General features: G+C 44.3%; 55 protein-coding genes (1 of these 55 running past the window's edge). 20 read left to right on the forward strand and 35 right to left on the reverse strand.

What is annotated here, in order from left to right; genetic code table 11:
- From NFS43_RS01030 to NFS43_RS01060, 7 genes are all read right to left on the reverse strand, one after another.
- On the reverse strand, positions 1-723 hold the 5' portion of the coding sequence (locus NFS43_RS01030; protein WP_251548900.1) for a Gfo/Idh/MocA family protein. The gene continues 339 nt to the left of window position 1, outside the view; only the first 723 of its 1,062 coding nucleotides appear in the window; it begins with the start codon at positions 721-723; its stop codon lies beyond the left edge, outside the window.
- Positions 724-763: 40 nt separating this feature from the next.
- Positions 764-1,636, reverse strand: a complete 873-nt coding sequence (locus NFS43_RS01035; RefSeq protein WP_251548901.1) for a sugar phosphate isomerase/epimerase family protein — start codon at positions 1,634-1,636, stop codon at positions 764-766.
- Between the two features lie 81 nt (positions 1,637-1,717).
- On the reverse strand, positions 1,718-2,686 hold the full coding sequence (locus tag NFS43_RS01040) for an ABC transporter ATP-binding protein (RefSeq protein WP_251548902.1): 969 nt from the start codon (positions 2,684-2,686) through the stop codon (positions 1,718-1,720).
- Positions 2,679-3,668, reverse strand: coding sequence for an ABC transporter ATP-binding protein (locus NFS43_RS01045; RefSeq protein WP_251548903.1), 990 nt, complete (start codon positions 3,666-3,668; stop codon positions 2,679-2,681). The genes NFS43_RS01040 and NFS43_RS01045 overlap by 8 nt, the downstream gene beginning before the upstream one ends.
- A 15-nt stretch (positions 3,669-3,683) precedes the next feature.
- Positions 3,684-4,580 (reverse strand): ABC transporter permease, encoded by an 897-nt coding sequence (locus NFS43_RS01050; protein WP_251548904.1) that lies wholly within the window; start codon positions 4,578-4,580, stop codon positions 3,684-3,686.
- A 12-nt stretch (positions 4,581-4,592) separates the two neighbouring features.
- Positions 4,593-5,516, reverse strand: a complete 924-nt coding sequence (gene gsiC, locus NFS43_RS01055) for a glutathione ABC transporter permease GsiC (protein ID WP_251548905.1) — start codon at positions 5,514-5,516, stop codon at positions 4,593-4,595.
- Between the two features lie 75 nt (positions 5,517-5,591).
- A complete protein-coding gene (locus tag NFS43_RS01060; RefSeq protein ID WP_251548906.1) occupies positions 5,592-7,160 on the reverse strand; it encodes a glutathione ABC transporter substrate-binding protein in 1,569 nt (522 codons plus the stop codon).
- A 662-nt stretch (positions 7,161-7,822) separates the two neighbouring features.
- On the opposite strand from NFS43_RS01060, the gene NFS43_RS01065 reads away from it, so the two are divergent.
- The 4 genes from NFS43_RS01065 (at position 7,823) to NFS43_RS01080 (ending at position 10,718) form a co-directional block, all read left to right on the forward strand.
- Positions 7,823-8,311 (forward strand): sigma-70 family RNA polymerase sigma factor, encoded by a 489-nt coding sequence (locus NFS43_RS01065; RefSeq protein WP_251548907.1) that lies wholly within the window; start codon positions 7,823-7,825, stop codon positions 8,309-8,311.
- 93 nt (positions 8,312-8,404) lie between these two features.
- Positions 8,405-8,623 (forward strand): DUF1659 domain-containing protein, encoded by a 219-nt coding sequence (locus tag NFS43_RS01070; protein WP_251548908.1) that lies wholly within the window; start codon positions 8,405-8,407, stop codon positions 8,621-8,623.
- A gap of 38 nt (positions 8,624-8,661) precedes the next feature.
- Positions 8,662-8,880, forward strand: coding sequence for a DUF2922 domain-containing protein (locus NFS43_RS01075; protein ID WP_251548909.1), 219 nt, complete (start codon positions 8,662-8,664; stop codon positions 8,878-8,880).
- Positions 8,881-9,179: 299 nt separating this feature from the next.
- The gene (locus tag NFS43_RS01080) at positions 9,180-10,718 is read left to right on the forward strand and encodes an amidase (protein ID WP_251548910.1); all 1,539 of its coding nucleotides are present in this window, start codon (positions 9,180-9,182) and stop codon (positions 10,716-10,718) included.
- Positions 10,719-10,772: 54 nt separating this feature from the next.
- On the opposite strand, the gene purU is transcribed toward NFS43_RS01080, so the two are convergent.
- Both purU and NFS43_RS01090 read right to left on the reverse strand, forming a co-directional pair.
- Positions 10,773-11,672, reverse strand: a complete 900-nt coding sequence (purU, locus tag NFS43_RS01085) for a formyltetrahydrofolate deformylase (RefSeq protein WP_251548911.1) — start codon at positions 11,670-11,672, stop codon at positions 10,773-10,775.
- Positions 11,673-11,948: 276 nt separating this feature from the next.
- Positions 11,949-13,406: an NAD-dependent succinate-semialdehyde dehydrogenase gene (locus NFS43_RS01090; RefSeq protein WP_277613885.1), complete on the reverse strand. Its 1,458-nt coding sequence runs from the start codon at positions 13,404-13,406 to the stop codon at positions 11,949-11,951.
- Between the two features lie 342 nt (positions 13,407-13,748).
- Between NFS43_RS01090 and NFS43_RS01095 the strand changes: the two genes are divergently transcribed.
- From NFS43_RS01095 to NFS43_RS01110, 4 genes are all read left to right on the forward strand, one after another.
- Positions 13,749-15,167, forward strand: a complete 1,419-nt coding sequence (locus tag NFS43_RS01095; RefSeq protein WP_251548912.1) for an MFS transporter — start codon at positions 13,749-13,751, stop codon at positions 15,165-15,167.
- A 30-nt stretch (positions 15,168-15,197) separates the two neighbouring features.
- Positions 15,198-16,070, forward strand: a complete 873-nt coding sequence (locus NFS43_RS01100) for an NAD(P)-dependent oxidoreductase (RefSeq protein ID WP_251548913.1) — start codon at positions 15,198-15,200, stop codon at positions 16,068-16,070.
- A complete protein-coding gene (locus NFS43_RS01105; protein WP_251548914.1) occupies positions 16,067-17,194 on the forward strand; it encodes a mandelate racemase/muconate lactonizing enzyme family protein in 1,128 nt (375 codons plus the stop codon). The genes NFS43_RS01100 and NFS43_RS01105 overlap by 4 nt, the downstream gene beginning before the upstream one ends.
- Before the next feature lie 168 nt (positions 17,195-17,362).
- On the forward strand, positions 17,363-18,112 hold the full coding sequence (locus NFS43_RS01110) for a GntR family transcriptional regulator (protein ID WP_251548915.1): 750 nt from the start codon (positions 17,363-17,365) through the stop codon (positions 18,110-18,112).
- A 92-nt stretch (positions 18,113-18,204) separates the two neighbouring features.
- Here NFS43_RS01110 and NFS43_RS01115 read toward each other — a convergent pair whose 3' ends face one another.
- The 6 genes from NFS43_RS01115 to NFS43_RS01140 form a co-directional block, all read right to left on the reverse strand.
- Positions 18,205-18,660 (reverse strand): hypothetical protein, encoded by a 456-nt coding sequence (locus NFS43_RS01115; RefSeq protein ID WP_251548916.1) that lies wholly within the window; start codon positions 18,658-18,660, stop codon positions 18,205-18,207.
- Between the two features lie 28 nt (positions 18,661-18,688).
- The gene (locus tag NFS43_RS01120) at positions 18,689-19,453 is read right to left on the reverse strand and encodes a hypothetical protein (protein WP_251548917.1); all 765 of its coding nucleotides are present in this window, start codon (positions 19,451-19,453) and stop codon (positions 18,689-18,691) included.
- A 9-nt stretch (positions 19,454-19,462) separates the two neighbouring features.
- A complete protein-coding gene (locus NFS43_RS01125; protein ID WP_251548918.1) occupies positions 19,463-20,227 on the reverse strand; it encodes a hypothetical protein in 765 nt (254 codons plus the stop codon).
- Between the two features lie 190 nt (positions 20,228-20,417).
- A complete protein-coding gene (locus NFS43_RS01130; RefSeq protein WP_251548919.1) occupies positions 20,418-21,692 on the reverse strand; it encodes a TRAP transporter large permease in 1,275 nt (424 codons plus the stop codon).
- Entirely contained in the window at positions 21,693-22,286 is a 594-nt protein-coding gene (locus NFS43_RS01135) for a TRAP transporter small permease (protein WP_251548920.1), read from the reverse strand.
- A gap of 18 nt (positions 22,287-22,304) precedes the next feature.
- Positions 22,305-23,306: a TRAP transporter substrate-binding protein gene (locus NFS43_RS01140; protein ID WP_251548921.1), complete on the reverse strand. Its 1,002-nt coding sequence runs from the start codon at positions 23,304-23,306 to the stop codon at positions 22,305-22,307.
- Between the two features lie 431 nt (positions 23,307-23,737).
- On the opposite strand from NFS43_RS01140, the gene NFS43_RS01145 reads away from it, so the two are divergent.
- Positions 23,738-24,436 (forward strand): FadR/GntR family transcriptional regulator, encoded by a 699-nt coding sequence (locus NFS43_RS01145; protein WP_251548922.1) that lies wholly within the window; start codon positions 23,738-23,740, stop codon positions 24,434-24,436.
- A gap of 39 nt (positions 24,437-24,475) precedes the next feature.
- Here NFS43_RS01145 and NFS43_RS01150 read toward each other — a convergent pair whose 3' ends face one another.
- From NFS43_RS01150 to NFS43_RS01170, 5 genes are all read right to left on the reverse strand, one after another.
- Complete coding sequence (locus NFS43_RS01150) at positions 24,476-25,543, reverse strand: Ldh family oxidoreductase (RefSeq protein WP_251548923.1); 1,068 nt, start codon at positions 25,541-25,543, stop codon at positions 24,476-24,478.
- 254 nt (positions 25,544-25,797) lie between these two features.
- Positions 25,798-26,955: a UxaA family hydrolase gene (locus tag NFS43_RS01155; RefSeq protein ID WP_251548924.1), complete on the reverse strand. Its 1,158-nt coding sequence runs from the start codon at positions 26,953-26,955 to the stop codon at positions 25,798-25,800.
- A gap of 2 nt (positions 26,956-26,957) precedes the next feature.
- On the reverse strand, positions 26,958-27,302 hold the full coding sequence (locus NFS43_RS01160; protein ID WP_251548925.1) for a UxaA family hydrolase: 345 nt from the start codon (positions 27,300-27,302) through the stop codon (positions 26,958-26,960).
- A gap of 114 nt (positions 27,303-27,416) precedes the next feature.
- Complete coding sequence (locus NFS43_RS01165) at positions 27,417-28,367, reverse strand: hydroxyacid dehydrogenase (protein ID WP_251548926.1); 951 nt, start codon at positions 28,365-28,367, stop codon at positions 27,417-27,419.
- Between the two features lie 195 nt (positions 28,368-28,562).
- A complete protein-coding gene (locus tag NFS43_RS01170) occupies positions 28,563-29,447 on the reverse strand; it encodes a LysR family transcriptional regulator (RefSeq protein ID WP_251548927.1) in 885 nt (294 codons plus the stop codon).
- A gap of 123 nt (positions 29,448-29,570) precedes the next feature.
- Between NFS43_RS01170 and NFS43_RS01175 the strand changes: the two genes are divergently transcribed.
- The gene (locus NFS43_RS01175; protein WP_251548928.1) at positions 29,571-30,632 is read left to right on the forward strand and encodes a YeiH family protein; all 1,062 of its coding nucleotides are present in this window, start codon (positions 29,571-29,573) and stop codon (positions 30,630-30,632) included.
- A 63-nt stretch (positions 30,633-30,695) separates the two neighbouring features.
- On the opposite strand, the gene NFS43_RS01180 is transcribed toward NFS43_RS01175, so the two are convergent.
- The 4 genes from NFS43_RS01180 to NFS43_RS01195 all read right to left on the reverse strand — a co-directional run bounded on the left by NFS43_RS01180 (position 30,696) and on the right by NFS43_RS01195 (position 34,024).
- Positions 30,696-31,559 carry an ROK family protein gene (locus NFS43_RS01180; protein ID WP_251548929.1) on the reverse strand — a complete coding sequence of 288 codons (864 nt, stop codon included), beginning with the start codon at positions 31,557-31,559 and terminating at the stop codon, positions 30,696-30,698.
- 86 nt (positions 31,560-31,645) lie between these two features.
- The gene (locus NFS43_RS01185) at positions 31,646-32,221 is read right to left on the reverse strand and encodes a hypothetical protein (protein WP_251548930.1); all 576 of its coding nucleotides are present in this window, start codon (positions 32,219-32,221) and stop codon (positions 31,646-31,648) included.
- Positions 32,214-33,521, reverse strand: coding sequence for a hypothetical protein (locus NFS43_RS01190; RefSeq protein ID WP_251548931.1), 1,308 nt, complete (start codon positions 33,519-33,521; stop codon positions 32,214-32,216). Before NFS43_RS01190 ends, NFS43_RS01185 begins: the two co-directional genes overlap by 8 nt.
- Complete coding sequence (locus tag NFS43_RS01195; RefSeq protein ID WP_251548932.1) at positions 33,518-34,024, reverse strand: RNA polymerase sigma factor; 507 nt, start codon at positions 34,022-34,024, stop codon at positions 33,518-33,520. Before NFS43_RS01195 ends, NFS43_RS01190 begins: the two co-directional genes overlap by 4 nt.
- A gap of 72 nt (positions 34,025-34,096) precedes the next feature.
- On the opposite strand from NFS43_RS01195, the gene NFS43_RS01200 reads away from it, so the two are divergent.
- Together NFS43_RS01200 and NFS43_RS01205 are read left to right on the forward strand one after the other, a co-directional pair.
- Positions 34,097-34,240: a hypothetical protein gene (locus NFS43_RS01200; RefSeq protein ID WP_251548933.1), complete on the forward strand. Its 144-nt coding sequence runs from the start codon at positions 34,097-34,099 to the stop codon at positions 34,238-34,240.
- Between the two features lie 81 nt (positions 34,241-34,321).
- A complete protein-coding gene (locus NFS43_RS01205) occupies positions 34,322-35,416 on the forward strand; it encodes an ABC transporter ATP-binding protein (protein ID WP_251548934.1) in 1,095 nt (364 codons plus the stop codon).
- Between the two features lie 91 nt (positions 35,417-35,507).
- Here the strand turns inward: NFS43_RS01205 and NFS43_RS01210 are convergent, their stop codons facing one another.
- From NFS43_RS01210 to NFS43_RS01220, 3 genes are all read right to left on the reverse strand, one after another.
- Entirely contained in the window at positions 35,508-37,196 is a 1,689-nt protein-coding gene (locus tag NFS43_RS01210; RefSeq protein ID WP_251548935.1) for an alpha-amylase family glycosyl hydrolase, read from the reverse strand.
- Positions 37,189-39,864, reverse strand: coding sequence for a glycoside hydrolase family 38 N-terminal domain-containing protein (locus NFS43_RS01215; RefSeq protein WP_251548936.1), 2,676 nt, complete (start codon positions 39,862-39,864; stop codon positions 37,189-37,191). Before NFS43_RS01215 ends, NFS43_RS01210 begins: the two co-directional genes overlap by 8 nt.
- An 86-nt stretch (positions 39,865-39,950) precedes the next feature.
- A complete protein-coding gene (locus NFS43_RS01220; RefSeq protein ID WP_251548937.1) occupies positions 39,951-41,903 on the reverse strand; it encodes a fructose-specific PTS transporter subunit EIIC in 1,953 nt (650 codons plus the stop codon).
- A 198-nt stretch (positions 41,904-42,101) separates the two neighbouring features.
- Here NFS43_RS01220 and NFS43_RS01225 point away from each other — a divergent pair, with 198 nt between their 5' ends.
- Positions 42,102-42,854: a MurR/RpiR family transcriptional regulator gene (locus NFS43_RS01225; protein ID WP_251548938.1), complete on the forward strand. Its 753-nt coding sequence runs from the start codon at positions 42,102-42,104 to the stop codon at positions 42,852-42,854.
- Positions 42,855-42,911: 57 nt separating this feature from the next.
- Here the strand turns inward: NFS43_RS01225 and NFS43_RS01230 are convergent, their stop codons facing one another.
- Complete coding sequence (locus NFS43_RS01230) at positions 42,912-43,322, reverse strand: hypothetical protein (protein ID WP_251548939.1); 411 nt, start codon at positions 43,320-43,322, stop codon at positions 42,912-42,914.
- A gap of 418 nt (positions 43,323-43,740) precedes the next feature.
- On the opposite strand from NFS43_RS01230, the gene NFS43_RS01235 reads away from it, so the two are divergent.
- The 3 genes from NFS43_RS01235 (at position 43,741) to NFS43_RS01245 (ending at position 47,020) form a co-directional block, all read left to right on the forward strand.
- Positions 43,741-44,214: a hypothetical protein gene (locus NFS43_RS01235; RefSeq protein ID WP_251548940.1), complete on the forward strand. Its 474-nt coding sequence runs from the start codon at positions 43,741-43,743 to the stop codon at positions 44,212-44,214.
- A 222-nt stretch (positions 44,215-44,436) separates the two neighbouring features.
- Positions 44,437-46,053 (forward strand): lactate permease LctP family transporter, encoded by a 1,617-nt coding sequence (locus tag NFS43_RS01240; protein WP_251548941.1) that lies wholly within the window; start codon positions 44,437-44,439, stop codon positions 46,051-46,053.
- Between the two features lie 22 nt (positions 46,054-46,075).
- Positions 46,076-47,020 carry an L-lactate dehydrogenase gene (locus NFS43_RS01245; RefSeq protein WP_251548942.1) on the forward strand — a complete coding sequence of 315 codons (945 nt, stop codon included), beginning with the start codon at positions 46,076-46,078 and terminating at the stop codon, positions 47,018-47,020.
- A gap of 54 nt (positions 47,021-47,074) precedes the next feature.
- Here NFS43_RS01245 and NFS43_RS01250 read toward each other — a convergent pair whose 3' ends face one another.
- A complete protein-coding gene (locus NFS43_RS01250) occupies positions 47,075-47,572 on the reverse strand; it encodes a hypothetical protein (protein WP_251548943.1) in 498 nt (165 codons plus the stop codon).
- Between the two features lie 256 nt (positions 47,573-47,828).
- Here NFS43_RS01250 and NFS43_RS01255 point away from each other — a divergent pair, with 256 nt between their 5' ends.
- The gene (locus NFS43_RS01255) at positions 47,829-48,392 is read left to right on the forward strand and encodes a hypothetical protein (RefSeq protein WP_251548944.1); all 564 of its coding nucleotides are present in this window, start codon (positions 47,829-47,831) and stop codon (positions 48,390-48,392) included.
- A gap of 344 nt (positions 48,393-48,736) precedes the next feature.
- Here the strand turns inward: NFS43_RS01255 and NFS43_RS01260 are convergent, their stop codons facing one another.
- Complete coding sequence (locus NFS43_RS01260) at positions 48,737-49,351, reverse strand: LysE/ArgO family amino acid transporter (protein ID WP_251548945.1); 615 nt, start codon at positions 49,349-49,351, stop codon at positions 48,737-48,739.
- 135 nt (positions 49,352-49,486) lie between these two features.
- Here NFS43_RS01260 and pdxR point away from each other — a divergent pair, with 135 nt between their 5' ends.
- Positions 49,487-50,938 (forward strand): MocR-like pyridoxine biosynthesis transcription factor PdxR, encoded by a 1,452-nt coding sequence (gene pdxR, locus NFS43_RS01265; protein WP_251548946.1) that lies wholly within the window; start codon positions 49,487-49,489, stop codon positions 50,936-50,938.
- Between the two features lie 47 nt (positions 50,939-50,985).
- Here the strand turns inward: pdxR and NFS43_RS01270 are convergent, their stop codons facing one another.
- Positions 50,986-51,489: a hypothetical protein gene (locus NFS43_RS01270; RefSeq protein WP_251548947.1), complete on the reverse strand. Its 504-nt coding sequence runs from the start codon at positions 51,487-51,489 to the stop codon at positions 50,986-50,988.
- On the reverse strand, positions 51,486-51,959 hold the full coding sequence (locus NFS43_RS01275) for a hypothetical protein (protein ID WP_251548948.1): 474 nt from the start codon (positions 51,957-51,959) through the stop codon (positions 51,486-51,488). The genes NFS43_RS01270 and NFS43_RS01275 overlap by 4 nt, the downstream gene beginning before the upstream one ends.
- 316 nt (positions 51,960-52,275) lie before the next feature.
- Here NFS43_RS01275 and NFS43_RS01280 point away from each other — a divergent pair, with 316 nt between their 5' ends.
- Both NFS43_RS01280 and NFS43_RS01285 read left to right on the forward strand, forming a co-directional pair.
- Positions 52,276-53,373 carry a glycosyltransferase family 2 protein gene (locus NFS43_RS01280; protein WP_420910284.1) on the forward strand — a complete coding sequence of 366 codons (1,098 nt, stop codon included), beginning with the start codon at positions 52,276-52,278 and terminating at the stop codon, positions 53,371-53,373.
- Positions 53,370-53,984, forward strand: coding sequence for a glycerol-3-phosphate acyltransferase (locus NFS43_RS01285; RefSeq protein ID WP_251548950.1), 615 nt, complete (start codon positions 53,370-53,372; stop codon positions 53,982-53,984). Before NFS43_RS01280 ends, NFS43_RS01285 begins: the two co-directional genes overlap by 4 nt.
- Before the next feature lie 106 nt (positions 53,985-54,090).
- On the opposite strand, the gene NFS43_RS01290 is transcribed toward NFS43_RS01285, so the two are convergent.
- From NFS43_RS01290 to NFS43_RS01300, 3 genes are all read right to left on the reverse strand, one after another.
- Positions 54,091-54,654, reverse strand: coding sequence for a DUF4256 domain-containing protein (locus NFS43_RS01290; RefSeq protein WP_251548951.1), 564 nt, complete (start codon positions 54,652-54,654; stop codon positions 54,091-54,093).
- A 459-nt stretch (positions 54,655-55,113) separates the two neighbouring features.
- Entirely contained in the window at positions 55,114-56,634 is a 1,521-nt protein-coding gene (locus NFS43_RS01295) for a DHA2 family efflux MFS transporter permease subunit (protein ID WP_251548952.1), read from the reverse strand.
- A 232-nt stretch (positions 56,635-56,866) separates the two neighbouring features.
- Positions 56,867-57,652, reverse strand: coding sequence for a class I SAM-dependent methyltransferase (locus NFS43_RS01300; protein WP_251548953.1), 786 nt, complete (start codon positions 57,650-57,652; stop codon positions 56,867-56,869).
- Positions 57,653-57,671 lie beyond the last annotated feature (19 nt).

Consider the following 57,671-nt stretch of genomic DNA (forward strand, 5'->3'; position numbering starts at 1 on the left):
TTCGAAGGTTATGAGCGCGTTGGCCATATCTTCCACTGTATTTTTGGCTTTATCATAATCTGCTGCTTTATAGAAGCTTAGATTCTCAACATTTCCTCTATTCCCAAGCATTTGATACGTATGGCTGGATATGGCTTTCACCTTTGGGCGCCCCATCAAATACCAGCAAACATCAATAATATGGACGCCAAGATCAATCAACGGGCCGCCGCCTGAGCGTTCAATATCCGCAAACCAGCCGCCGGGGTTTCCCAAACGGCGCAGGCACGTTGCCTTCGCATAATAGATGTCTCCTAATTTGCCATTATCAATAAAGGCCTTTAATACCCTTGTGTTGGCGGCAAACCTTCTTACAAATCCAACCTGTAGCGTTTTTTTTGTTTCGTGTACAGCCGCCTCCACCTTTAATGCCTGTTCCACATTCATGGATAAAGGTTTCTCGACAAGCACGTGTTTGCCCGCTTTAAGGGCAGCAATGGAAATGTCTGCGTGGGTATTATTCCAAGTGCAAATACTAATAGCATCTACATGGGGGTCTTCAAAAACCTCATCTAGGCTGGAATAAACACGGCTAATTCCATATTTTTTTGCTTTTTCCTCTGCTCTTTCATTCACATAATCATATGCGCCATATAAAATCGCGTCAGGGTTATTCGCAAAAGACTTTAAATGAAAATCGGAAATGGATCCTGTACCGATCACACATACCCGAAGCTTATCCAAAACCATCCTTCCTTTCTATGGTGATTTTCACATACATTTATTAGACTTCTTCCCACAGCCTTCTTACATTATCCATTCCGATCTTTGATCCCACTTTAGGGTCTTCCATTCCTTCAAACTCAACCGTCAAATAACCGTCATAACCCGAATTTTTCACTAGTTTGATAATCTCACGTATATTAATGTCCCCATGGCCGACGATTGCCCCGCGCAAATAATTTTCGTTCACGGTTCTGAACCAAACTCCGTCTCCTGGGTTTTCGTAATAAGGACGGATATAAAAATCTTTAAAATGGACAGTCGCCGCATATTTGACGTTTTTCTTCACACCAACAAGAGGATCCTCATCGATACAGAGGAAGTTTCCTACATCTAGTGTTGTTTTAAAATTTCCCCGGTTTACCGCATGAATGACCCGCTGCACCCGGTCACTGGACTGGACATTAAAGCCATGGTTTTCGATCGTGGTGGTTATCCCGAATTGGGAGGCATAATCCGCGAGCAGCTGGCTTCCTTTCACCATTTTGGAAAAATGCTCTTCAAAGTAATGGATAGTCATTTCCTCTGGCTTGAGGGCAAACGCTGTTACATCATGGCGCATAATTTTGATTCCGAGCCTGTTCACGATATCAATATGCTTTTTAAGACGCTCCACCTCTTCATAAAAAGCTTCATCTGTTTCTTGGACAAAATTGGCAGGGCATGAGTAAGCGGAGAGCTCAATTCCCAGTGATGCTGCTTTTTCCTTAATTTGGTCAGCCAACTCTACATCGTCCACCACTGAATACCCATATGGGACCATTTCCATTTGCTCTCCGCCATTGTCCGCAATCCATTGGATGACATCCAATACTGACATCGTGCCTTCTCTCAATTCCTTTACTAAACTATAAGTGCTTAATCCTACCTTCATTTTTTCCACTCCCTCTTCAAATTTTTATATAAATTTAAATAACTCTCCGGGTCATGTTGAACAGGCTATAATCCTATTCTGCTAATCAACTAAATGGCAGGCGACGAAATGGTCCTCCCCCTCGCCCTTTTTAATTGGCGGCTCAGATACTCGGCATCTATCCACAGCATGAGGACAGCGTGTATGAAACCTGCACCCGGCAGGAGGGTTGACCGGACTTGGCAAATCCCCTTGCAATATAATCCGCTCACGCCGCATTCTTGGGTCTGGTATCGGGATAGAAGACAGCAGAGCTTTTGTATAAGGATGCTGGGGATTAGAGAAAATAACCTCTTTAGGCCCGGTCTCTACGATGGTTCCGAGGTACATAACCCCTATATGATCACTGATGTGTTCAACCACACTTAAGTCATGGGAAATAAACAAATAGGTCAAATGATATTCGGCCTGTAAATCCTTTAATAGATTTAGGATTTGTGATTGAATCGAAACATCTAAGGCAGAAACCGGCTCATCCGCAATGATGAGCTTGGGGTTCAGAATCAAGGCACGCGCAATCCCAATCCGCTGCCGCTGGCCGCCGCTGAACTCATGTGCATAACGGTCCGCATGATATTCACTTAACCCTACCACCTCTAACATGTCAGATACCTTTTTATTTCGTTCGTCTCTAGACAAATTGGTATGAATGGCAAGGGGCTCCCCTACGATATCACGAACCTTCATTCTTGGATTTAACGAGGCATACGGATCTTGGAAGATCATTTGGACCTTTTTTCTAACGCCTTTCAATTGGGACTCTTTCCTTTTGGAGATTTCCTCTCCGTCAATCCAAATTTCACCCATGCTCGGCTCGATTAGTCGAGAAATTAATCTCCCTGTAGTTGATTTGCCGCAGCCGCTTTCCCCTACCAGACTAAAGGTCTTCCCCTCTGGAATCATGAACGATACATCATGCACCGCTTTTACCGATTTCTTTTTTCCAAACATTCCATTCGAAATTTCAAAAGATTTCTTCAATCCAGATACCTTTAATAGAGCATTAGACATGGATTCCCCCCCTCTCCTGTTCATATAACCAGCAACTGCAGGACCTCCCATTCTCAAATATGATTTCAGCGGGTTCTTCTTGGAAACAAATCGGCAGCGCTTCAATGCATCTCGGAGCAAATTTACATCCTTTTGGAAGATTACTAGGGTCTGGAACATTTCCCTTTATTGAATCGAGCCGATCCTTTTGTTGGCCCAGTTTCGGGACCGAATTAATTAATCCTTTTGTATAAGGGTGCTTAGGGCTTTCAAATAATTCGAAGACATCTGCCTCTTCCACCACCCTGCCGGCATACATGACCACCACGCGGTCACACATTTCCGCGACCACGCCCAAATCGTGGGTTATTAATAGCACAGACATGTCTTCCGTTTTCTGAAGCTTCTTGATTAAGTCTAATATCTGGGCCTGGATGGTGACGTCCAGAGCGGTTGTCGGTTCATCTGCGATTAACAGCTGAGGATTACACGAAATGGCCATAGCAATCATGATTCGCTGCCGCATTCCTCCAGACAATTGATGAGGAAATTCATGGAGGATTTCGTCTGCCCGTGGAATGCCGACTTTTTTCAAAATAGAAATCGCATGCTGCCTGGCCTGTTTGTCGGTTAACCCCAAATGAAGGCGAATCGGCTCCATCAATTGTTCTCCTATTTTCATAACAGGATTTAGGGAAGTCATGGGCTCTTGAAAAATCATGGCAATTTGTTTGCCACGGATCTTACGCATGTCTGACTCTGATTTTGTGGTCAACTCTTGATCACGAAATTGGATCTTCCCTGCACTTATTTCACCGCTTGTTCCTTTGAAAAGCTTCATGATAGATAAGGACGTGATGCTTTTACCGCTTCCAGACTCTCCTACTAACCCAAGGACCTCGCCTTTTTTAATGGAAAACGTCACACCATGAAGAATTTTAATTTTTTGCTTATCCTTCGTGAATTCAGTTTCAAGCTTTTCAACCTGCAGCAGCTTTTCCATCCTCTTCTAACTCCCTTATTCGTTCTTTGTTTTTGGATCTAACACATCTCTTAAACCATCGCCCACTAAGTTAAAGGCCAGTACCGTTAAAAAGATGGCTATGCCTGGCATCATGACTACATGCGAGGATGTCCCTAAATAATCCCGGCCGAGGCTCAGCATCGCTCCCCAATCCGGCGTTTCAGGACTTGCCCCTAAACCAAGGAAGCTTAAGCTGGACGCAGCCAAAATAGCCGTACCAATTCTCATGGATATGAACACAATAAGACTGCTTGCCGTTTCTGGAAAAATATGCTTGAGCATAATTCGAAAATGGGAAGCCCCCATTGACCTGGCCGCTTCCACAAAGACGGTCTCTTTTGCCTCAAGAGTGGATCCCCTTACCAATCTGGCAATGGACGGAATACTGAAAACGGAAACCGCTATGACGACATTTTTCAAGCCAGGCCCTAATATCGCAATAATGGCAATGGCGAGCAAAATATCAGGAAAAGCAAACAATACATCACTTGTTCTCATAATCATGCGGTCTAACCATCCCCCAAAGTATCCACTTATCAGGCCTAGTATGGTCCCCCCTATAGCACCTAACAAAACAGATAAAAAGCTGACACTGAGCGAAATCCTGGCACCTGCCAGCAGCCGGCTAAAAATATCCCGGCCGTATTCATCTGTTCCTGCAATATGAGCTTGGCTTGGCCCTTGCAAGGTAGCATTATAGTCAGGTTCATAAGGATCGTAAGGTGCAATATAAGGGCCAATAATGGCAATAAGGATCAGCAAAAGAATAAACAGGCTTGCCCAAAAAGCTGTCTTTTGTTTTTTCCAGTTCTTCCAAAATTCCTTGAAGGGAGAATACTTTTTTTCTGCTACAACCGTTATAGATGGATTAATTTCTTTTGTTACCTCCATGACCATCCTCCTTTACGATACTTGTCGGATTTTTGGATTTAGAAAACTATACAGGATATCTACCAATAAATTCACAAGAATGAATTCCAGTGAAAAGAGCAGTAGCTCTGCTTGAATAACCGGATAGTCCCTAAATGATATGGAATCAATCAATAAGCGCCCCATACCTGGAAAGCTGAATACCGTTTCTACCACTACCGACCCGCCTAATAGGAAGCCGAATTGCAGACCTGCAATGGTCACGACCGGAATGAGCGAATTCCGCAAGGCATGCTTTGGAATCACAATGGACTCTTTCAGCCCTTTCGCCCTCCCTGTTCGAATAAAGTCTGCCTTTAATGTTTCCAGCAAAGAGGACCTGGTAAAGCGGGCAAGCATGGACATGATCCCTGCCCCTAACGTCAAGGACGGCAGGACGTAGCTTTTCCAGCTATCGATTCCCCCAGTCGGAAACCATCCAAGCTGTACCGAAAAGACTTGAATAAGTAATAAGCCCAACCAAAAGCCCGGTAAAGAAATGCCTGAAACAGCTGTCACCATTCCCAGGTAGTCAGGCCACTTATTTTTAAAAACTGCTGATAATGTCCCAATCAGCAATCCTAAAATCAGGGCCCAGACCATACTAGATAGAGTTAAATAGATGGATGGCATAAATCGGTCCGCAAACATATCCATGACGGGCAATCTTGTTTTTAGCGAGGTCCCTAAATCTCCCTGAAATAGATTGCCCATGTAGGTAATGTACTGATCCCATATGGGCTTATCGAGGCCGAGTTCGGATCTTATGATGGTCACTTCCTCTGCCGTAGCATCCTTTCCCGCTACCAGCCGCGCAGGGTCTCCCGGAATCAAATGGGTAAAAAAGAAGATGAGGACTGAAACAATAAATAGGATCGGGATCATTTCAAAAATTCTTTTTAAGACATATTGGGGCATATTCCAATCTCCTTTCCTAACAAGGAAAGAAGCTTTGGGAGCTGTCTCCCTCCGCCTCTATCCTTTACATGAAACTTACTTCAGGTTTGCATCTGTGACATTAATCCCGCCTGTCGGGGAAATATAGACACCCTCTACATTGGATCTCATACCAGCGAGAATTTCATCGACGCCTAAGAAAATCCATGGCGCATCTTTATAGACTTGCTTTTGGATCTGGCTATAAATTTCTGCCTGTTTATTTTCATCCGGAGTCATATTAACTTCATCGATCCATTGATCTACCTGATCGTTTTTATAATAGGCAGTATTCGCCCCGCCTGGAGGGAATGAACCGCCATAGAATAATGGTTTTGTAGCATTCGTTGTATCAGAAGGATAAGCAGACCAGCTTACATACCACATTTGCACTTTGGCATCCTCAGGTGTTTGGGCTCCATATATCTCGTCTGACAGCGTGCCTTCTTCCATGGATTTAATCTCTACATCCACACCGATTTCCTTTAACTGCTGCTGGATAAACTGCATGCCCTTCATGGTGTCCGAGTTCGTGTTGCCCCAGATTTCCGCTTTAAATCCTTCTTCTAATCCAGCCTCTTTTAAAAGCTCTTTTGCTTTTTCAATATTTTGTTTATAGACTTCTTGCTTTTCATAATGGAGGGTTTTACTTGGAATGATGGAATCTAATGGAAGACCGAACCCTGAATTGACGACACTGATAAAGGCATCTTTATCGACAGCATAGTTTAATGCCTGCCGGATGCGGACATCATCAAAAGGCTCCTTCATCGTGTTAATGGAAACATAGCGGGCAATCGTGGAAGGAATCTTTTTCACTTCTACATCCTTATTACTCTCTAACTCTTTTATATTTTGACTCGGCATCGGGTAGATGACTTGGGCCTCACCCGTTTTTAACATCGCTACCCGTGATCCGTTTTCAGGAACCGGTTTATAAGTAATTTTCTTAACTCTTTCTTTTTTATCCCAATAATCATCAAAACGCTCTACTGATAAATGATCTCCCTGAACCCATTCAACGAATTTGAATGGTCCCGTTCCTACTGGATTTTTTCCGATTTCATCGCTTCCAGCTTCGAGAAGTTTTGGACTCAGTATTTTCGCCGAAACAAAACGAGTTAACATCCCGCTATAAGGTTCTTTTAGCGTTACTTTGATTTCATAATCACTGACAATCTCAATATTGGTAATGAGACTGAAGCCCCGGCTATAGAGGCGAAGGCTGTCATCGTTCATGATTCTTTCAAAGTTCGCTTTGACTGCCTCTGCGTTAAAATCTTCCCCATCATGGAACTTAACCCCCTGACGCAGCTTGAAGGAGTAAGTCAGGGCATCGTCGCTGATGCTGTACTCTTCTGCTAATTGAGGGACTATTTTCCCTTCTTCGTCCGATCCCAATAGGCCTTCAAGCATTGCTGACTGGACCGAGTTTGAGTTTGTGTCCCCCGTGTTATGCGGGTCCATCGTAATAAAGTTCTCATTTACTGCAATAACCAATTCATCATTGTCTTTTTTACTGCCTCCATTCTTGCCGCTGCTGCTCTCATTACTGGAACATCCAACAAATAGGACTGCAGAAACTACAACCAGCAACAAAATCCTCCAAAACTTGATTCTTCTCATTTCATTTCCCCCTTTTGTTTGATTTTCAGGTATTTCGTTCTTGGCGGTTTGGTTTTCTGTTGATTCCCTGAATTTGAAATAATTTACTTCGCAACCAGACAGCTGATTGGTTGCGAAGGGCATTCCATAGATTTTAGTTTTTTTCTTCATGTTAGTAAATCTCACAAATTTATTAAAATTATTTGTGGTAATTTAACGTAAATTAAATTAATTTCTACAATGGTGAAATTAATTATGTAAAAAAAAGCTGTCAATATGTGGTGCCTTACTTGTTTGTTATTATAACGTTATGTGGTTTTCCGTTTCAATATAAATTTACAAAAATTTAAAATTTTTTAACTATTTATAGCTGTACTTGATTTAACCACAGATTTCAACAGAAGAAATAGGAAATTTTATAATAAACAATCAGAAAAACCTTCCCACGTCCATTCCATAATAGAACTTTCCTTCCTAGTTGAAAAAAGATCAATTAATATCAAAAATGTCCAAATCTCAAAAATCACCTCCAAGGATTCCATTTTCTATCAAAAAACTCACTCTTCCTTTCTATTTCCCTATCAAAAACGATAAAGCCATGTTCGATATAATCACGATTTCACAGTATCTTAAAGCTACCTAGGAATCATTCGGAAAGCGCGCGGTCCTGAAAGGATCCAGCAGTGGATAGCTTTAATGAATTAGTAGATCAATACACCCCTATGATCCATAAAATCATGCATTCTCTTCATATTTACCGAAACAAGGAGGAATTCTACCAAACCGCGTTAATTGCACTTTGGGAAGCAAACAATGGCTATAACCCGGAAAAAGGCAGATTCGCCAACTATGCTTATGCCTTTATTAAAGGGAAACTCTTACTGGAGCTGACCCGCCGCCATAAGGACGAGACACGGACAATTTACCCAAAAGAAGAATTTTGGGAACTAGTCAAGGACCAAACTCCCGATCATTCCCTTGAAATGAACATCCTGCACTCCTATTGTCAAGGGCTGTCTGAAAAAGAAACCAGATGGGTAATGGGCGCCATTCTCTATGATCGGTCGATAAAAGAGATTGCTGCACAGGAAAATGTCTCCGTTTCAGCGGTAAAGCAATGGAAGCTAGGGGCATTAAAGAAATTAAGAAATCAGGATTATTTGGACCACTAGGCCACAAGAACTCTCACATTAAAAAAATTTTTCCCTTACCTGTCTTTTTCTTCTATCAAACTATATATAGAAGACGAAAGGAGGTGAAGGAACATGGCACAAGGATTACTAGAAACCACTAAGCTTCGATTGGAATTCCAAACAGGAGTCGATGAAGAGGGCATGCCGATCCTAAGAGCAAAAACGTTCAGCAATGTGAGCAAGGCTGCCACAGCGGATCAGCTATATCAGGCAGCAACCGCCCTATCTGCGTTGAGCAATGACCCAATGAACAAAGTGGAGCGCAATGACAGCTTCGAAATCATCGCTTAATACCGATGAAAAAATATAGAGGATGGGAGGTGAAAGGAATGGCCAAAACATTGGAGTTACAGTTTGGCACAGAATTTGGCAAGACGGCACGGATTTCTGTCGAAAATCCAAAGGAACCAGTGGATGAAGAAGTCGTCAAGCTATCGATGGCGCAAATCATTGCAGCCGATGTCTTCGTATCTGCCAGCGGAAAGCTCGTCTCTGCTAAAGGAGCAAGAGTAATCGACCGTAATATCGTGGAATATGAACTCGCTTAATAACGGGAGGCCGGCTTGATATAAAGCCGGCCTTTTTATTGAATAAACATCACAAACTCATCCGCCATCAATAGAACGTACGGAAAATATAGCATAAAGTGTTAAGAATGAGGATTGGTTTACCGTTATAGTGATGATAAGGCAGGTGAATGGAATTGGATTATGTAGTTTGTATACAACGGATGCTCGTCTTGATTTTCTCTGTTACATAATCTGCCAAGTTTATATTTTTCTAGAGCAAATCCGAATAAAATAAAAATAGTAGTCTAATAAATGCCAATGAGAAAGGAGCAAGCTAATTGGAAAATAGCACGTTATTGACATCTGCGGGAACCACTTTCCGCTTTGAAGAGGTAACAGTCAATCAACTCCTGTCAGGGTACAAAAATGGAGAATTCACAACAGAAGAGGTTATTAAGTCCTACTTGGAACGAATAGAGAGGTATGAACAAGTTTATAACGCCTTTACCTTCCTGAATCCTCAGGCACTGGAAGAGGCAAAAGAGATCGACCGATTGCGGGAAGCAGGGGCAGAACTGGGACCGCTGGCCGGAATCCCCATTGTCATTAAGGAAGCCGTAGACGTGGCAGGCTATCCCGCCACTTTTGGCTGGGCTCCTCTTTGCAAAGAAACAGACGGAATCGAACTCATCCCAAAGAATGATGCACCAATCGTAACGAGACTTAAAAAAGCCGGTGCCATTATCCTTGGAAAAACCAATATTCCTGCCTTCAGCTGTGCTTATAACGCCAACAACAGCTGGGACGGACCGACTTACAATGCGGTCAACCGCACCATCTCTCCCGGAGGAAGCAGCAGCGGCACAGCCACGGCCGTATCCGGAAACTTTACCGTCCTCGGCATTGCAGAAGAAACGGCTGGCTCCATTCAGGTTCCTGCCGCCGCCCAAGCCATTGTCGGAATCAAGCCATCGTTTGGACTAATTCCCACAAAGGGCGTCACCCCACTCGCTGGAAGCACCAGAGATGTTTTGGGCCCGCATGCCCGCACCGTTGAAGATGCCGTGATTTTACTAAGCGTGCTAGCCGGTTACACAGAAGAAGATCCGAAAACAGAAGCTGCGATTGGAAAGGTCCCATCTGGAGGATACGCCTCCTGCCTTGATGCTGGGGCACTTAAAGGGAAACGGCTCGGATTGTACGGTTCCGGCTGGCGTACCGAAGAACTTTCACCGGAAACGAAACAGCTATATGCCGCCGCCATTGAAGCCCTGGAAAGCCAAGGTGCTGAAGTGGTAACCGATCCGTTTGCTGGGACCGGTCTGGCAGAATACATGAAATCGAAGAATAGCTTCATAGGAATGGAAACCTTTTTCTATGATCTTGAAAAATACTTTAAAAATTTAGATCCGGAGGATACTACCCTTTCCATCAAGTCTGTCTTTGAAAAAGCGGGACAGGTGCCATGGACGGAGGAAGGGCCATTACGGTTGGTTTTAGAAATCATCAACGAAGAAACCGCAGCAAAGGACCCTAGCGTCCTGCCGGATTTAACGGAATTTTACGAGGTGAAAGATGAGCTGCTCCGCGTGATAAACGCTGTAATGGAGGAACAAAAATTGGACGGGTTCGCCTACCCGCAGATGCCTGAGGCGATACCTGAAATGAGCGAGGAATGGATCAAGTCCACTACTATTTCTGAGATCAATATTAGCGGGCTGCCACTGATTACCGTTCCTGCAGGTTATTATCAAAGCGGCTCCCCATTTGCTCTAGCCTTCTTCGGCAAAGCATTCAGCGAGCCCGAGCTTATCGCCATGGCCTATGCCTACGAACAGGCAACCAAGCTGAGAGTCGCCCCTGCTTTGGTGGAGTAAGAAGACACAAGGACGGTTCCCAAGGCATTTGCCCGAAGGAACCGTCCTATGATTTTAAAAGACAATGGTTTTATTTCCATGAACAATAATCCGGTCTTCCAAATGCCATTTGACGGCACGCGCCAACACGCTTCTTTCAATGTTCCGTCCAATCTTTTTCAGGCTGTCGACATCATTGCGGTGGTCGACTCGGCTGATGTCCTGCTCGATGATTGGTCCTTCGTCAAGATCATTGGTCACATAATGGGAGGTGGCCCCAATCAGTTTCACCCCGCGGTCATACGCCCGCTCATAAGGTCTTGCCCCAACGAAAGCCGGCAAGAAGGAATGATGAATGTTAATGATTTTTTTCGGATACTCCGACACAAACCCCGGCGTCAAGATCTGCATATAGCGCGCCAATATCATCACATCTATCTCATGCTCTTTTAACAATTGCAGCTGCTTCTCCTCGACCTCTGCTCGAATATCCTTATTTGCCGGCATATAATAAAATGGAATATTCAGCCCTTCGACAACATCTCTTGCCGCTTCATGGTTACTGATCACGAGCGGAATATCCAGCATTAAGTCCCCGCTTTGCCATTCCCATAACAGTTCTAGCAGACAGTGAAGTTCCTTGGACACAAAGATGGCTGCCTTTTTCACACGGTAAACTGGCTGGAAGCTCCACTCCATTTCAAAGTTTTTGGCAATCTCGATAAACTGCCGTTCCATTTCCTTTGCTTTCTTCTGAAGGCCGGGACACTCCATTTCTATCCGGATGAAAAAAGTCCCTCCCTCTGGGTTCGTGGAATACTGGCTGGATTCAATAATGTTGGCATTGAAGGAAAATAAAAATTGAGAGATGGCTGAAACAATTCCAGGCTGGTCGGGACAGCTGACCAATAAACGCCCCCGATTTTGATTCTGTTCACGAAATACCTCGATCTGATCTTGAATATATGATTTCATCGCAAAGTCTCCTCCACATTAATGAACCTATTATACACGAAATGGTTTTTAGTGGAAAATGGCATGGAATGTACACCCCACCCAAGTACCACATCCGCGTCCGAATGCAAACGTCCAACAGGAACGATTCTCATGGCAAACGATCGGAAGTTTAAAATGAAAAAAAGGCACAACAAGCTAATTAGCTCATTATGCCTTTAAATTGTTTTATTTTTGCAGGCCACTAAATAAAAGCTCAGGTAAATGCTGGTCAGAACCCTCGCCACGGGTCCCGATTTAACCATTTAACAGCATCGAAATGTACTTCATTTCTAAATACTGATCCATGCCGTATTTCCCGCCTTCATAGCCTACACCACTTTCTTTCCAGCCGATAAACAGCGATTGGGCTACCGTTGGCAATGGATCATTCACTCCAACCATTCCGGATTCCAGCCCCTCCGAAACACGGAATGCCCTGCCTAAATCATTGGTGAACACATAGGAAGCCAGGCCATAGTTCGAGTTATTTGCCTTTTCCAGAACCTCCTCTTCAGTAGAAAAAGAAATTAACGGTGCGACGGGACCAAAAGTCTCTTCATGGCAAATCAGCATGGAGTCATCCACATCTCTAAGGATAGTAGGTAAATAGAATGAGCCGTCCAAGCTGTCAGCTTTCCACTTTGAACCTCCTGTTACCAATTTGGCTCCTTTGGCTACGGCGTCCTGTACATGTTCATGAACCTTGTTAAGTGCACGTTCATCAATTAACGGGCCAACATCCACACCCTCAGCCGAACCATTTCCCATTTTCAGTTTCTTCACTTGCTCTGCCAGTTTTTCGGAAAAGAGTCCCAGAATCGGATCCTGAATAAAAATCCGATTCGAACAAATGCAGGTTTGGCCGGCATTACGAAACTTGCTGATGATACAGGCTTCAACGGCTGCATCGATATCCGCATCATCAAAGACAATAAATGGTGCATGGCCGCCTAACTCTAAAGAGACCTTTTTCATTTGATCAGCCGACCCTTTAAGCAAATATTTGCCCACCGCCGTTGAACCCGTAAAAGTAATCTTTTTCACTTTTATATTTTCTAGGAATTCAGGACCAAGCACGGAGCCGACTCCCGTCACTAAATTGGCCACACCTGCCGGAAAACCGACTTCTTCAAAAATTTGAAAAATCGCAATAGCTGTCAACGGCGTCAGCTCAGCAGGCTTAAGGACAATCGGGCAGCCTGCCGCTAAAGCGGGCGCAATTTTTCGAGCAATCATTAATGCCGGGAAGTTCCAAGGCGTGATAGCCACAACAACACCAATCGGCTGCCGGATCACCATTAATCTTTTGGCAGGTGTCGGAGCTGGGATCGTTTCGCCATATACCCGCTTCGCCTCCTCGCTGTACCATCGGAAATATTCCGCCGCGAAGAGCACCTCCCCTTTTGCTTCCTGCAATGGCTTTCCCTGTTCCGCGGTTAAGATCGCAGCAATCTCATCTGCCCGCTCCACTAATTTCTCATACGTTTTATATAGATAATCCGAGCGTTCTTGAGGAGTTTTACCTGCCCATGGTTTAAACGCTTTGTCTGCAGCATCAATAGCCGCCGCCGCATCAGGCCGATCACCTGCTGGCACAGAACCAATTACCTCACCTGTAGCCGGATTCATCACCTCTATATATTGTCCGCTGATTGCCTCCACCCACCTGCCATTTGAATACATTTTCTGATGATCAGTTAAGATTGAACTCATATCCGCTTCCACTCCTGACTTTTTGTATTAATGTTATAACATTTACTTTATACCTAATGGTAAGTCGAAAACGTTTCCATTGTCAATATGAATATCGGAATAATTGAAATATTCTTGCAAAAAATAATGTAATGCGGAATTTTTAGAATTTTCATTATTGACAAACCATTTATTGGTAAGTAATATTTGTTATAACAATAGAACTTAACATCGTCGTTGCCGCAATTGATTTTCGTACCAATCTAGGAAAGGAGTAAAAGGTTTATTTTGGTAACCGCTTTCATAATTGCTGGTTATTTAAAGTGGTAATTCGTCCCTTAATACGATGAAAGGTGGGTTTCTATGAAGGAAACATTAATTATACGCTCGAGAGAGGATGTTATTAATTTTGTTAATGACAACCCGGTCAAAAAAGGCAGTTTATTGGTCATTCTGGTGGCACTAGGTGGAATTTTTGTTGATGCCTATGACGTTGTAAGCATTGGGATTGGGGCATCGCAATTAAGAGAAGAATTCCACTTGAGCCCCGAAGGTTTAGGTCTGCTGACCTCCATCCTCGCAGTTGGAGCATTACTTGGCGGTCTTATTGGCGGATATTATACAGATCGGTTTGGGCGAAAAAAAATGTTCACGCTTGACTTATTGCTTCTCGTTATTTCTGCTCTTGGCGCCGCCCTTGCCCCCAATTTCACCTTGCTGGTCATTTTCCGCTTCTTGATGGGTGTGGGTATAGGCTTAGACATGCCCGTTGCGCTTAGTTTTATAGCAGAATACAGCAATACGAAGAAAAAAGGCAGCTATGTTAACCTATGGCAGCCCATGTGGTATGTGGCAACTGTTGGAACGGGACTCGTTGTATTGCCTGTCTTCTTATTAGGTGTTGATGAAAACCTTTGGAGATGGGCGGTAGGATTTGGGGCTGCCTTTGCCCTGATTGTCCTGATTATGCGATTGGTTTATATGAATGAAAGTCCCCTTTGGGCGGCAAAGAACTTGCCTTTAAAGGATGCTGCCGCTATCTTGGAAAAAACCTATAAAGTCCCCGTCGTTGTCGAACATACAGGCACAAATATGAATGAGGGGCCGGAAAAGAATATTCCCTATACAGCCATTTTTACAGAAAAATACAAAATGCGAACCATTCTGGCCGCTATTATTTCTGGCACACAATCCATTCAATATTTTGCTGTAGGATTCTATATCCCTACCATTTCACTCATTCTTTTCGGCGAGGGAATGATTAATAGCATTACAGGAACCATCGTATTTAACATATGCGGGATTATCGGTGGATTTACAGGTGTTTTTCTGACCCAAAAATTAGGAATGCGGAGAATTGCCATTATTGGGTATGTCATTGTGGCCCTCAGCTTACTGGTGATTGGAATTGCCAATGATGAAACCTCTTTCATTTGGTCGTCTGTACCACTTGGACTATTTATCTTCGGCCATTCATTTGGGCCTGGTGCACAAGGGAAAACAATGGCAACACTCTCTTACCCTACTGAATTGCGCGGGCTTGGCACCGGCTTTGCAGAAGGATCGAGCCGAGTGGGAAGCATTATCGGCTTCTTCTTATTTCCTGTTTCGCTTGCTTCATTTGGTCTCGCCAAAACATTCTTATTCTTTTCGATTGTACCCATTATCGGGTTGATCTCTGCGTTCATTATTAAGTGGGATCCAACGGGCATGGATATCGAAAAGGAACAAAATGATATGAATATAACCCACACATCGAAAGAAATAGAACGACCCATATAAGAGTTTTTTCAAAAATAGGAGGGAATAAACATGAAAGCAGGTTTTATTGGGCTTGGAAAAATGGGCGGAGCATTGGCTCGCAATCTGATTCGCGCAGGATATGAAACCATTGTATATGATATTAGTGAAGCAGCTTTAGAAAAAACATTGGCAGTTGGCGGAAAAAAGGCAAAAACGCTTAAAGAGTTAGCATCAACTATAGATGTTTTGTTTACCAGCCTGCCTTTACCCGTTCATTTGACCGATTTATTAATCAACAAAGACGCTCTGCTCCATCAGATGCCAAAAGGGTCCATACTCATTGACGTAAGTACCATTGATCCAAAAACGGCCCGTGAAATCAGTAATGCCGCTGAGAAAGCAGGGGTTGAATTCTTGGCCTGCCCATTGGGCAAAGGGCCCGCACAAGCGGAAGCCGGTATACAGCCGATTTTTGCAGGAGGAAAAAAAGAGGTATTTCTCAAGGCAGAGGAACTTTTAAACAGCATTAGTTCATCAGTTGTCTATATGGGAGATGTAGAACAGGCAACGGCCTTTAAACTGATCAGCAATCTAATTGGAATGACCAATATGCTTGTTTTGGCAGAAGGATTGAAACTAGGGGAAACAGCAGGGCTGGATCCTCAACTCATGCAAACACTTTTAGCGGATACTGGGGCCGATTCCTTCCAGTTAACATTGCGGGGACCTATGATCTTGCAACAAGACTACCAAGCGAAGTTTTCTATTAATCTGGCATTGAAAGACATCCGTTTAGGTGTTGGCATGGCGGAAGATTTGAACCAGCTATCTCCTTTCAGCAAACTGGCCGCTGAATATTATGCGAATGCTAGTACCGCAGGGTTTGGTGAGGAAGATTGTGCTGCTGTTTATAAATTATTTGAAAAGAGTGTTTTAGCTTGAAGATTGTAAGCGTTGAACCACTTGTCATTGACCTTCCACTCGAGAATCCAGTCCAAACTTCATTTGGCGAAATGACCAGGCGGACAAATGTATTGGTTCGCATTGAAACAGATACAGGGGAATTCGGAATCGGAGAGATCTGGAATAACTTTCCTTCATGGGGAGCTTATGAAAAGATCGCTACCTTAATTCATGGGGTCAGGCCCCTGTTACTTGGCGAGGATCCGAGGGAAATTGGCACTATTCATCATAAGTTATTTAAACATCTGACCATTTTATGCTTACAATGGGGAGCCATCGGCCCTATGCATCATAGTATAAGTGGTGTAGATATCGCCCTTTGGGACATCATAGGGAAACATTATGGCCTCCCTATCCACAAGCTTCTGGGAGGCAAACTTCAGGATGAGGTGAAGGTATATGCAAGCGGCTTAGGGCCAAGGCTGTCAGATGAGTTGGTCCTGAAGCATCAAGAAATGGGCATTACCAGCTTCAAGCTTAAAGTCGGAAACAATGCCGATTTGGACCTCCAAAACCTAAAACGGTTAAGAGAAATGATGGGCCCAGACGGCCATTTAATGATTGATGCCAATCAAGCATGGAACCGACAATCGGCGATTCATAATTTAATGAAATTTAAATCCTTTGACATAGCCTGGATTGAAGAGCCTCTCCCATGCGATGATATCGAGGGATTACGGTATATCAGGGAAAAAACGGGGCTTCCAGTGGCTGCAGGTGAAAATATTTATGGAAGAAAACAGGCAAGAAAAGCGCTGGAACAAGAGGCACTGGATATCATCCAGCCGGACCTAAGCAAAAATGGAGGAATATCCGAAGCGAGAATCATTGCTGAAATGGCAGGCAGCTTTGGGTCCCCATATGCCCCGCATTATCTTGGAGGAGCTGTTTGCTTTGCAGCCAGTCTCCATTTTATTGCAAGTATACCTGGAGGACTCATCCTTGAAATGGATGCGAATCCTAATCCATTTAGAGAGCAGCTATTCACGAATCCCTTTACCATTAAAGATGGAAAGGTAAATGTTCCAGATCTCCCAGGATTAGGTTTTGAATTGGATCAGGAATTTGTTGATTTTTATACAATCGATTATAAACAAATGTAACCCTTCCAAAGCTAGCCTATTACCCAATTAAGGTATGGGCTTTCTTTGTTATTTTGCTAAAATTTTGGAGAGAGCCTTTTTCCAAATAATCACGGAGTGTAAAATAAGATTGGATGAGAACGAATAAATTACTTTAGTAGTCTTCTGGAGGGAATTCAAATTAGCAAGATGAATGATTTAAAATCCGTATTAAATCATAATAGCCCCATTCCATTGCATCATCAATTAACTGAATTTATTCGGAAAGAATTGTTAATTGGGCATTTGGTTGATCCAAGCGGGAAACTTCCCACTGAACATGAATTGTCTGAACAATTCCAAGTAAGCCGGATCACCGTCCGATCAGCCTTGAAGACATTAATGGATGAGGGCTTATTGGATCGAAAAAGAGGAAGCGGAACTTTTCTAAAAACCAACCAATCTGAAAACTGGATAGGAGAATTGAAGGGCTTTTCCGAAACGATCGAGGCGATGGGCAATAAGCCAGGAGCCAGAGTGATCAAATCAGGAGAAACCTTGAACCCCTCTAAGAAAATAATAGAACATCTTAGAGTGAATGAGATATGGGAATTAAGACGGCTCCGATTTGCGGATGGCGAACCAATTGCGATCGAGCATTCTTATTTTCCAAAAGAAATCGGGCAAGAGATTGGCAAACAGAATGGACTGAATGATATTCTTACCTATCAATATTTAGAGCAAGAGTTACACATTAAACTTCATGAAGGCAAGCAGATGATCAGCGCCGTGAATGCAACCCGTGATGAGGCTGAAATGCTGAATATTTCAGAGGGGGAAGCTTTGCTTTATATGGAACGGTTGACCATATCCATTGAAGGAAGCCCCATTGAGTTCTTGCAATCAGTCTATCGCCCAGACTACTTCCAATATGAAGTGAAATTAAATAGAAGAGGGTAAGGACCAGTCTGTCTCATCGAAAATCATTGGAAACTCCAAGCTGAATAGGCACAGCATTGACGAATTAGCTTGTTGTGCCTTTTTATGTCTTCTTACTCTTTCAATTTGCCTACACCTAAAGCAAGGTTATCCCAAAGAATCTCCTCTACCATTTTTCTTTGTTCTTCAAGGCAATGGACCATAAGAAAGACCTCAGTGGAAATGCTTCTTTTTAGTGTTTTGCTTTGCTTTTTGATGAACAGTAATTTCAGCAGAGTGCCTAGAATCAATCCTGCCGCTAACCCGATCAGCCCCCACAAAATGGGCCCCCATTGTAAAATCATACCGTAAATGGCTCCCAACAGCATAAAGCAGGTGCCAATTACGGCGGCCACATCAAACAGGCTGTACCCATCTGCCTGGTGAATCGTGTCGAATAGCTTTCTTTCCTCTTTTCTTTTATCAAGAGGGACCGCAAGAATTTGATGCCTCGCGATCTCATGCTGCTCTAAGGACGAGATGGCTAATTCTAAATATATGGATTGCTCGAAGGATGCAATGATATACATGCTTTCCACCTTTTTTCTTTCTTCTCATTCACTTTGGCATTTTGAACCCATTTTTTTGATAGCCATCCCTTAGCCATTTAGATTGTTCTTTTTCAAACAATTTATTTTGCTCCACTGCCGCAACATAACAGCTATACATTTGGAATCCATAAATGGCCGGAAGATAGAGGAGCCACTGCACGTCCACAATAGCCTTGGCCTGCTGGAATTCTCCAATTGCAGTAAGATGGATGGCTTGAAAAACATTGGATAGAACCATTACCACGATAGCCCAAGCGACAAAGAACAGGCCCGTAATCATTTTGTGCAAATATAAATTGCCAAGCCCCGGCATTAAGACAGACCATGCGGCCGCCAGCCATGGTTCCCGTTTATCTAAAAAATTGATATCCCATATGGCGATGACAAAGGGCTTGATGCGTGCGTCTTCACGGTCCGCTAGCAGATACAATTTATTTGTGTCCACCGTTCCTCGGTAGGAGTCCCATGCCGCATAGACATAAACCGCCAAATACAAGAGAAACCATCTCGTATTTATCACGTGCTTAGCTTCATGAAATTGCCCGGTGAAAGAGTAGATAAGGGCAAGGTTAATCTTGGCACAGGTGTTAACGGTCAATCCCCATATAATCAAAATGAGCCCTTTCAGAATTCGGTTTTGCAGTAAACTTCCCAAGCCAGGTGCTAGAAGGGACCAAAACGCGACGATATAGGGATTTTTCAAATGAAAGTAATTAATGGCAACGGAAGACATATGGGCCCTTGGATAGCGCACAAAGGCATTTTGCTTCATGGGAGCACCTCACATTGGCATTTTAAAGCTGGGAGATTGATAGTGGTTCCGCAGAAATTGCGATTGTGCCTTTTCAAAAAGTATGTTATATTCATTGGCTGTTTGGTATGTGTCATAAATGACAAAACCATAGATTGATGGCAGGTACATAAGCCATTGCATGTCTACAACAGATTTGGATTGGCTGATCTCTCCAATCAGCAGGTAATGGACCGCAGGCAGCGCATGTGACATGTACATAACCAAGATGGTCCATGCGATTAAGAAAAGGCCTGTTATGACTTTATGAAGATACAAGTGCCCCAATCCAGGCGAAAGGATCGAAAGGGTGGCAGAAAACAAAGGACTTCTCTTGTCAAAAAAATTTGTTTCTAATGATTTTAGTGTGACATGTTTTACAGGTGCGTCCTCACGATCGGATAGAATGTATTGTTTATTCAAATCGACTGTGCCGCGGTAGCTGTCCCAAATGGAATAGGCATATAAAGCCACATACAAAAGGAACCACTGTGGGTTAACTGCCTCTTTTGCCCGATCGAATTGGCCAATAAGGGAATACATAATGGAAAGATTCACTTTTGCTTTTGTATTAATGAACAGTTCCCAGCAAACAAGAATGAGGCCTGTCATCACCCTGCCTTGCATCAAATTGCCGCAGCCTGGATACGCAAAAGACCAAAAGGCCACAATCCAAGGGTTTCTTATGTACAGCTGTGTTGTGCCGAATTCAGAAATATGAGCCCTTAAACGCCGCCCATAGGCCAATTGATTCAAAAAAACCACGCTCCAGTATTATCTCCCTTTTATTTTTTCCTGATATTAGGGATTTATGTAAAGGACAGCGGACCAAGGCGGTTCCTTTTTCCTTCTTTATTTGCAGCCGGGCCATCAATCCAGATAAACATGAATAAGAGCATCAAACGGATGCTCTTTCATGCAAAAAGAATCGTCCCCAGCCAAGTAATTAAACCCAAAACATCGATATCGCCGGAATAAACGTAATGATCAACAAGTCCGCCGCCATGACGAGGATAAATGGGGTGACAGATCGAATCAGTTTATCATAGGAAACATCGGCAATGCCTTTGACGACAAAAAGATCCAACCCAACCGGCGGTGTAATCAGTCCGATAGACAAGTTGACGACCATGATAAGGCCAAAAAAGATCGGATCAATTCCGGCGGCCACAGCAATCGGCAGCAATAATGGAGTTAAGATGGTAATCGCTGCCGATGCATTCAGGAAGCACCCGGAGATAAAGAAAATAACCGTGAACATAAGCAGAACCAGATAACGATTATCGGAAAAACCCGTCACCAAGTTAACCAGCAGCTGCGGGATTTGTTCTGCCGTCAAAAGCCAGCCAAATAGGTTGGCAGCCGCAATAATAAATACAACCATCGCCGTCATTTTTCCGGCCTGAATAAAGGCAGCAGGGATATCCTTCCAATCCATATCTTTATAGACAAATTTATTAATAATAAAGGCATAGGCGGCAGCGACCGCTCCTGCTTCCGTAGGAGTGAAAACGCCGCCTCGGATTCCAAAAATAATAATTAACGGCAAAATTAAAGCCAAGATCCCTTCTAGAAAGGCCTTTTTAAACGATTGGAACTCAAACGTTGAATGCTCCTGCGAATAGTTATTCTTTTTCGTCAGCCAATAGTTTAACAGCATAAGCGAGAGTCCAATTAAGATACCTGGGACAATCCCCGCCGTAAACAAATCCCCAATCGAAACCCCTGCCGTCACCCCATACACAATCATCGGAATGGAGGGCGGGATTACGACGGCAATGGTACCGGCACTGGCCACCGTGGCAGCAGCAAACCCTTTGTCATACCCTTTCTTCTCCATCATCGGAATCATCATTTTGCCGACAGCAGCCGTATCTGCTGCTCCTGACCCAGAAATTCCGGCAAAAAACATACTGGTTAAGGTAGTAACCTGGGCTAATCCTGCCCGTACCCAGCCCACAGCGGCAAACGCAAATCCCGCAATCCTCTGGCCCATACTGCCCGACATCATAAATTCGCCCGTCAGCATGAAAAATGGAATAGCCAGAAGCGGAAAGGAATCAACAGAAGTGATCAGCCTTTGCGGAACTACCTCCAGTGGAACATAGTAGATACTGGATAAAAATCCAGAAATCGATGCTAGAATTAAAGAAATCGCAATCGGCACCCCAAGAACCATCAACAAAAACAATACAACCAGGACGACAATGGCTACTGTCATTTATCTTCCTCCTTCATGGCCTAAATAGGAATTCTCATCAACTGCAGTTGTCTGTATCGTCTCCACCTTTGCTTCTTGTGCATTTGACAGTTCGAGCACATGGACAAGTGCGTGGAGCAGGCAGATCAGCGAACAAACGAGCACGGAACAATAAATCCAAACCATATTGATACCCATAGAAGGGGAAATTTGCTGGCTGGTAAATTTTAAGATTCTCCAGCCATAAATGATTAAAAACAGAAAGGCAGCGGAGTTAATGACTTCGATGAGGACCGTCAGTTTGCTCTTGAACTTTGGCGGCAGATAATGATGCAGGATTTCTACATGCGCATGCCCTTTGTCCTTATAGACCATGCCAATCCCTAAAAAAACGATCCAAACAAACATATAGCGGATAAATTCTTCAATCCAGCTTAAATTAAAGATGGAAAAATCAATCATGGGCAGCAGGTTTTGGACGAAAGAACTTTGCAAAACGAAGCGGGAAAACACTTGATAGACAGCAGCTACAAAAGCGAAAACAAAACAGGCAATCAAGAGAATTTTGCAGGCACGATTCACTTTGCTGCTCAATCCTACGACAAACTTTTTCATCTATTGCACCTCCATCCGTTATTTTAAGCTCTCAATTTTATCCAGAAGATCTTTCCCAATCGAATCTTCAAATTCTTTATAGACCGGCTTCACTGCTTCTCTAAAGGAGTCTAAATCTGGATTTTCTTCAATTTGGATATCCGTTTTTCTTAAGTCTTCCAAAAGCTTCTCCTCTTCCTCTAAAGCGACTTTCCTTTCGTATTGAATCGCTTCTTTAGATGCGTCGAGGATTACTTTTTGCAGATCCTTAGGAAGGGTATCAAAAGTGGTTTTACTCATGATGAAAACAGCGGCGTCATAATTATGGTAGGTTAAGGTAAGATATTTTTGAACTTCATTTAACTTGTTTAAATAAATTTGCGCAAGTGGGTTTTCTTGGCCATCCACAACATGCTGCTCAAGCGCCGTATATAATTCCCCAAAAGGCACCGGCACAGGAGTCGATTTCAAGGCCTTCACAAATGAGATATAGGGCGGCGATTCTTGGACGCGGATTTTCATATTCGCAGCATCTTTAGCGGTTTTGATGGGCCTCACATTATTGGTCATATGCCGCCATCCATTTTCCATAAATCCTAGATTCATCAGTCCCCGATTCTCCAATGTGGCCCCAAGCTCCTCGCCAATTTCTCCATCCAGAACCCTGAATGCATGTTCCCGGCTTTCAAACAAATAAGGGAGGTTGAGGACATTAAACTGTGGGGCAAAATTGGTGACCGGCGCGACGGACCCAATGTGGAAATGGATCGACCCTATCTGGGCTCCTTCAATCTGATCCCGCCCGTTTCCTAACTGGCTGCTTGGAAAAATATCGATTCGGATTCTTCCGTCTGAATTTTTCTCAACCAGCTCTTTAAATTTTAGAGCTCCTTTATGGTAAGGGTGTGTCTCAGTCTGCAAATGTCCAAGCCTTAAAACATATTCAGCATCTGTTCCTTTACTTGCTGCCGTAATCGAGCAGCCGCTAATCAGACATAAACAAGCGAAAGTAATGATCATAAAGACAGTCCATTTTTTCATTCTATAACCTCCTTATCAACCTGTAAGCCCTTTCATAATACCTTATATAACTTCCTTCCTCTCCATTCGCAGGGCAAATGTCTAGCGCTAAAATCTAACACAATCCTCCCCTCTTCCCATGGCTCAACCACCCAACCACTTTTAATTATATTTAAATTTTCGAAAAAATCAAATATATTTTAGCCAACCGGAGAAATTTATTGCGTTGCTATGATACAAATGGTTTAATGAAATTATAGTGGTTGGGTGACTAAACCTATAATGAAATAGTACTAGAATGGCTGCGAAATTTTTTGCCCCTAAATGGAAAATTAATTTTCAAACGCCATAAATATAGATATAACGAAACTTGATTTAGTTTTACATGGAGCATTACTATTTTCAAAAAATATAAATCGTGCTTCTATTGGAACAGAGGAGGTTGGGGTCAAATGGAATTTAATCGAAAAGGAATTTCCGAGCAAGTGGCTGACAGTATCAAGAAAAAAATCCAGGCAGGGGAGTACAAGGCTGGCGAACGGATCCCTGGTGAGAGAGACATGGGAATGGAGCTTTCCGTGAGCAGAAATACGGTCAGGGAAGCCTATAAAATTCTGGAAGCTTACGGCTACTTGCAGGTGAAACATGGAACAGGCGTATTCGTTGCATCACCAGAACATCAAATCAAAAAAATGACGGAGGCATTCTTTGTTTCGTCAGAACAAATCAAGGACTTTTTCTCAGTCCGCAAAATCCTCGAGGAATGGACCGTGAAATGGGCTATTGAAAACGCAAGTGATGACCAGCTCTTGGAGTTGGAGCAAATTGTCCATGAAGCGAATGGCATCGTCAAAGGAACGGGCGAGGTGGATTATAAGCGTCTCGCAGAGTTAGACCACAAGTTCCATATGACCTTGGCCAACAGTTCCCACAATGTGGTCTTAATCGGGATTATGAATTATTTAATTGATTTATTATCCGAATCTCGGAATAAGTCGATCCAAATTCCGGGCCGGGCATTACAATCCGTTCAGGAGCATACGGAGATCCTCGAAGCCATCAAACAAAGGAACCCGGATTTGGCCCAAAAATGCATGAGGGACCATATCGAAAGTGTTGAGCGTTCCATCACGGCGAATGCTTTAATGTAAAAGAAAGGCTGTTCTGTATCGTTGCAGAACAGCCTTTGTTTATATTTGCTGCAAAGAAATAGGTGCAGGAAACACGACATCATACTGGATCCCCAGATGGCGCAATTCCTCCTCCACACTGGGCGAAATTTCAATCCCCTGCAGCTGGCGCTGGTCCCGGTCCCGCTTCCTGCGTTCCCCTGGGTACCTGATTTCATTCGCTCCCGGGACCTTGGGAACCTCCTTCATCTCCGCGAGCAGGCCTTGAAGCGATTCAAAAAAGGCGGACAAGTGCATAAACTTTTCTATATCCAGCAGGATGAAGAAATGCCCGACATTGGCATTTTCTGTCTCGCCCTCATCATAAATATTTTTCACATGCGGACCAAAAGCTGCACCCGAGAGGATGCCGGTCAAGATTTCTACCGCTAGAGCCAAAGCGGAACCTTTAGCCCCTCCTAACGGCAGGACAGATCCCTTTAAGGCAGCTTGTGCATCATTCGTTGGCAAACCATGTTCATCGATGGCCCATCCATCAGGAATCGAATTTCCCTGCTTGGCTGCCAGGATAATTTTCCCTCTGGCGGCAATGCTGGTGGACAAATCAATGATAATGGGCTGGTCGTCTCCCGTAGGGAACCCAAATGCGATCGGGTTCGTTCCGAAAAAGGCATTTTTACCGCCCCAAGGGGCAATTCCCGGTGGAGAATTGGTAAATCCAATACAAGCGAGGTTCTGTTCACATGCCAATTGGCAAAAATAAGAGGCGGTTCCAAAGTGGTTGCTGTTTTTAATAGCGATGGCCACGATCCCGCTTTGCTTCGCCATCTCGATTCCCTTTGAAATGGCATGATAACTAACTACATGCCCTAAGCCATTATCTCCATCTACCAGCAAAACAGACGATGTTTTTTCTGTGAGTTGAATAGCCGGATTAACATTGATCCTTTGGTCATGAAATCGTTTGGCGTAGATGGAAAGCCGGCTGATTCCATGACTATCGGTCCCTTCCAAATTGGCTTTTACTAAAGAATCGGCCACAATAGATGAATTTCCATCATTCATGCCCAAATTCTGCAATACCTGTTCGCAAAATTGCTTTAAATCCGAATCGCGGTAAGTACCCATTAGCAGACTCCTCATTCATTATTTCCTTCTATTATATATACGCGTGATAAAAAGTGAACTCCCTACGCAGCTAAATGTGTAGGGAGAGTGAAAGAGCCGGGCTCACTTCGTAAGTTTGGATCTGTTGCTTCGGGATGCTGAGGGCCTAGTCAACGATCGTGCCTCTTATTCTCCTGCACCTCGGGTGTTGATAGACGCCTCAATGACCGTGCCCAACTAGAATCGGCACGGTCATTTGGATGGTATATTATGGATTAAGCACTGCGATACAATTTTGTCATGACAAATTCACGGTGTCCCAGTGCTTCAGCACTCGTCAAACGGCCATTTACCGTACGGCAAATCACTTCCATCAATTTGTCCCCTGCCTCCTCCAACGTAATCTGGCGGGACAGCAGCCCCTGTACGTCCACATCAATGTGCTCACTCATCGTGCCTGCGGTAATCGGGTTGGCCGTAATCTTAATAACCGGCTCAATCGGATTGCCGATGATATTCCCCTGCCCTGTTGGGAACAAGTGAAGCACAGCACCTGCGGCAGCCATTAACGTGATGCATTCCGCGGCAGCAGACGAAGTGTCCATGAAATACAGCCCTGGTCCGTTCTCCGGTTTTTCAGCAGGGTCAAGCACCCCAATGATTTCCTTCGATCCTGTTTTCGCAATATTTCCCAATGCCTTCTCTTCAATTGTGGACAGACCGCCAGCGATATTTCCTTGAGTTGGCTGCGAGCCTAATAAATCCACACCCTTGGAGGCAATCTCCCCCACATAATCCTCATAGATTGTCATAAATTTCTCCTCTAGCTCAGGAGTCGCCATCCGTTCGCGGATGATATGCTCACCCCCGGTTAATTCAGAGGTTTCTCCAAAGAACACAGTCGCTCCAGCATCCACCAAACGATCAACCGCTTGAGACACAGTCGGGCAAGAACCCAATCCAGTGGTCGTGTCGGACTCGCCGCACTTAATGCTGACCGTTAAGTCTTTTAACTCAATCGGCACCCTTTGCAGCTCGGTGGCCCACTGAACATACTCTTTTGCCTTCCAGCAGGCAGCACGGATTGTCTCTAAATCTCCATTTCTTTCGATAGAGAAATAGGATACAGGTTTACCAGTCTCCGCAATCCCATCGGCAATTTTCTTCGCCCAGTTTTCCTCAATCCCAATGACAATGACAGCGGCCACGTTAGGATTAGAGCCGGTTCCAATCATCGTTCTAAAATGCAAATCTAAATCCGGGCCATACTGAAGTCTCCCGTAAGCATGAGGCAGGGCCAATGTTCCCTGGATTTGCTTTGCAACAGCTTCACAAGCCGCGTTAGATATATCATCCACCGGTAAAATAATCACATGATTCCGAATTCCAACCTTGCCATTTTCTCTGCGATAACCAAAAAGCTGTTGTCCCATTTCTACCACCTCGCCGTTTTAATATTGTGGGTATGAACGTAATCGCCCACTTCCCACTTTTCTGTTGTGATGCCAATTTGGACACCATATTTTAATACTGGTTCCCCGGCTTCCAGATTCACCAATGAAATCTTGTGGCCTAATGGAATATCCGCTTTAGCGGTTACGGTCACATCGGAATTATCGTCCATATAAATGCCGACGACTTGCTCCCCCTTTTGGATGTTGCTCGTTGCTACCCCGACATGATCGCCCCGATGATGGATCAAAAACTTGTGGGTGCTTACCTTTCCGGCTGCTTCTGACTGATTTTCCGTCAAAGTGGTTCCTTGACTATTCGTGCTCATTTGTAAAGCCTCCTCTTTTATTGGCTGAGTGACCCAACCAATTTCTATACACTTATTAAACCACCTAATTTTTGGATAGTCAACAATAATATTTAAATTTTCTAAAAATTAAGGTTAAATAGCGCATAAGGACCGTTCGCCGTTTAACACTTTTACGACCTCTTTTGCTACTAATAACGAAGTTCTGATCTGGGATTCATCGGTGAGTCCTGCAATATGGGGTGTGATCATGGCAGTTTCGCAGGATAAAAGTTTATTAGAATGTGAGATAGGTTCCGTTTCAAGGACATCTAAAAACGCGCCGGCAATCGTCTGCTGTTTTAATGCTGCAGCCAATGCGGTTTCATTGATAATGCCCCCTCTTGAGGTATTAATAATATAAGCGGCAGGTTTCATCTTGTTGAGTTCTGTTTCAGAGATTAAGTAATGTGTTGCTGGGGTTAATGGCACATGAATCGAGACGAAATCCGATTCTGCCAGCAAATCTTCCAGCGTTTCCCTTAGCACGACGCCTGTTTCCGAAATAATAAAGTCATTCTCGGTGATGAATGGGTCATACCCCATCACTTTCATGCCAAAGGCGCTGGCCCGTTTGGCGACCCGATGCGAGATTTCCCCTAAACCAATAAGGCCTAATGTTTTGCCCGCAATCTCTCCGCCGGTAAATTTTTTGCGATTCCAGTTCCCTGCTCTAATATCATCATCCGCAAGATGAAGCGGCCGGTGAGCGGTTAACATGGCAGCCATCACATATTCTGCAACGGAAGTCGCATTGGCATGACGGCCATATACAACCTGGATGCCCCTTTTTTTGGCTGCGGCGGTATCGATGTTATCCATACCTACACCCAAGCGCCCAACTACCTTTAGGCGGCTTCCGGCATTTAGCAATTCTTGGTCCACCTTTGTTTGGTTTCGAACAATAAGCGCGTCGTACTGTTTGACCATTTCCAGCAGCTTTCCGCGGTTTTCCCAAAGCCGCTCATCGTAATACACTTCAAAGCCATGTTTGGCCAGCTCCTCGATTCCTTCATTCCAAATCAATTCAGTGATCAAAGCTCTCATAGTATCTCCCCTCCCTGTAATTAAAAAAATCACCCATCTATTAGTTCTCCATGGGACCTCCAAATTCCTTTTTGGCTCAGTGACCCAACCAATTTACCCTTATTAAATCACCCTTTTCCTGTTTGGTCAATAGATTTTGAACCAAAATGCCAGAAGCACTAGGCGGCAAAACCAGGACACCCTAACGGTAAAAATTCACTCCTCTAAGTATTCCTTTAAAGTTTCAATAAACGTACTCAGGGCTTTCGTCTGATAGGGCGAATGGGTTAGGATGGAAAAATTCCGCTTAAATGGCGATCCACTGACGTCTACCATTCCTATGTACCCATGGCGAAGTTCCTTTTTGATGGCCCAGTGGGATAACAGACTGATGCCAAGACCGGCCTCCACCGATTCCTTGATGACCTGGGTGCTTCCGAACTCCATAATCTTTTTCGGGGTAAATTTCATCTGTTCAAATAGATAATCGGCTGCCTCCCTCGTTCCGGAACCTTTTTCTCGCAATATCCATGTTTCATGCCCTAAATCCCGAAAATTTACTTCTTCGGCTTTTTTCAGCAAAGGATGGCTCGAGGAGGCAACAACAGCCATTTTATCCTCGGCAACCACCTCAACACCGGGGATCTTCTGGGGGATGCCTCCTTCTACGATGCCAATATCAAGCTGATAGGACTGGACGAGTTCGATGATTTCTTTCGTATTATGAATTACCACTGTTGGAGTAATCAATGGGTACTGCGCCTGCAGCCGGGCAATGATATGCGGCAGAATATACTCGCCAAACGTGTAACTGGCGCCAATCGCAATCGGACCGCTCGTATTGTTCGTCAGGTCATCGACTAAATATTGCATATTCGCATAGAGCGCCAGAATCTCCTTGGCATGGTGATACACAATTTCTCCCGTCTTGTTCATGCGGACAAACTTATTGCTTCTTTCCAGCAGCCGGGCTCCGGCCGTTTCCTCGAGGACCTTTATATACTGGCTGACTGCCGGCTGCGTCATATGAAGCTCTTCTGCCGCCTTCGAGAAATTTCCTTTTTCAACCACCTTTACAAATACCTTTAAATATTGATCCATACGATCCCCCTTTTCTGTTTATGTATACGAAATTACTTATCATAACCATTATATATTATTATTTTTCTTATTCAAAAAACTGCTGTAGACTTAAAACCACTAAATTAGTTGTGGGGTGATAGGATGAGTGGTGAAATGGCAAGGGTCTTGCCACCAAATGAAACGACTGGCCAGCAGCAAAAAAAGCCAAAGCCGAAAACCTCTGCCGGCCTTTGGCTCGGAGGAATTGGCTTTACCTTCCTGATTGCAGCGGCTGGGTTTGCCCTTGCGCTGGTGCCGGGCTTTAATCGGGTGGGACCGCTGGCGTGCGCGATTATCCTGGCCATTATTTATCGGCAATTGTTTGGATATCCCGAAAAAATTCGGGCAGGAATTCAGTTTTCCGCCAGATATTTCTTACGGTTTGCGATTATTTTGTATGGTTTAAAGTTAAATATGGATGTGATATTTAGCCAGGGCCTGGGGCTGGTTGTCCGTGATGCCGGCGTGATTGCCTTTGCCATCCTGGTGACGGTATGGCTGGGCAAGCGGCTGAAAGCAGATGCCTCTTTGGTGCTGCTTCTCGGAATTGGCACAGGTGTATGCGGAGCAGCAGCGATTGCCGCGGCAGCACCCATTATCAAAGCAAAGGAAGAGGATACGGCGATTGGAGTTGGCATTATTGCACTGGTGGGGACGATTTTTTCCATTACCTATACGATTATTCGCCCGCTTCTTCCCATGTCTGCGGTTGACTACGGGGTATGGAGCGGCAGCAGTCTCCACGAGATTGCTCATGTCGCATTAGCGGGTGCCCCTGCGGGTCCGGATGGGCTGGCGATGGCCCTTTTGGCAAAGCTTGGCCGAGTACTGCTGCTCGTTCCTCTATGCTTGATCCTTATGTATTGGATGAAGCGAAAGAATGCCGGAACGCAAGAAACGGCTAAGATTGAGTTTCCTTGGTTTTTGGCCGGCTTTATAATAATGAGTTTAGCGGGAAGCTATGTTTTAGGCACGTGGATACCGGTTTCCACCGCCTTCCAGGATGGGATCTCCAGCGGAACTACCTTTATCCTTTCTTCCGCCATGGTAGGTCTTGGTCTTAACGTAAGCCTCAAAGAACTGCGCACCAAAGCACTTAGACCACTTCTAGCGATGTTCATTACTTCTATCCTTCTCTCCATTCTGACATTCCTTATCATATAAAACAGGCGGAAAGCCCATTCAAGGACACGATTCTCTTAAATCGTGTCCTTTTTTCCAGGTCACTTACTTTTGCCGCCATGCCTGCTGGGCAAGGATTAACGCCCCAATAATCCCCGCATCATCGCCTAACCCGGGACGAGCTATATAGCTGTCCAACTCAGGCAAACTCACATAATCATGGATCAACTCTTTCAAGTTTTGATAGATAGATGGCAATACTTGTTCCTGGTGCATGACGCCTCCGCCAAGAATGATTTTCTTTGGAGAGAGGATGAAACTATACTGCATGAGAGCTTGGGCAAGATAATACCCTTCCAGTTCCCAAACCTCCTTCTTTCCAGCCAGTTCACTTGCTTTAGCCCCCCACCGCTCCTCTATCGCTGGACCAGCGGCAAGGCCTTCCAAACAATCAGAATGGTACGGACAGTTTCCCTGATAAGCATCCTCCGGGTGGCGCCGGACGAGAATATGGCCCATTTCTGGATGGGATAAACCTTGCAGGAGGCTTCCATGAACAATTGCACCTGCCCCGATGCCGGTCCCAACCGTCATATATAGGCAGCTATCCAATCCTTTTGCGGCCCCATGAGTCACCTCACCGAGTGCGGCCGCATTGACGTCGGTTGTGAAACCGATTGGAACCTGAAGAGCCTTCTCCATGGTCTGAACAAAGGGAAAATCTCTCCATGCTGTTTTTGGCGTTGAAGTGATATACCCGTAGTTGCGGCTATTCTTGTTCACATCGATGGGCCCAAATGAACCGATACCGATCGCCTTTACCGGATATTTTTTTAAAAAATCAATTACTTGCGGCATGGTTTCCTCAGGGACAGTGGTGGGAATCTGGATCCGCTCCACTACTCTCCCGTCTTCATCCCCGGCTGCACAAACAAACTTTGTTCCTCCCGCCTCAATCGCACCAAACATGGCAACATCCTCCAAACATGTGATAGTTCTATCATAAAGAATGTTTCCCTTTGTGCCAAGATGTTCCATGTGCATAGGAAAGGTTTCTACTGGATAGAGACTGATTGGATGATTTGCATGATGGCTGCTTGATCGACTGCTTCGGCGTCAACATGCAAATCATAAACTTCCTTTTTTGGCTCTACAAAAATGAAGATATGGGTTTCCTGATGGGAGGTTGACTGGATGGCATCACTGGTTGTTGAGACCATATAGGCATCAAACGGCAGCTGCTCAAGCTTTTGTTTCTCCATTGCGATCGATTGATTGGGCAATATGGCCTCTACTGTATCAGCATAGGCCATCCCCTCAATGACTCCTAATGATTTCCCCTGAATCGAAAAGGCAGCAGAATCCAGTCCTTTTTGAACCGTCCATTGGCTGTTTACGTTTAGTTTCAAGTGGTCTAACTGGACCTCTTGAACACTTGCATCCGTTTTGACTGCGGGATTTTCCTGAGTCAATTTCGTTTCTTTGACATTGGTTTCTCCTTGTCGACTCGGTTCCAACTTTTTCGAGGATATCGAAGCGCAGCCGGCCAAGACAGTCATGGCCAATAAAACCGAACAAATAATGATTCCTGACTTCATCTGTGTATTCCATCTCTTTCTGTGATTATTCATATTTTAAAATAATTTTCATTAGGCTAAAGTGATTGCCGCTTTCTTCATTGGCATCCCGAACAAACACGATCGCTTTCCCATCCTTTGACCAATGCGGCTGCCAGTCGCTATATTGACCGTTCAACACAAACTCTTGCGGCACATCGCTTGTTTCCGATTGGGATGAAGACTTCAGGCTATCTAGCTCTTGTTCATCTATTTTGGACTCGGTTAACCGTGATTCCTTTTTGCTGTCCACATGAATCGCCCATATCTCCCGGAAAGATGAAACTATCTCCGCCCTTATTCCTTCCGCTTTTTGACGTGTGCTGCTATTTCTGGCAAACGTGATGAATTGGCCGTCCGGGGACCAATCAGGCTCCATTCCCTCCGTTAATTTTAGCGGATCAGAACCATCCAAGTGGATTACCCACACTTCTTTTCCCCCACTTTTTTGAGTTTTTGTGTAGGTGATCATTTTTCCATCCGGCGACCAGCTCGGTTCAGAGCCGTCTGTAATCTTTGTTAACTTCCCAGTCTCAATCTCCAGCATCCATATTTCCTCACCTGTTTGGGTGTGGCCATGTGAATCATTCATGGCATATCGTTGTTTGGCAAAAGCAATTTTCCTGCCATCCGGCGACCATGTTGGGTGGTCATAAAATTCATCAGGAGATTCCGGCGCTGCCAGCTGGCGGACATTTGACCCATTCTGGTCCATTAACCATATACCTGCATTCTTGGTTTGATAACCAGAGAAGGCAATTCTCTTCTCATCCGGGGACCATGCAGGACTTCTCATATATTGAAAGGAATCGTTCGGGAATTCTTTGATGACCTGATTGACTTGGTTCCAGCTAACGATTTTTTCATCCTTCTCAAATCCAATGCTTTCCCCGTCAGACAGCGGCATGGGATTATTTGCCTTTTCCATGCCCAACGAAACCAACTGTTCCTCCTTTACCGCACGAATCTGCTCTGCCTCTGCTTTTTGCTCTGGAAAAAATGACGGCAAAGTAATGGATAAACCGACCAGACAAGCTGCTGCTAACGGCATATAATACTTTTTCCAAGTGCGTTTTTTGGGTGGTTTTACTGGGGCGGCCTTTGGCTGTCTTTCGGCTAACTCCTGTTTAATTCGCTGCCTCCCTTTATCCTGAAAATCCGGAGCCGGCATATCGATGGCATTTGAAAGTTTAATCAAATGAACGGTATCCATCAGATCCATCCAATCTTGATCAGCTGGCCCATCAGCCTCGTGGATTTGCTGATTTAACCGATCAATGTATTGGGAGAGTCTCTCTTCTTTTGAAAAATTCATTGTGAAGCCTCCTCCAAAAATTGTTTTTTCATCAGGTCCTTAATCCTTTGAATTGCTCGAAATTGGGTCACCTTCACATAGTTTTCTGACTTTCCAAGCACTGCTGCCGTTTCTTTAATCGAATGTCCCTGCAAGAGACGGAGCACGATGATGATCCTCTGTTCTTCCTTCAATAAGGAGAGTGCATAGTCTACTTGTTCCTTTTGCTCGAGCAGTTTGCCTAAATCTTTTCCCTGATCTTCCAGCAGCTGATCAGGCTCTAGTTCTAATGGGTCCTCCATTCTTTGCTTTTTCCTCCATTTGTCAATGATCAGATTTCTGGCGATCATTTTTAAAAGTGCTGAGATATTGACACTCTCTTCCGTATATCGTTCCTCTGTCCGGATGGCCCTGATAAACGTTTCTTGCGTAAGATCCTCCGCTTCCTGCTGATGGCGGACTCGTAAAAAAACATATATATAAATCTCTTTCCAATGGTCGATCCATATTTTCTCCCAATCCACTTTTAGGCTCCTTTTTTTACTAGACGTCTATATCAATCAAAACGTTCAATTTTAAAAGAAGTTACACCTCTCATGAACATTTGTTATGCGATGCCGCTGGATGCCGCAGATGCCGCAGGGACGGTTCTCCTGGCTGCTCCTTTAAAGTATGTCAAACTTTCTTACAATATAGAAGATTCTAGTTTTTTAACTTGCTATAATGGGAGGCATATTTAAGAGCTTATGATGCAGGCAAATCCATGGCTGCTAAATTTTGCCAGCAAAGCGATAAATAAGCATACTCCAAGGAGGTTCCACATGGCGGAATTAAGACTAGAAAAGATTTTTAAAGTTTACGATGGTAAAGTAACAGCGGTTAACGATTTTAACCTTCATGTCCAAAACCATGAATTCATTGTTTTTGTCGGCCCTTCAGGCTGCGGCAAATCGACGACGCTAAGGATGATTGCCGGACTGGAGGAAATATCAAGCGGGGATTTTTATATCGATGAAAAAAGAGTCAACGATGTGGCCCCGAAGGACCGGGATATTGCCATGGTGTTTCAAAACTATGCCTTATACCCCCACATGTCTGTCTTTGAAAATATGGCGTTTGGCCTTAAACTGCGTAAAATTCCGAAGGCAGAAATCGCCAAGCGTGTGACGGAGGCTGCCAAGATCCTTGGACTTGAACCCTATCTTAACCGCAAGCCAAAGGCATTATCAGGCGGACAACGGCAGCGTGTTGCTTTGGGCCGGGCTATCGTCCGGGATGCGAAGGTGTTCTTAATGGACGAGCCTTTATCCAATCTTGATGCCAAGCTCAGGATGCAGATGCGTGCTGAGATTTCCAAGCTCCATCAACGGCTGCAGACCACGACGATCTATGTCACCCATGACCAGACAGAAGCCATGACAATGGCAACTAGGATTGTCATCATGAAAGATGGCGTCATTCAGCAGATTGGCACACCGAAGGAAGTGTATGAAAACCCTATGAATGTCTTTGTCGGTGGATTTATTGGATCACCAGCAATGAATTTTTTAAGAGGAAGACTGGAGGATAGGAAGTTCGTTGTAGGAAGCACCACTTTTACGCTGCCGGAGGAGAAATGGAAGTCGTTCGAGGAACAGAACTATATCGGAAAGGACATTATCTTTGGGATCCGTCCTGAGGATATTCACGATGAGCTGAATCCTCAAGATGAATTCTCCGAATCCAAAATACATGCCACAATAGATGTTTCCGAGCTGACGGGAGCGGAGTCGATTCTTTATGCCAGTATCGAAGGGCAGGAGCTGATTGCCCGCGTGAAGGCGAGAGCGGACATCACACCAGGCCAAACGCTCGAGCTTGCTTTTGATATGAATAAAGGGCATTTCTTTGATGTTGATACAGAAATGAGAATGTAGAAGGTCTGGCCCGGGGCGGCATACGTGGAGAGACCGGCTTAGTGGGCAAGCCGGTCTCTTAGTAAATGATTCATGTCCTTTTTCTCAAGCTTCATTTTCCCCAAATGAATTGGTACGAACCTAATACCAGCTTTCCATTTACCTTCTCTCCGCTGATAAGGTCTGTTACGTTTCTATCCAAGTCAACGGTGACCGGTTCACTGCTAACGTTGACAATAAAATAGAGGTCCTCTCCAGTATCTTGGTTCGTTCGTTTGAGGGCGAAGACTTGCTCTCCTAAATCCAATACCTCCTGCGGCGCATACGGTGAAAACGCTCCGTGCTGCTGCCGGATAGCCATCAGCTTTTTCATGCCTTCAAAAATTTGCTTCCGCCTTGAGTCCTGCTCAAGTTCCGTGACGATCCGGTTATACTCCAGCTTTTCCCGATTAATCCGGCGGTTGATGCCTGATTCCAAATAGCCTTTTTCATCATTGCGCGAGCCGAGTAACGAATGATAATAAATCGCCGGCACCCCTATGACAGACAAGAGAATCGAATGGGCAGCAAGAATTTTCTGTACCTGCAGTTCCTCCGTCAAATCCTCTTCCTTATTCAGCAGGGCATCCGAATAATTAATATTTAATTCATAAACGGACTGCGTTCCGTCGGGATTATTCTTATAAGAAACCTTGCCGCCATTCTCAAGGACCTTCTCCACTAGCCTCTGCTTCTCAGCTTCTGTTAACAGCCCTTCCGTCGGACGCATCCCGATTCCGTCATGGCTGGATAAAAAGTTAAAATAAGTGGCCTCGCCGGACACTTTTTCAATTGTTTTGGCCCAAGCGGTCAGCGTGCTGGCATCATGGGTGGTAAAGGTATGCAAAACAAGCGGCGGCAGGGAAAATTGATAAACCATATGCGCTTCATTCGTACCATCCCCGAAATAAGAAATATTCTCCTGATGAGGAACATTGGTTTCCGTGATCATTTGCGTATTCGGCTTAGAATAATCCAGAACCAAATGCCACAATTGGATAATTGCATGGGCCTGCGGCAAATGCATACAAGTCGTTCCGGATTCCTTCCATATGAACCCAATCGCGTCCAGCCGGATGCTCGTCCCACCGTGATAGGCATATTCGAGCAGGATATCGGTCATCTCAAGCAGGACAGGGAAATGTTTAAAATTCAAGTCAACTTGATCCTCGCTGAACGTTGTCCAAGCCGTCTTCACCCCATTCTCCCCGCTGTATTCATGGAACAAGGGGGAGGTTCGCGGACGAACGACAATAGAAGCATCAAAAGCTGGGTCTTTCGGGATAAAATATTCCTCGTATTTCGAATTTCCGTTTACATACTCCTGAAACCATTCACTCGATTTCGAGCAATGATTTGCCACGAAATCAAACATCAGCCGGTAATCTGCGGCCAATTGCTGGATCTGGCCCCATTCCCCCAGATCTGGATGAATCGTCCGGTAATCGGTCACGGAAAAACCATCGTCCGATGTATAAGGGAACATCGGCAATAAATGGACATCAGTAATCGATTTCCCTGCATGTTCCTTCAAAAACGTATGAAGGGTCTCAAGTGTCGGCCTTCCCTGCTGATAAATACTATCCCCGTACGTAATCAGATAAATATTTTCCTCCGACAGGGCCGTATTTTTATTCCACTCTTTTCCTTCCCAGCGATTAACCAGGGACCGAAACTCCTCAAAGTATTGATCCTGAACGGCAGCCCCGTAAATTTCCTGAAGTTTTCCTTCCGCAGCTTGTAAAAATGTTTGCTTATCCATTTGCTTCATCCTTAAGTATCAGTTTTAATGTCAGATAGCCCTTTGCCGGTACGCATAAAGTGGAACCAGCCGCTTTCATCGGCTGCTCCGCCAAATTGGTTTGGATCATTTGATCGATGTGATCAGAAAACAGTTCCGTCTGTTCTTTCATCTCGCCGGGATTAAACAGGCGGACAATCAGGCTGTCATCCTCAAAGGCCTGTTTGCATACGCTCATGAACACGCGGGGATTCGTCAGCTGGAATAAGGAGAACGCCTCAGGCAGTTCCTCTGCCGGATAAGGAATTTCAAACCGCTCCAAACGCTCTTCGAATGTATTCAAGCTCTGTTTCTGGTATGCCATACGATGTCCAATGAATTGATCCGTCCAAGCAAATAACTTTTCCGCCTTCAAGGATTCATTTGAAAAATAAATCGCATAATCAAACGTCCAGTTTCCTTCCAGCTGGGCATCCGGCGTATAGACCACCTTATTATTGATACCGGAGGCGCGTCCCGGCCTCCAGGCTAAATCATCACGTCCAAGCAGCCCGACGGAACGATATAGGGTTAAGGCGAATTCTCCCGTTTCCGGCAGCACCTCGTACTCTTTAAGCCCTTTGGTCAGCACGGCAAGTGTTCCGTTCTCACCGGTTACACCAGCGAAATTTTCCAACGGGTAAATTGGAACCGGTGCTTCGGCAAACCCTTTTTCCCGCCAGTTTCTCAGATAAGGATTTCGGGTCTTTCTAGTTAATAGGCTAAAGCCTTGATCGGCAAACGAAGTATCCGGGCTGCCGACTGGTGTTTTCAAAACTGCCCGCACCCGATGATCGTTCACCTGATTATCGATTTCATGATGGACACGAACCAGCTGTTCGCCTTTATAAATCTTTAACGTTGTGATAATTTCCAGCTCACCAAATGACTCTCCCAGCTCACGTGCTGCCAGATTAACCGGGACTTCTTCCCGATGCTTTACCTCCATTGATTCGGAAAGCTCCCCTTTTTCTACACGAATGAGTTCTGCATGGGTGAAGGTGATGACCCCGCCAGTTTCAAGTGGAGAAAAATCGTAGGAATCTCCGGCATCTCCTTCCTCTTCAAAGCGCAAGAACTCGTTCAGCATCGTTTCGGAAGCGAAATGCTTCAATGTTAGCCGGTGATCCTGATAGAAAATTTCCAAGAATTCATTCCCAATCGCCACCGAATCGGATGGATGAACACGCTTCGCTTCTTGCCCCCCCTCGATCAGCTGATAGGCAGCATAGCCCATTGCCGGAACATTATGTACATCCAGCCCAATCACGGACCGATAGTAGCCGGGAACCTCCTCTTCCATTTCCCCGTCCGCAGTCACGACAATTTTCTTGCCTCCGCTTAAGGTTTGCTGCTCAACGATTTGGAAAGGCACCGCTTCGTCCTGCAAGGTTTGAATGCTAAAATCCTTCTCCTTGGAAAACACAACGGTTTCCATATACCCGCTGTCATTTTGAGGAAGAGTATTAAACACCAGTAAAATCGATTCGTTGTTCAAGTGATTACTGACTGCCTGCGTCATTTGTTTTTTCAACAGATTCAACAACCCATCGGCCATCCGGTCAATTTTTCCGAGACGATGCAGAATTTCGCGATTGGTATCATCCGAGTTGCAGCCGCCGATACTGTCATGGGCATGAACGTCAAACAGCAGCTTCCACATTTGGTCCAGCCATTGTTTTGGATACTTGAAACCAAGTGTGCGGGCGATCACGGCCAGCGGTTCCAGCTGATACAGCAATTTATTTTCAACCGCAGTATTGAACTGCTTGATATCATAGCGCTGCGAGCCGATGGTATTGTGGATCCGGGATTTCTGCGGCCCGAGCAGCTCTCCCTCCAATACGTTGGTAAAGGCTGCCCCATCCTTGTTCCACACTTCTTCCATGAAGGTTTCATAGTCGGACAATACATAATGATGCTGCGGATCCATGGCATTTAATTTTTCAATCGTATCAGGGAAGTGTTTCCGGACGAGGACCTGATCCCCGCCAGCAGGCAGCAATAGCCGATCTGTGCTTTGGTTCAATTCGGCTAATTTCGCGAGCATCGGCACCAGCCGGTCTGCTAGATAGTCGTCGTCTGCCAGCAAAAACTTCCCCGGGCCATAGCCCAAATAAAGGTTATTGGCCTTGACAGTTTTGCCGTCCGGCGATTTCCAAATAAAGTTCAGATCGCCCTGCAATTGGTCCGTATAGATCCCGCGCTGAAGAATGCTATATTCGATATCAAATCCTTGGAAAATCGAAGGAAGATAGGCATTTTGCCCAAAAATATCGGGCAAATAGCCCACCTTCATGCTATGGCCCATTTGCTTCGAAATCTTAGTTCCGTATAACAGGTTTCGGATAATCGACTCTTTATTGACCAATAACGTATCCGCTTGGGTATACCAAGGCCCAAAGAAGATCCGCTTTTCCCGAATGAGCGACGCCAGCCTTTCTTTATTCTCCGGGCAGATTTTGAGATATTCCTCGATTAACGATGCTTGCGCATCAAACACATAACCCGAAAAATCCGGATCATTTTCTAATACGTCCAGCAAACAGTCGAGATTCTCCGCCAATAAAATATTGGAGTCCTCGATTGTAAAATACCACTCGCGGTCCCAATGAGAATGCGGAACTACGAACACTTGCTTTTCTCCCATCGTGATACACTCCCAGAAGTCATAATGTAAAAAGGGACAGAATGAAAGAATCATTTTCAACTCTGACCCAATTTATTGAAAAAATTTTAGAGTTTGCCTTTTCGCTTCATCAACGAAAAACGGATAAAGATATTGGCAAAGGCGATAAACAAGACACCTGCAGCCAAGCCGATTAAATAGGCCCATAGGTTTTCTACCAGCGGCCAGCCCCAAACAGCAGGCAGCGGATACCATTGAACTGCCCCTAAAACAACCGCTAAGGAAGAACCCAGCATCGCACCAATCAGGTTAATCGGAATGACAATCAGCGGGTTCCTGAGCATAAATGGAATCGCTCCTTCACTAATCGCCAAGAAACCAAGTATTAACGAAGTATTTCCCGCTACGCGAAGGTTTGCATCAAATACTCGCTTGCCCACGACATATTTATCAATGATGGTTGCCAGTCCTAATCCGATTGGCGGAATCACAATCGCCAGAACCCTTGCTGTAAGCGGGTATACTTGGTCAGCAGCCAAACCAATGGCAATGGCCCCTGCCGCCTTATTAATCGGCCCGCCCAGGTCAAAGGCGGTTGCAGCGGCAATAATCGAGGCCAGCAAGACATCCCCTGATTCCTTTAACGACTCGATCCATTCCCGAAGCCATGTATTCAGTCCGCCAAACACGGGATCGACAATGTAAAAGTTTAATAGGAAAATACACAGGACACTGATAGCAGGAATGAGCAGCATCGGCTTCATGGCGGCAAAATTTTTGCTCAAATGAATTTTGTTATTTAAGAATTTCGAAATATAACCCGCTGCCAAGCCTAAAACCAAAGCCCCTAAAAATCCTGATGGAATCCCATCTGGGTTGCCCCAGAAGACAAAATGCAGTCCTCCGGCAAAGACACCGCCGATTAAACCAGAAACAAGTCCGACCCGATCTGCCAAGGCATAGGCCACGAAGGCCGCAAAGACTGGGTACATGAATTTCATGATTAATCCGCCAAATGCATCTAAATAATGAAGAATGACAATGAGTTCGTTCGCAGATTCCGCGTATTTTGGATCGGAAATCACTTTGACAAGATCAAACGGCATGGCCCCGATTTTGGCGATTCCCATCATGATGCCGGCTGCCACAAGTACTGGAATCATATAGGAAATACCCGTCATGACAGCCTGTCCCATTTCCGCTAGCCGCCCCTGTTTTTTACTACCGCTCTGGGCCGCTGCCGCTTGATCCTCAGAAACAATGCCATCCGGAGATTGCAGCGCCTTTTGAATAATTTCTTTGGCATTTTTCAATGGATCCGCGACACGGGTTTGGACAAATGGTTTTCCGTTGAACCGCTCTTTTCCTTTTGCGATAATATCGGTTGCAAAAATGACCGCATCTGCCTGACGAATCACCTCAGCGTCATGCTGGTTTTCGATGCCGTTTGCTCCCTGCTTTTCGGTAATAACTCGTACGCCCAGCTCCCGGCCGGCTTTTTCTAACGCCTCCGCTGCCATATAGGTGTGTGCAATACCCGTCGCACATGCTGTAATGGCTAAAACGGTTTTGTCATAAGCAGCTGCCTCATCCTCTTTTCGAACGCCTTGATCAAGTGCCTTCAGCAATTGCTCAGGTGATTTTGCTTCCATTAAGCCGGATACAAATTCACCATCCATCAGTCTCATGCTTAATTCAGAAAGCAATTGCAGATGGACCGACCCTTCTTCCGCTTTTGGAATGGCTAACAGGAAGACCAATTGGACCTTGTTGTTGGGATCGATACTTTCCCATTTTTCAACCGGCTGCTGCAGTCGGGCAACAGCAAAGGCTGCCTTTTTGACGGCACTCGATTTTCCATGCGGAATCGCAAAGCCATTTTCTAAACCGGTAGGAGAGACCTTTTCTCTTTCAAACACAGAATCTAAAAAATTCTTTTTAGAACTGATGTTGCCATTTTGATAGAGACGTTCTGCCAGTTCCTCTATCACACTTTCTTTTGTGGGAAGACTTTCTCGAAAAAGAATTAATTCTTTGGAAGTCATGCGTTTAAGCTCCACTGATGTTCACCCTCTTTTTATCTATGAAAATGTTTACTGAAATCCCTTACAGTTAAGTTTTAACACAAACTGATACCCTCCGATTATACTAAAAATGTACTTTTGTACATTCGAAATGAAATCGTTTCGCTTCCTTTCATGGCACATCCTCCAGCTATGCTATAATTAATGAAACGCTACTAGAGGGAGGAATGACCCTTGGGGAAAATTGTAGAACGTTTTTCCTCCTATATTAACGACTTAACTTATTCAGAAAGATATGTTCTTTATTATGCAGAAGAAAATCTGAAAACGGCTAAAACTCTATCCTTAACGGCTATGGCGGAATTGAACAATGTGAGTACGACGACGATCATTCGGATGTGCCAAAAGCTGGGCTTAGAGGGCTTTAGTGAATTTAAATATATTTTAAAAGAATTGGAAACGGATTCTGGACCCCATCAAGATCGTGAAGGAATCGTGGACCGCTATCAAAGCAGTTTGGATAAAGCGCTGTCTTTATTGCAGACAAAAGATTTGGAGGATATCAGCGAACAGCTGATGCAATCGAAACGGGTGTTTATTGTAGCGGTAGGTCTATCCAAGATGATGGGGGAATATTTTAGCAAATTGCTCATGCAGGTGAATAAATCCACCTCATATGTTTATGAGTCCCACATTATTGATCTGCTGCCCAATATGGTGGAAAGAGGCGACGTGGTTGTCTTTATTTCATCCAGCGGAGAGACAGGTACCGTTGTCAAGGCAGCTGAGAAATTGCGTTTTAAAAATATCTACACGCTGGCGATCACCAATGGAAATGACAGCACGTTGTCCAAGCTTGTCCAAAAAAGCATAAGTGCAGACGTCACACGGGTCACCTATGCAGGCTATGACTTAACCGCCAGATCCACCATCGTCGCTCTCATTGACATCTTATTTGAATTCTATTTACGTAAGTTTCTATCTTAGCTGGAGTTTCAAAAGGACGGATCTTGCTGGTTTACACCGCAAGATCCGTCCCTCTGGTCACTCCACTATTAAATGAGGTTCAAGCTCGGCCTCGAAAATCCGCGGCCAAGGCAGTTTCACATGCACACTTTCTAATCCGCTAATGGTTCTATAAAAGTCTTTATTTCCTCGTGAACCAATATACACGGACTTGCCATCAAAATACTGGTACCAATATTCCGTTTGTTCCGTCAATTTTTCGATGACAAAATCGTTGACTAGATCATATTGATCCCCAAGCGCATCCCCTTTAATATGAATATCTTTTTTATTGTTTTCTACATATTTCGAGGAATTCCTTTGATTCCATGAATAAAAATGGCGGTTCTCAGATTCTCTGGTGTCATGAGTAATTTGGGGCTGATTGGTGATAATATCTAATACATACCTGAAATGCTGTTGGGCAAGGTTCAGCAGAATTTTTTCCACAAGAACCGTCCCCATGGTCCCATGGTCAGGTCATTCTGAAGGAGCTTACTGGAATGATTTTATTTTTCTATGTCATTTTAAATGGAACTGCCTTATTCCTCTTTACGAAGATAAAAAAGCGGCTGCATATTCTGGAAATTGCTGTATATTGGATGTTAGCTTCTTATTTCTTGCAAAATTTTTCTGCTTTATGCCTGTTAAATTTTAAAACCATCATAATACCTGATAGGCAAAGCTATGAATTTGCCGGCTATCTGAACCGGAGCATCCTGTATCCTGTCTTAATGGTGACCTATCTTCACGTTTTTCTTATTATATCATCTAGCTTGATAAAATTTTTCTTATTCATTTTTTCGGTTTTCTTGTTAACAGGATTGGAATGGTTGGCGGATTATGTGGGGATTTTTAGTCATGTCCAGTGGCAGATTTGGTGGTCGTTTCTTTTTTGGTCGACCGCATTGACAGGATTAATGGCAATTATGAAATTCTTTCGGTTGAAACTTTATCGCGGGGAAAGGAGGTTCTATTAATGAATGTCAGCTTTGATTGGAATGATTGGTTTTCTATTTTTTCTTCAGCTATCATGTTCGCTTTGTTTTTACTTATCAAGAAGTACTTTCCACCCGTAATTGTTATTCTTATCTGGGTATTTAACTCTGTATATGTGTCATCGGTGGATTACTTTCTGTCTGTTTCCCCCTTTCACCTTTATTATTTTGGCGATAATCCCACCTTTGAAATGTCTGCGGTACTGTTCCATCTATTTATGTACCCATGTGCTTCCCTGCTCTTTCTGTACGGCTATGACAAAGGGAAACTGGATAAAAAAAAACGGCTTGGTACATTCTGTTTTGGACAGGATTTGCGGTGTTTTTCGAATGGGTTTGTGTAAAAAATCATTTCCTTACCTATAACGGCTGGAAACTTTACTACTCCATTCCCACCTATCCATTCACTGCTGTTCTATTGATCCTTCTTTTTCGCTTTGCCAACAGAAAATGGCAGGAATTACAGCCATAAAAATGTAAAATGGCAAAAAGTACGTTTAGAGAAAGCAGAATAGGTTACCTTAACAATGAAAGAGGCACCCGAGAAAAACTAGGGAGTGAATGGCTTGAATGCGTGGGTCCAGTCGTATAATCCATTGAACAACATCTGGTTATCAGCCCTTGTGGCGGCCATTCCGATCATCTTTTTTATTGTCATGCTGTCAGTTTTCAAATTAAAAGGCTATGTTGCTGGACTCTATAGCATTATCGCAGCAGGACTGGCTGCCATCATTATTTATCAAATGCCTGCTGCCATGGTATTCATGTCAGCAATTTACGGCATTTTAGCAGGGATCTGGCCAGTGGCCTCCATCGTATTTGCCGCCATATTCCTTTATCGAATCACCGTCAAGACGGGCAAATTCGAAATCATCGAAAATAGCATCTCGTTTATTACAGCCGACCAGCGATTGCAGGTTCTAATCGTCGCCTACTCCTTTGGGGCCTTTTTGGAAGGTGCGGCTGGCTTCGGTGCACCTGTCGCTATCACAGCAGCCATTTTAGTAGGACTAGGATTCCATCCACTTTATGCTGCCAGCCTTTGCTTAATCGCCAATATTGCCGGGGGTGCCTACGGAGCCATGGGCATACCTGTAACCGTCCCGGCCCTGCTGACAGGATTAAATGCACTGACAGTGGCACGATATACCGCCATTGTGATCCCCATTTTGTGCATCGTTGTCGCATTCTTGCTGATTTTTATCATAGACGGTTTCAAAGGAATCAGGCAAACCTTCCCTGCCGTTTTGGTAAGCAGCCTTTCCTTCGCCCTGACACAGGCCGTGGTGTTGACGACGCTGGGGGCAGAGCTTGCCGATATATTGGCTGCCATCGTCAGCCTGATCGCCCTCGCTCTCTTCCTGCAAGTGTGGAAACCAAAAGAAATTTTTCGCGTGAACAAAGAGAAAGTGCAGGATGCAAACGTACGATACTCACTTGGAAGGATTGCGTTCGCTTGGCTGCCATTTGTCTTTTTGACGCTTTGCGTAACCATTTTCAACCTGCCTTTTTTTAAAAATTTATTTATTCCAGGGGGTTCCTTAGAAAAATTAGTCTTTTTAATCCCCATACGAGGACTGGACAACTTGGTCATCAAACACGCTCCAGTTGCTCCAGAAGACACAGCATTTTCAGCTGTATTCAAGCTCGATCCTTTTTCATCCACCACGACTGCCATTATCATTACCATCATTGTGGCAAGTATTCTATTTCGCTGCAGCGGGCAGCTGCTCCTGGACACGACAAAAGAAACGGCGAAAGAATTATTTGCGCCGGTTCTGACCATTTGCAGCGTACTAGCCTTCGCTTACATCTGCAACTACTCGGGCATGTCATCGACACTTGGGCTGGCGTTCACTTCCACGGGCACCATTTTTCCCTTGTTCTCCCCTGTGTTAGGGTGGCTAGGGGTGTTTTTAACGGGCTCGGTCGTTAACAGCGGTTCCTTATTTGCGCCGCTTCAATCCGTCACTGCTGTTCAAATAGGGATTGATCCTGAAACAATGGTAGCCGTCAATGTACTGGGCGGAACCATGGCTAAAATGATTTCTCCCCAGTCCATTGCTGTCGCCGCAGCTGCAGTCGGACTTGCCGGAAAAGACAATGAATTATTTAAGTTCACCATCAAATACAGTTTAATCTTCCTTATTTTAATTGGGATTGTCAGCTGGATACTTTTTTAACCTGAAAGGAGAAAAAATCACGATGGAAAATATCAATCGAGTGGTTTTAATCGGGACCGGTGCAGTTGGCTGCAGTTATGCCTACTCCATGATCAACCAGGGGGTAGCAGAAGAATTGGTTTTAATTGATGTGAATGAGGCAAAAGCCGAAGGAGAAGTCATGGATTTAAACCATGGGATGCCATTTGCGCCTTCCCCGATCAATGTATGGCATGGCTCTTATCGTGACTGCGAAACAGCGGATTTAGTCGTCATTACAGCGGGATTGCCGCAAAAACCCGGTGAAACACGATTGGAGCTAGTCGAGAAAAACGCAAAAATTTTTAAGCAAATTATCCAAAACGTAATGAACAGCAAATTTAATGGCATCTTCCTAGTGGCAACCAATCCCGTGGATATCTTGACGTATGTGACTTGGAAAGTATCAGGACTGCCAAAAGAACGTGTCATCGGTTCAGGGACGGTGTTGGATTCTGCACGCTTGCGATTTGCGATTGGACAGTATTTAAAAGTGGATACCCGGAACGTTCATGCTGCCATTATTGGTGAGCATGGGGATACAGAGCTCCCTGTCTGGAGCCATGCGGCCGTTGGAATTGAGCCTCTTAAAACAGTGCTGGAGAACAAAAAAGAGATTAGTAAAGAGTGTCTGCAGGATATTTTCGTCAGCGTCAGGGACGCGGCATACCATATCATTGAACGCAAAGGGGCCACATTCTATGGGATTGGGATGTCCCTTGTACGAATTACGAAAGCCATCCTAAATAATGAAAACAGCATCCTTACCGTTTCTTCATACTTAAATGGAGAGTATGGACATTCAGATGTATATGTTGGGGTTCCGGCCATCATTAATCGTTCTGGGATCAGGGAAATTATTGAACTGAAGCTAACCGAAAAGGAAAAAACACAATTCGATCATTCGGTTAATGTATTAAAAGAAACCATGAAACCTGTCATTTCATAACCAGAATTCATCAGGAGAGCAAAACATATTGCAATAAACTAACCGGCCGGCAGTTTATAGTAACTGCCGGCTGGGATTTTTATTAATGGGCAAATGAACGATACATAAAATCAACCCAATCATTAAAGTGAAAAACGGAAATAGGAATGGAAAAAATATGGTGGGATAGACTTCCCAAGCATCCGTATAATAACCAATACGGTAAGGGCCAACTCCTCCAGCATTGAGCAATTCGGTTTGTAAGGCGTCTGGGTCTGCGAAGGTAAAAGAACTGCTTTCCACATTTCCCGCTTCATCTAAAGCATAAGATGTATATGCCAGCTTTTCCTCTGGAACCCAGCCGGCTATATCCCCATTAGGCATTTCCCTTTGTAATTCTCTCGTTTTCTTTAACAGGACCACAAACAGAGATTTATCGTTTTCCTTATCCCTTAAGGTTAAATACGCAGCCTCCCCGTAATATCTATTTAACCCTTCCTCTTCAGCCCTAATGGGATGATCTTTTAGCTTATCAAGCTGCTTTCCATCCAATTCCAATGATAAGTCGGCCAATTTTATTTGATGATCCCAGGGATCTTGATAACCTTTCGTTGGTTTTATTGTTTCCTTAATCTTTATGACATGATGACTAAAATTATCATACCTACTATTTTTATCACTTTTTTAGCTCTTTTCGTATAAAGACAAGGAGCTGGGATAGTTTAATAAGTAGGCAGCGAAACAGTGCAAATAACGTAGCAAAAGAATGAGCAGCTGCCTGTTATACGGATATAAGCGGCTTTTCACCGTCAAGGCAGGAGGTGTTAGCTTGTCAAGGAAACAGTATTGGGAGGAAATAAACAAAGCAAGCGAGAAGGTTTCATCATTAATGTATTCTTTTTGGCATGAGTATTCAGACTGGGGAAACTGGCAGTTCTGGCTGATACTGCTCTTCTTGCTTGCACCATTGGTTGTGCTTTTGATCAAGCTTGACCGCAGGAAAAGCCTTGAAATTCTTTTCTTAGGCTATACAGTCCATATGCTATGGACCTATACAGATCTCGCACTTATAAGACAAGGCTTTTTGGACCATAACTACTTTCTTGTTCCATTCCTGCCGCAAGGTCTAGGAATAACAGCATCCTTTTTGCCGGTTGCATTTATGCTTGCCTATCAATATTGCATCAATCATGATAAAAAATTTCCTGTATGGGCGCTGGTCTTAAGTGCGGTCATTGCTTTTGGTTTTGCACCTATTGAAGAAGCGATAGGACTCCTTTCCACGCAAAAGGGATTTACCATTGCTTATCTTTTTTTTATCGATTTTGCCATCTCGATGATTGCTTATGGGATGACGAAGTTTTTTACGCAATTTTATTCGGCCAGGCAATAGATCAAAAGGGGCTGACTCCACGTCTAGACTAATATATAGAACGGCTTTTTCTATATATGGCAGTGCGGCGTCTGTCCCCTTTGCTTTTTTGGCAGAAAGCGGATCATTTTTTTTCGTCAAATCTGGCAATGATACGACGGGGCTGTAAAGGTCCCCTTGCCCTTCTTCTCTTTGCTCAAACATTTCATCGTTGGCGAAAAGACCTAAAATTTTATTGTTCTTCGTTTTAGCCAATTGTCACATAATTTTAGTAACTTCAAATTGGGTATAGAGGGTCATCATTACAAGCTTTTTTCATTCGTGTAAATGGATGTTACATGATCAGTTAATAGAATGTAAAAATATCATTCTATTAACGTGATCAAAAGATAGACTGCTGCCCCCCACATGACTAGAGCTGATAGTTTATTTACGATCAACAAGATGCGGCCAGACTGATCAAGCTTCCCGCTTATTCGGCCCGCCAGCGAAAGCCCAAAAAACCACATCCATGAAACCAATATGCAAGCAAGGGCAAAGATGACTTTCTCTTCCCCTTGGTACCGTAAGGAGCTTGTTCCAATGACACCGACCGTGTCCATGATGGCATGAGGGTTTAGCAAGGAAACCGAGGCCGCAAACAATACCTGTTTCTTGAAAGAAAATGGATTGGCGCTTACTGCTCGTTCATGACTTGGTTTGCTATTCCATGTGGTCCATCCCATATAGAGCAGAAACAGGCAGCCTGCCCCCATTACGATCATTTTAATCCAATATGAATCTAACATCACAAGGGATACCCCCAAAACCGCTGCCAGGATCAATAGGGTATCACACAAAGAAGCGGTGATGATAACAGGCAATGAATAAACAAAACGCGCCTGCAAGGCCCCTTGATTAAAAACAAAAACATTTTGGACACCAAGAGGCAGAATCAGCCCTAGTGCCAGAATAAATCCATGAAAAAATGGTTCTGCCATCCTTCGTTCGTCCTTTCTTCTAAAACATTCAATGAATCTTATTTTATTGTGAAATGCTGCCGATGTCTCCAACCAATTGGATGGAATCTAAACCAACCAAGTAATATACTAGTTTTAAAAAGGAGGACGATTAAGATGCTTACAACCGATTGGAAACCCAATAAGTCATCCTCAGTGCCATTGCATCAACAAATCACCGATTTTATGAAACAGAAAATCGCCAATGGAGAGTGGACGGTCGGCTATAGGCTCCCTCCCCAGCGGACATTCGCAAAGGCTTTAGGTGTCAATCGGAGTACAGTCGTCACCGCCTATGACGAATTAATCGCAGAAGGGCTGATTGAAGGCAAAAGCGGCAGCGGCACAAGGGTCGTCAACAATACGTGGAACCTGTTAGCCACTGCCCCTCCGCCTGATTGGAACTCCTATGTGAAGGTAGGAACTCACAAGCCAAACCTGCCAACCATTCAGGAAATCAATCAGGCGGAGTTTACGCCCAACATCATTCGTTTGGGAACGGGAGAATTATCGCCCAGTCTGATTCCCGGCAATTCAATGAAACAAATATTTCAGCAATTGTCGAACAAGGAAATTACTTATGGCTATGAGGAGCCAAAAGGGCTGCTCCCTTTAAGAAAACAAATCTCCAACTATTTAAGGACCATTGGGATTTCAGCTTCTCCATCTTCGATTTTAATCGTATCAGGCGCCCTGCAAGCCCTGCAGCTGATTAGTGTGGGCTTATTGCATAGAGGTTCAGCCGTATTAACAGAAAAGCCGTCGTATCTTCATTCGTTAAATGTCTTCCAGTCAGCAGGCATGCGGCTAGTGGGTATCCCTTTGGATAAGGAAGGGATTCAGGCCAAGCTGATTCCAGCCTATAAAAAACAACAAAATGCTGCTTTGCTCTATACCATCCCCTCCTTCCAGAATCCAACTGGGACGTTAATGACGGAGGAAAGGCGCCAACAATTGCTGGATTTTTGCCAGCAGGAACAGCTGCCTTTGATTGAAGATGATGTTTACCGGGAATTATGGCTGGATGAAACTCCGCCAACACCCATGAAGGCTTCTGACAAACAGGGACTCGTCCTCTATTTGGGAAGCTTGTCTAAAACGTTAAGCCCCGGGCTTCGTATTGGCTGGATGGTCGGTCCTGAACCAGTTGTGGACCACTTGGCCGATATTAAAATGCAAACCGATTACGGATCTAGTTCTTTATCGCAATGGGCAGCAGCAGAATGGTTTTCCAGCGGGCTTTACGCTCAACATCTAGTTGAAGTAAGAGAACAGCTGAAAATGCGGCGGGATTTTACTTTCGATACGTTAAACAAGTATTTTTCTGAGCTTGCCGTTTGGGAAAAACCATCGGGAGGATTTTATATTTGGCTGCATTTGCTCCCGTCCCTCTCGATGAGAAAATTATTTGAAAAGGCCCTTGCAGAAGGAATCTTACTGAATCCAGGCAATGTCTATGATCATCAGGCGGAACAATATCTGCGAATCTCCTATTCATTCGCCTCTCTTCCATCTATAGACGACGGCCTCAAACGATTGTCCCAAATAGTGAAAGCCATAGCCAAATAAGGGCTTCTTTTGAAGCTCTGATGGCTCGATTCCTTGTCTGCTGCCATCTAAAATTTTCTCTCCCCATATGTTTCAATAACATAGTAAAAAGCAACCCACATACTTTGGACGAACAAATAGATGATGAATGAGAAATAGAGGTTGTAACCATGCCGGTAATGAAAGACCCCAAAATGGGAAAATAATTTTTCCAGCCCGGCGCTTATAAATGCCCATGCTAAAATATATACCAGGGAGAATCGTGGTTTGATTTTAAAACGGTCATACAGATAAAAGAAAATGTAGCTATAGGGACCGTACATCACATGGGACAAAAAATCTGTCAGTTCAACACGGGAGCTATCATTTAGGTCATAAAAGCTAACAGGAAGAACGCTTAACGTGTGGTCAAAGAAAAAGCCAATAAACACTCCACAAAGCAGGTAAATAGCGGATGTCTTTTTCGGAAATCGTTTGGGTAGCATTAGTACAACTAAGATTCCAACAACAATTGAAATAATCACGAACCACTCATTGGCATTAAAATGATTATCATAGTGATTAATCTTCAAGGCTGCCTAAGTCCTCCTCTATCCAGGCGGACAAACCACCGGGCAATCCAAGCCATCACCATAATAAATACCACATACATAAGAAAAGAGTTCAGAAAGGTCCATTGGCGAAAGTCGATGAGCGCTAACCTAATCATCATCCAATCATCCGCCACCAATATCACCAGGATGACGAGCCCAATTGTCCAGCGCCATCCGGCTCTTAAGGGAGAATTGAGAATCCCCGCAGCCATAATGACAAGAAGAGGGATGATAATAAAGCGGCAAAGATCCAGCGCCAGTGATTTTTCTACTTTTCTTGTGACGGGAACCCAGTGCAGATTAACGTCAAGTAATGTAAATAAGCTGACCGTCATAATGCCAACAATGAAGTATAAAAAGAATATGTCCGTTAGGGTTAACCATTTAGGCACCAGGACGAATACAATCATGACAAGCCATGCAACCAGAGCTATTATAGCAAGGGACATATCCATCATCCTTAACACGATTTAACACATACGTATATAAACTGCCCCAAACCTATACAGTTATTCACCATTTTCCACCGATGCACCAGCATCATGGCGGAATAGGGCTGTTCAGCACCGTCGGAGACCTTTTCAAACATTTCAAAAGTCCCATAGTTGGAGTAATATATTCTTAATAGTCTTAATATTGTCTTTAGGAGGAGGGAGAATTCCGTTTTTAAAGACGGGGGCTGGCAATCCTTCCTCTGATTCTTTCATCATCGAACAATCGTGGTTGTCCAATACATCCTTTTTAGTGGTAAAGAGGTGAAACAAGCTGATTGTCATTATTTCGTCCATCCTATCACTTGGGCTCCTATCCGGCATCATTCTTTTTCGGAAAAATACTATTCCTGTGAGAAAAGAACCGCTCGACTGGCACGAAACGATATCCGTCATCATTCCTGCCCGAAACGAGGAAAAAAATATGCCGGAGCTGCTCGAATCACTGCTTAAACAATCGATTAAAATTGATGAGCTTATCGTAGTAGATGATCATTCGGAGGACCGCACAAAAACTATTGCCGAGAGTTACGGCGTGAACGTCTTTACTGCACCTGAACTTCCTGATGGCTGGACCGGAAAGACCTGGGCCGTGTGGAACGGTTACTTGCAATCACATGGTGAAACCCTGGTGTTTCTAGATGCGGATATCCGCCTTGCTGAAACCGCCATTCAATCGCTACTCTTGGCGCAAAAAAATCAAGGCGGGGTCCTATCCGTTGTTCCCTGCCATATCACTGAAAAGTTTTATGAGAAGTTTGCGATGGTCCTTAATTTATTGGGGGTATTTGCCTTTACTTCCCCGTTTGAGGCAAGAAACAAAGAAAAGGGGCTTTACGGAGCGTGCATTGTTGCGAAGAGGGCCGATTACGATAAAATCGGCGGCCACCAAAGGATCCGCTCCGAGATGCTGGATGATTTAAATTTGGGGGCAAGCTTCCAAAATGCAGGCATAAAAGTCACAAACTATATCGGCCACGGTCTTGTATCCTTTCGCATGTATCCGGGCGGATTTAAAAGCGAATTGGAGGGATTCGCCAAAGGAGCCGTTTTAAGTACAGCTTCCCTTAATAAATATACTTTATTCACGATTATTCTATGGATCTTAGGGCTGATCGTTTCGCCATCCTGGTTCTTTTTGATCGGCCATCCTGTATTTTTCCCTTTATTCATCGGCTATATTTTGTATGCAGTTGAAATGATTTATATCAACCGGTTTGTCGGGCGATTCGGCCTCATCCATCCAGTTTTCCATTTTCTATCAGTCATTTTTTTCCTAATTGTGGTCGCCTATTCCCTGTATCAAGCTGTTTTCCGCAAGAAGGTCATCTGGAAAGGCAGGTATATCCGTGTCAGGGGAGATAAATCATGATGCCGGTCCTAACTCTGCTCTGTTTCCTATGCGGATCTCTGATGTTCTCCTACTGGATTGGCCTTTTATTAAAAATCAATATCCGCACAGCAGGCGACGGCAATCCGGGGGCTGCGAATCTCTGGAACACGGCAGGGTACAAATTCGGGATCCTGGGTGTTGCGCTGGATTTCTTAAAGGGGTATGTGCCGATCCTCCTCCTTGTAAATACGGGAGCATTGTCAGGTTATCAACTGATACCGGCTGCGCTGGCACCGATCGCGGGGCATGCCTTTTCTCCTTTTTTAAAATGGAACGGCGGAAAGAGCCTATCCGTCAGTTTTGGGGTATGGAGCGCCTTAACCCAATTTCGCGCTTCCCTATGTTTCGCCATTATTTTAGCTCTTTTATTACTCTTCATGAAGCTGACAGCCAAGGGGAGGAAATCCACGAGCAATGAAGATGGCTTGCAGACGACCATCGGATTTTTGTTCGTATCCATCTATCTATACTTTGGAAACTATCCAGCCTTTATTCTGTGGATTTGGCTGGGCAACCTTCTCCTCTTTTTATGGAAAAATAAAGAGGGAATCACTCAGTTCATCAAAGATAAACGAAAAATTGAGGAATAGCATTCGAAAATCGGTTGACCCCTTAACATGGTCAGGCACCCTTGCCAGCTTGGCAGCGGGTGCCTGGGATTTTCAGCTCCGGAGAAAATTTTCCATATGAAGCTATTTAAACCTTAAGCGAGCCGCGGAACCCCCTTGCCGCATAGTAGGATTCTGCACCATTGTGGTACACAAAGACAGTGCCGTAGCGATAATCACAAAAGAGGGCCCCGCCAAGTTTTCTAATATTCGCCGGTGTTTGCACCCAGCTTGAGGTTTTCTGATCGAAACTTTCAAGGGTCTGCAGTTCTCGGTATTGTTCTTCCGTTAAAAGTTCGATTCCCATGTCAGCCGCCATATCGATAGCGTTATTTTCAGGTTTGTGGTTTTTTCTGGACTCCAGCGCCTCACGGTCGTAACAAACACTTCTGCGTCCTTTAGGACTTTCCGGTGAACAGTCATAAAAAATGAATTCACCCGTCTTCTGATCATAGCCAGCCACATCTGGTTCTCCGCCCGTGCTCTCCATTTCCTTAAGCGTCCACAGTTTTTCACGATTAGATTCAAGCTTAGCCTGTACTTCAGCCCATTCCAGATCTTTATGCCGGTGCCGATTTTTCTCAAAACGGGCTTTCAGCGTTCTGAGCAGTTCTTCACATTGCTCTTGTGACAGTTCCTTATTCATCTTCATTTCCCCCTTGTTTTACGGTTTCAAGCAGTTCTTTTAGTAAGAAATTCATTTTTCTCCTCCTTCAGTCATCCGCTTGGCTCATTTCTTCCATTTTTATCATTATTTCATGGAATTTCAACCCTATTCCCAATGGGAGAAAGAAATTTTTTTACGAAAGGCTCTGTTCGGTGTGTAGGGATGAGAATGAATAGGAGGAGAATTTCCGTCTATTGTAGATAGTGGGGTCTTACGAAGCCGATATAAGCGGAGAATTTCCGCTTAACAGCTTTAATTAAGCTAAATTTCATTGATTTTGATACAATAAGCGGAAAAAACTCTCTTATTTTTAAGGAAATACCCCTATTTCCCAATTTAAGCGGAATTTCTCCGTCTATTTTTCAAACACAGAAAATCAATGTTCACAGAGCCTTACGAAAAAAATAGAGATGACCCTTTTTTTAGCCATCTCTATTCCTCCAATTAATTTTCCGCTAATTTCTGGGGCGCCCTTTTTCCCGTTTCCTGAACACCCCCAGCCGGTTTTACCCGTTTAATAAAGAAGGCTAAAACAAGCGCGATACAGGCAATTCCTACCGATACTAAGAAGGCATCATTAATCCCTTCCAGCATCGCCTGCATCGCAATTTGCTGCTGCATATCAGCTAATTCCGCAGGCGTCGGCTGGCCTGTCAATTGTTTCATTGTGGATGCCGCTATTTCTGGCGCATGTGTTTTCGTACGATTGGACATAATCGTGACCAATAAGGCGGAACCGATCGCCCCTGATACTTGCTGTAATGTGCTGTTCATTGCGGTTCCATGCGGATAAAACTGCGCTGGCAATTGGTTTAATCCGTTGGTCACAACAGGCATCATCACCATCGACATCCCAAACATCCGGGCAGAATAGATCAGCATCAATTCTGTATAAGAGGTATGAAGTGTTAACGTGCTCAAGTAATAGCTTGTGGCAATCGTGATCGTCAAGCCAACCACAGCTAAGACCCGGCCGCCATATTTATCAAATAATTTACCTGTAATCGGGGACATGATCCCCATCAAGATCGAACCAGGAAGCATCAGCAATCCGGATTTGATAGGTGAGATTCCGCGGATCGATTGAACATAAATCGGCAAAAGCAGCATGGCCGAGAACATCGCCATCGTGATGACAATTGATATGGCTGATGAGAGCGAGAACATGGGATATTTAAAAATTCGGAAGTTGAGCATCGGCACTTCCAATTTTAATTGGCGCCAAATGAAAAGAAGGATGGAAATAGCGCCAACCGCGATCGTGACGTAGACCTCCGGACTGTCCCAGCCTTTATCCCCCGCAGAACTAAATCCGTACAGCAGTCCGCCAAAACCGATAGTGGATAATAAAAAGGAGAGGAAGTCCAGACGAATTTCCACGTGTTCCTTCTTGTCCTTTAGCAGGAAAACAGCGATTAACAGGACGATCGCTGCAATCGGTGTGACCAGATGGAAAAGCATCCGCCAGTCAAAGTGTTCGATTAACCAGCCTGATAGCGTTGGGCCAACCGCTGGTGCGAAGATGAAGACCAATCCGAATAGCCCCATCGCTCCGCCCCGTTTTTCAGGAGGGAAGCTTGTTAACATGACATTCATTAATAATGGCATCATAATCGCAGCTCCTGATGCTTGAACCATCCTGGCTCCTAATAAAACAGGAAAACTCGTGGCAAAGCCTGCGAGAACAGTCCCTATAAAGAATAAGCCCATAGCAGTTAAAAATAAGCGGCGCACTGTGAATTTTTGGATCAAAAAGGCTGTGGCCGGAATCATGACCCCGTTCACCAGCATATATCCTGTTGAAAGCCATTGAACGGTGGATGGCGAAACATCCAGGTCTTTCATAATCGATGGCAAAGCCACATTTAATAAGGTCTCGTTCAACATTGAAATAAATGCCCCAATCATCAGGATCGAAAGGATCCCCCATGGCGGGCGATTTGTTTCATTGATTGATTGTTCCATTTTTGTACCCCCATAATCAATAGTTCATTTTTACTTATCATTTCACCCCGATACCATCGTATCCACTCTTTTTTCCAAGAAACAAAATGGCTTCAAAATCAAAAAAAGATACCCATCAATGCTGGGTATAAAGTGAAAGGTCTAATAAAATTTAACTTGGTATGCTTCTAATCATAGAATCTGTATGTAAACGATGTGTGAATGCCATGTTAAGAATATCTTAAGTTTGTGTTCAAATTTTCCTTCCGCTCAATATCATGGCATTTCCTAGTACTTTTTTGTTCAATAAGAGCTTGGGCAATGGGATGGCATCAGCAAGTTTGCAGCTATTCCATTCCGCTGCGTCATGGTTCTTTAGGGCATTGATGAGCTCTTTTTCATCCCCAAATATTTTTTTATCCATAAATAAATCCAGGAAGACAAATTCACCGCCAGGTTTTAATACCCGCAAAGCCTCTATCAGGACTTCGGTTTTTTTGCTTTTGTCTTTTACTTCATGGAAGGTTAGGCAGCTGACAATTCGATCAAATTCATGATCATGAAATGGGAGCTCTGCAGCACTTGCTTTCAAAAATTCAATCCGGTCAGAAACTCCTTCTATTTCAGCATTTTGCTGGCATTGCGCTTTCGAATATTCCCAATTCCCGCCCCAATAATCAATTCCGGTTAATTTGGCTTTCGGAAAAGCTTTGGCCAGTTTAATAATCAGTGAACCGCTGCCTGTCCCTATATCCAGGATTTTCCCTTCCCCGTCCCCATTTACCTTGGCAGCTATTAAATCATGGATTTTTGACTGATAATCCCCCCCAAATGCTGCGAATTGGTAAACAGAATAGGAAAGGATAAAGGTTATATAAAGAAAAGGCAGTGCTAAAATGCCTGCCAGGAGGCGCACATATACATTGACAGGTATTACTGTTATTGAGAGAAGCATGAGTGAAATAATGAAAAAAATAAGCAGTTTGTGCATTCGAATCCAGGTTTGATAGTTGGCTTTTGACTTCAAGTGATCAGTCATCCTTAAATAATCTAATTTT

It is taken from the genome of Neobacillus muris (genome assembly GCF_943193175.1).
Lineage (GTDB): Bacteria > Bacillota > Bacilli > Bacillales > Cytobacillaceae > Neobacillus > Neobacillus muris.

What these genes read in the sequence shown, in the direction of transcription:
- NFS43_RS01035 (WP_251548901.1), bottom strand. Translation starts at nt 1,636, where the DNA reads ATGAAGGTAGGATTAAGCACTTATAGTTTAGTAAAGGAATTGAGAGAA.
- NFS43_RS01040 (WP_251548902.1), bottom strand. Translation starts at nt 2,686, where the DNA reads ATGTCTAATGCTCTATTAAAGGTATCTGGATTGAAGAAATCTTTTGAA.
- NFS43_RS01045 (WP_251548903.1), bottom strand. Translation starts at nt 3,668, where the DNA reads ATGGAAAAGCTGCTGCAGGTTGAAAAGCTTGAAACTGAATTCACGAAG.
- NFS43_RS01050 (WP_251548904.1), bottom strand. Translation starts at nt 4,580, where the DNA reads ATGGAGGTAACAAAAGAAATTAATCCATCTATAACGGTTGTAGCAGAA.
- gsiC (WP_251548905.1), bottom strand. Translation starts at nt 5,516, where the DNA reads ATGCCCCAATATGTCTTAAAAAGAATTTTTGAAATGATCCCGATCCTA.
- NFS43_RS01060 (WP_251548906.1), bottom strand. Translation starts at nt 7,160, where the DNA reads ATGAGAAGAATCAAGTTTTGGAGGATTTTGTTGCTGGTTGTAGTTTCT.
- NFS43_RS01070 (WP_251548908.1), top strand. Translation starts at nt 8,405, where the DNA reads ATGGCACAAGGATTACTAGAAACCACTAAGCTTCGATTGGAATTCCAA.
- NFS43_RS01075 (WP_251548909.1), top strand. Translation starts at nt 8,662, where the DNA reads ATGGCCAAAACATTGGAGTTACAGTTTGGCACAGAATTTGGCAAGACG.
- purU (WP_251548911.1), bottom strand. Translation starts at nt 11,672, where the DNA reads ATGAAATCATATATTCAAGATCAGATCGAGGTATTTCGTGAACAGAAT.
- NFS43_RS01090 (WP_277613885.1), bottom strand. Translation starts at nt 13,406, where the DNA reads ATGAGTTCAATCTTAACTGATCATCAGAAAATGTATTCAAATGGCAGG.
- NFS43_RS01095 (WP_251548912.1), top strand. Translation starts at nt 13,749, where the DNA reads ATGAAGGAAACATTAATTATACGCTCGAGAGAGGATGTTATTAATTTT.
- NFS43_RS01100 (WP_251548913.1), top strand. Translation starts at nt 15,198, where the DNA reads ATGAAAGCAGGTTTTATTGGGCTTGGAAAAATGGGCGGAGCATTGGCT.
- NFS43_RS01110 (WP_251548915.1), top strand. Translation starts at nt 17,363, where the DNA reads ATGAATGATTTAAAATCCGTATTAAATCATAATAGCCCCATTCCATTG.
- NFS43_RS01115 (WP_251548916.1), bottom strand. Translation starts at nt 18,660, where the DNA reads ATGTATATCATTGCATCCTTCGAGCAATCCATATATTTAGAATTAGCC.
- NFS43_RS01120 (WP_251548917.1), bottom strand. Translation starts at nt 19,453, where the DNA reads ATGAAGCAAAATGCCTTTGTGCGCTATCCAAGGGCCCATATGTCTTCC.
- NFS43_RS01130 (WP_251548919.1), bottom strand. Translation starts at nt 21,692, where the DNA reads ATGACAGTAGCCATTGTCGTCCTGGTTGTATTGTTTTTGTTGATGGTT.
- NFS43_RS01135 (WP_251548920.1), bottom strand. Translation starts at nt 22,286, where the DNA reads ATGAAAAAGTTTGTCGTAGGATTGAGCAGCAAAGTGAATCGTGCCTGC.
- NFS43_RS01140 (WP_251548921.1), bottom strand. Translation starts at nt 23,306, where the DNA reads ATGAAAAAATGGACTGTCTTTATGATCATTACTTTCGCTTGTTTATGT.
- NFS43_RS01145 (WP_251548922.1), top strand. Translation starts at nt 23,738, where the DNA reads ATGGAATTTAATCGAAAAGGAATTTCCGAGCAAGTGGCTGACAGTATC.
- NFS43_RS01150 (WP_251548923.1), bottom strand. Translation starts at nt 25,543, where the DNA reads ATGGGTACTTACCGCGATTCGGATTTAAAGCAATTTTGCGAACAGGTA.
- NFS43_RS01155 (WP_251548924.1), bottom strand. Translation starts at nt 26,955, where the DNA reads ATGGGACAACAGCTTTTTGGTTATCGCAGAGAAAATGGCAAGGTTGGA.
- NFS43_RS01160 (WP_251548925.1), bottom strand. Translation starts at nt 27,302, where the DNA reads ATGAGCACGAATAGTCAAGGAACCACTTTGACGGAAAATCAGTCAGAA.
- NFS43_RS01165 (WP_251548926.1), bottom strand. Translation starts at nt 28,367, where the DNA reads ATGAGAGCTTTGATCACTGAATTGATTTGGAATGAAGGAATCGAGGAG.
- NFS43_RS01170 (WP_251548927.1), bottom strand. Translation starts at nt 29,447, where the DNA reads ATGGATCAATATTTAAAGGTATTTGTAAAGGTGGTTGAAAAAGGAAAT.
- NFS43_RS01175 (WP_251548928.1), top strand. Translation starts at nt 29,571, where the DNA reads ATGAGTGGTGAAATGGCAAGGGTCTTGCCACCAAATGAAACGACTGGC.
- NFS43_RS01180 (WP_251548929.1), bottom strand. Translation starts at nt 31,559, where the DNA reads ATGTTTGGTGCGATTGAGGCGGGAGGAACAAAGTTTGTTTGTGCAGCC.
- NFS43_RS01185 (WP_251548930.1), bottom strand. Translation starts at nt 32,221, where the DNA reads ATGAATAATCACAGAAAGAGATGGAATACACAGATGAAGTCAGGAATC.
- NFS43_RS01190 (WP_251548931.1), bottom strand. Translation starts at nt 33,521, where the DNA reads ATGAATTTTTCAAAAGAAGAGAGACTCTCCCAATACATTGATCGGTTA.
- NFS43_RS01200 (WP_251548933.1), top strand. Translation starts at nt 34,097, where the DNA reads ATGAACATTTGTTATGCGATGCCGCTGGATGCCGCAGATGCCGCAGGG.
- NFS43_RS01205 (WP_251548934.1), top strand. Translation starts at nt 34,322, where the DNA reads ATGGCGGAATTAAGACTAGAAAAGATTTTTAAAGTTTACGATGGTAAA.
- NFS43_RS01210 (WP_251548935.1), bottom strand. Translation starts at nt 37,196, where the DNA reads ATGGATAAGCAAACATTTTTACAAGCTGCGGAAGGAAAACTTCAGGAA.
- NFS43_RS01215 (WP_251548936.1), bottom strand. Translation starts at nt 39,864, where the DNA reads ATGGGAGAAAAGCAAGTGTTCGTAGTTCCGCATTCTCATTGGGACCGC.
- NFS43_RS01245 (WP_251548942.1), top strand. Translation starts at nt 46,076, where the DNA reads ATGGAAAATATCAATCGAGTGGTTTTAATCGGGACCGGTGCAGTTGGC.
- NFS43_RS01260 (WP_251548945.1), bottom strand. Translation starts at nt 49,351, where the DNA reads ATGGCAGAACCATTTTTTCATGGATTTATTCTGGCACTAGGGCTGATT.
- pdxR (WP_251548946.1), top strand. Translation starts at nt 49,487, where the DNA reads ATGCTTACAACCGATTGGAAACCCAATAAGTCATCCTCAGTGCCATTG.
- NFS43_RS01275 (WP_251548948.1), bottom strand. Translation starts at nt 51,959, where the DNA reads ATGTCCCTTGCTATAATAGCTCTGGTTGCATGGCTTGTCATGATTGTA.
- NFS43_RS01285 (WP_251548950.1), top strand. Translation starts at nt 53,370, where the DNA reads ATGATGCCGGTCCTAACTCTGCTCTGTTTCCTATGCGGATCTCTGATG.
- NFS43_RS01290 (WP_251548951.1), bottom strand. Translation starts at nt 54,654, where the DNA reads ATGAAGATGAATAAGGAACTGTCACAAGAGCAATGTGAAGAACTGCTC.
- NFS43_RS01295 (WP_251548952.1), bottom strand. Translation starts at nt 56,634, where the DNA reads ATGGAACAATCAATCAATGAAACAAATCGCCCGCCATGGGGGATCCTT.
- NFS43_RS01300 (WP_251548953.1), bottom strand. Translation starts at nt 57,652, where the DNA reads ATGACTGATCACTTGAAGTCAAAAGCCAACTATCAAACCTGGATTCGA.